37 protein-coding genes, 1 tRNA gene and 3 pseudogenes are annotated in these 50,006 nt (G+C 47.7%); 13 read left to right on the top strand and 28 right to left on the bottom strand.

Going from position 1 to position 50,006, the window contains the following annotated elements:
- Nucleotides 1-7 precede the first annotated feature (7 nt).
- The 18 genes and pseudogenes from H595_RS0111470 to nudF all read right to left on the bottom strand — a co-directional run bounded on the left by H595_RS0111470 (nucleotide 8) and on the right by nudF (nucleotide 23,779).
- The gene (locus tag H595_RS0111470) at nucleotides 8-322 is read right to left on the bottom strand and encodes a polymorphic toxin type 37 domain-containing protein (RefSeq protein ID WP_027671346.1); all 315 of its coding nucleotides are present in this window, start codon (nucleotides 320-322) and stop codon (nucleotides 8-10) included.
- 18 nt (nucleotides 323-340) lie between these two features.
- Nucleotides 341-622, bottom strand: a pseudogene (locus tag H595_RS0111475) (RHS repeat-associated core domain-containing protein); the annotation flags it as partial.
- A 62-nt stretch (nucleotides 623-684) separates the two neighbouring features.
- A complete protein-coding gene (locus H595_RS0111480; protein WP_156885971.1) occupies nucleotides 685-1,092 on the bottom strand; it encodes a DUF7684 family protein in 408 nt (135 codons plus the stop codon).
- An 80-nt stretch (nucleotides 1,093-1,172) separates the two neighbouring features.
- The gene (locus H595_RS0111485; RefSeq protein ID WP_027671349.1) at nucleotides 1,173-1,529 is read right to left on the bottom strand and encodes a DUF7674 family protein; all 357 of its coding nucleotides are present in this window, start codon (nucleotides 1,527-1,529) and stop codon (nucleotides 1,173-1,175) included.
- Entirely contained in the window at nucleotides 1,526-1,990 is a 465-nt protein-coding gene (locus tag H595_RS0111490; RefSeq protein ID WP_027671350.1) for a hypothetical protein, read from the bottom strand. The genes H595_RS0111485 and H595_RS0111490 overlap by 4 nt, the downstream gene beginning before the upstream one ends.
- Before the next feature lie 24 nt (nucleotides 1,991-2,014).
- Nucleotides 2,015-2,143: pseudogene (locus tag H595_RS24705) on the bottom strand (RHS repeat-associated core domain-containing protein); the annotation flags it as partial.
- A 58-nt stretch (nucleotides 2,144-2,201) separates the two neighbouring features.
- Nucleotides 2,202-2,732 carry a hypothetical protein gene (locus H595_RS0111495; RefSeq protein WP_027671351.1) on the bottom strand — a complete coding sequence of 177 codons (531 nt, stop codon included), beginning with the start codon at nucleotides 2,730-2,732 and terminating at the stop codon, nucleotides 2,202-2,204.
- Nucleotide 2,733: 1 nt separating this feature from the next.
- Nucleotides 2,734-7,041 (bottom strand): Lcl domain-containing protein, encoded by a 4,308-nt coding sequence (locus tag H595_RS24770; RefSeq protein ID WP_420876336.1) that lies wholly within the window; start codon nucleotides 7,039-7,041, stop codon nucleotides 2,734-2,736.
- A 3,843-nt stretch (nucleotides 7,042-10,884) separates the two neighbouring features.
- A pseudogene (locus H595_RS24775) lies at nucleotides 10,885-14,247 on the bottom strand (Lcl domain-containing protein); the annotation flags it as partial.
- Nucleotides 14,248-14,433: 186 nt separating this feature from the next.
- The gene (gene rraB, locus H595_RS0111510; RefSeq protein ID WP_027671352.1) at nucleotides 14,434-14,808 is read right to left on the bottom strand and encodes a ribonuclease E inhibitor RraB; all 375 of its coding nucleotides are present in this window, start codon (nucleotides 14,806-14,808) and stop codon (nucleotides 14,434-14,436) included.
- Nucleotides 14,809-14,812: 4 nt separating this feature from the next.
- A complete protein-coding gene (locus tag H595_RS0111515) occupies nucleotides 14,813-15,559 on the bottom strand; it encodes a 1-acylglycerol-3-phosphate O-acyltransferase (RefSeq protein ID WP_027671353.1) in 747 nt (248 codons plus the stop codon).
- Nucleotides 15,560-15,646: 87 nt separating this feature from the next.
- Nucleotides 15,647-17,950 carry a DNA topoisomerase IV subunit A gene (parC, locus tag H595_RS0111520; protein ID WP_027671354.1) on the bottom strand — a complete coding sequence of 768 codons (2,304 nt, stop codon included), beginning with the start codon at nucleotides 17,948-17,950 and terminating at the stop codon, nucleotides 15,647-15,649.
- Between the two features lie 3 nt (nucleotides 17,951-17,953).
- Nucleotides 17,954-19,375, bottom strand: a complete 1,422-nt coding sequence (locus H595_RS0111525) for a hypothetical protein (RefSeq protein ID WP_027671355.1) — start codon at nucleotides 19,373-19,375, stop codon at nucleotides 17,954-17,956.
- 48 nt (nucleotides 19,376-19,423) lie between these two features.
- The gene (gene parE / locus H595_RS0111530) at nucleotides 19,424-21,319 is read right to left on the bottom strand and encodes a DNA topoisomerase IV subunit B (RefSeq protein ID WP_027671356.1); all 1,896 of its coding nucleotides are present in this window, start codon (nucleotides 21,317-21,319) and stop codon (nucleotides 19,424-19,426) included.
- Nucleotides 21,320-21,354: 35 nt separating this feature from the next.
- Nucleotides 21,355-21,927, bottom strand: a complete 573-nt coding sequence (locus H595_RS0111535; RefSeq protein ID WP_027671357.1) for a YqiA/YcfP family alpha/beta fold hydrolase — start codon at nucleotides 21,925-21,927, stop codon at nucleotides 21,355-21,357.
- On the bottom strand, nucleotides 21,920-22,747 hold the full coding sequence (locus H595_RS0111540) for a metallophosphoesterase family protein (RefSeq protein ID WP_240474878.1): 828 nt from the start codon (nucleotides 22,745-22,747) through the stop codon (nucleotides 21,920-21,922). Before H595_RS0111540 ends, H595_RS0111535 begins: the two co-directional genes overlap by 8 nt.
- On the bottom strand, nucleotides 22,702-23,142 hold the full coding sequence (locus tag H595_RS0111545) for a DUF1249 domain-containing protein (RefSeq protein WP_027671359.1): 441 nt from the start codon (nucleotides 23,140-23,142) through the stop codon (nucleotides 22,702-22,704). Before H595_RS0111545 ends, H595_RS0111540 begins: the two co-directional genes overlap by 46 nt.
- A gap of 1 nt (nucleotide 23,143) precedes the next feature.
- Entirely contained in the window at nucleotides 23,144-23,779 is a 636-nt protein-coding gene (gene nudF / locus H595_RS0111550) for an ADP-ribose diphosphatase (protein ID WP_027671360.1), read from the bottom strand.
- A gap of 119 nt (nucleotides 23,780-23,898) precedes the next feature.
- Between nudF and tolC the strand changes: the two genes are divergently transcribed.
- From tolC to H595_RS0111565, 3 genes are all read left to right on the top strand, one after another.
- A complete protein-coding gene (gene tolC, locus H595_RS0111555; RefSeq protein WP_027671361.1) occupies nucleotides 23,899-25,194 on the top strand; it encodes an outer membrane channel protein TolC in 1,296 nt (431 codons plus the stop codon).
- Nucleotides 25,195-25,302: 108 nt separating this feature from the next.
- Nucleotides 25,303-26,235, top strand: a complete 933-nt coding sequence (gene lpxL / locus H595_RS0111560) for an LpxL/LpxP family Kdo(2)-lipid IV(A) lauroyl/palmitoleoyl acyltransferase (protein ID WP_027671362.1) — start codon at nucleotides 25,303-25,305, stop codon at nucleotides 26,233-26,235.
- Nucleotides 26,236-26,238: 3 nt separating this feature from the next.
- Entirely contained in the window at nucleotides 26,239-26,820 is a 582-nt protein-coding gene (locus tag H595_RS0111565) for a TcpQ domain-containing protein (RefSeq protein WP_027671363.1), read from the top strand.
- Between the two features lie 24 nt (nucleotides 26,821-26,844).
- On the opposite strand, the gene glnE is transcribed toward H595_RS0111565, so the two are convergent.
- Complete coding sequence (gene glnE / locus H595_RS22185; protein ID WP_037054589.1) at nucleotides 26,845-29,664, bottom strand: bifunctional [glutamate--ammonia ligase]-adenylyl-L-tyrosine phosphorylase/[glutamate--ammonia-ligase] adenylyltransferase; 2,820 nt, start codon at nucleotides 29,662-29,664, stop codon at nucleotides 26,845-26,847.
- 13 nt (nucleotides 29,665-29,677) lie between these two features.
- The gene (locus tag H595_RS0111575) at nucleotides 29,678-30,580 is read right to left on the bottom strand and encodes a CYTH domain-containing protein (protein ID WP_027671364.1); all 903 of its coding nucleotides are present in this window, start codon (nucleotides 30,578-30,580) and stop codon (nucleotides 29,678-29,680) included.
- A 133-nt stretch (nucleotides 30,581-30,713) separates the two neighbouring features.
- Here H595_RS0111575 and H595_RS0111580 point away from each other — a divergent pair, with 133 nt between their 5' ends.
- Nucleotides 30,714-31,319: a TIGR04211 family SH3 domain-containing protein gene (locus H595_RS0111580; RefSeq protein ID WP_027671365.1), complete on the top strand. Its 606-nt coding sequence runs from the start codon at nucleotides 30,714-30,716 to the stop codon at nucleotides 31,317-31,319.
- A gap of 6 nt (nucleotides 31,320-31,325) precedes the next feature.
- Here the strand turns inward: H595_RS0111580 and H595_RS0111585 are convergent, their stop codons facing one another.
- Nucleotides 31,326-31,832 carry an Lrp/AsnC ligand binding domain-containing protein gene (locus H595_RS0111585; RefSeq protein ID WP_027671366.1) on the bottom strand — a complete coding sequence of 169 codons (507 nt, stop codon included), beginning with the start codon at nucleotides 31,830-31,832 and terminating at the stop codon, nucleotides 31,326-31,328.
- 132 nt (nucleotides 31,833-31,964) lie between these two features.
- On the opposite strand from H595_RS0111585, the gene putA reads away from it, so the two are divergent.
- The 3 genes from putA (at nucleotide 31,965) to H595_RS0111600 (ending at nucleotide 38,359) form a co-directional block, all read left to right on the top strand.
- Nucleotides 31,965-35,741 (top strand): bifunctional proline dehydrogenase/L-glutamate gamma-semialdehyde dehydrogenase PutA, encoded by a 3,777-nt coding sequence (putA, locus tag H595_RS0111590; protein ID WP_027671367.1) that lies wholly within the window; start codon nucleotides 31,965-31,967, stop codon nucleotides 35,739-35,741.
- Nucleotides 35,742-35,911: 170 nt separating this feature from the next.
- Nucleotides 35,912-37,060 carry a cyclic di-GMP phosphodiesterase gene (locus tag H595_RS0111595; RefSeq protein WP_027671368.1) on the top strand — a complete coding sequence of 383 codons (1,149 nt, stop codon included), beginning with the start codon at nucleotides 35,912-35,914 and terminating at the stop codon, nucleotides 37,058-37,060.
- A gap of 87 nt (nucleotides 37,061-37,147) precedes the next feature.
- Complete coding sequence (locus H595_RS0111600) at nucleotides 37,148-38,359, top strand: cyclic di-GMP phosphodiesterase (RefSeq protein WP_027671369.1); 1,212 nt, start codon at nucleotides 37,148-37,150, stop codon at nucleotides 38,357-38,359.
- On the opposite strand, the gene H595_RS0111605 is transcribed toward H595_RS0111600, so the two are convergent.
- Together H595_RS0111605 and H595_RS0111610 are read right to left on the bottom strand one after the other, a co-directional pair.
- Nucleotides 38,356-39,141: a general secretion pathway protein GspB gene (locus H595_RS0111605; protein WP_027671370.1), complete on the bottom strand. Its 786-nt coding sequence runs from the start codon at nucleotides 39,139-39,141 to the stop codon at nucleotides 38,356-38,358. The two genes, H595_RS0111600 and H595_RS0111605, sit on opposite strands and share 4 nt — an antisense overlap.
- A 26-nt stretch (nucleotides 39,142-39,167) precedes the next feature.
- On the bottom strand, nucleotides 39,168-40,094 hold the full coding sequence (locus tag H595_RS0111610; RefSeq protein ID WP_027671371.1) for an ExeA family protein: 927 nt from the start codon (nucleotides 40,092-40,094) through the stop codon (nucleotides 39,168-39,170).
- 67 nt (nucleotides 40,095-40,161) lie between these two features.
- Here H595_RS0111610 and H595_RS0111615 point away from each other — a divergent pair, with 67 nt between their 5' ends.
- A complete protein-coding gene (locus H595_RS0111615; RefSeq protein ID WP_037054591.1) occupies nucleotides 40,162-41,418 on the top strand; it encodes a multifunctional CCA addition/repair protein in 1,257 nt (418 codons plus the stop codon).
- On the opposite strand, the gene H595_RS0111620 is transcribed toward H595_RS0111615, so the two are convergent.
- The 3 genes from H595_RS0111620 to folB are packed head-to-tail and all read right to left on the bottom strand — an operon-like array spanning nucleotide 41,415 to nucleotide 43,069.
- Nucleotides 41,415-42,227 carry an undecaprenyl-diphosphate phosphatase gene (locus tag H595_RS0111620; protein ID WP_027671373.1) on the bottom strand — a complete coding sequence of 271 codons (813 nt, stop codon included), beginning with the start codon at nucleotides 42,225-42,227 and terminating at the stop codon, nucleotides 41,415-41,417. The genes H595_RS0111615 and H595_RS0111620 overlap by 4 nt on opposite strands.
- A gap of 3 nt (nucleotides 42,228-42,230) precedes the next feature.
- A complete protein-coding gene (folK, locus tag H595_RS0111625) occupies nucleotides 42,231-42,716 on the bottom strand; it encodes a 2-amino-4-hydroxy-6-hydroxymethyldihydropteridine diphosphokinase (RefSeq protein WP_027671374.1) in 486 nt (161 codons plus the stop codon).
- Nucleotides 42,716-43,069, bottom strand: a complete 354-nt coding sequence (gene folB, locus H595_RS0111630) for a dihydroneopterin aldolase (protein ID WP_027671375.1) — start codon at nucleotides 43,067-43,069, stop codon at nucleotides 42,716-42,718. The genes folK and folB overlap by 1 nt, the downstream gene beginning before the upstream one ends.
- Before the next feature lie 138 nt (nucleotides 43,070-43,207).
- On the opposite strand from folB, the gene plsY reads away from it, so the two are divergent.
- A complete protein-coding gene (gene plsY, locus H595_RS0111635) occupies nucleotides 43,208-43,813 on the top strand; it encodes a glycerol-3-phosphate 1-O-acyltransferase PlsY (protein WP_027671376.1) in 606 nt (201 codons plus the stop codon).
- A 137-nt stretch (nucleotides 43,814-43,950) separates the two neighbouring features.
- Here plsY and tsaD read toward each other — a convergent pair whose 3' ends face one another.
- Nucleotides 43,951-44,964: a tRNA (adenosine(37)-N6)-threonylcarbamoyltransferase complex transferase subunit TsaD gene (tsaD, locus tag H595_RS0111640; protein ID WP_027671377.1), complete on the bottom strand. Its 1,014-nt coding sequence runs from the start codon at nucleotides 44,962-44,964 to the stop codon at nucleotides 43,951-43,953.
- Between the two features lie 180 nt (nucleotides 44,965-45,144).
- Here tsaD and rpsU point away from each other — a divergent pair, with 180 nt between their 5' ends.
- The 4 genes from rpsU to H595_RS0111660 all read left to right on the top strand — a co-directional run bounded on the left by rpsU (nucleotide 45,145) and on the right by H595_RS0111660 (nucleotide 49,617).
- On the top strand, nucleotides 45,145-45,360 hold the full coding sequence (rpsU, locus tag H595_RS0111645; RefSeq protein ID WP_027671378.1) for a 30S ribosomal protein S21: 216 nt from the start codon (nucleotides 45,145-45,147) through the stop codon (nucleotides 45,358-45,360).
- Between the two features lie 160 nt (nucleotides 45,361-45,520).
- Nucleotides 45,521-47,275, top strand: a complete 1,755-nt coding sequence (gene dnaG / locus H595_RS0111650) for a DNA primase (RefSeq protein WP_027671379.1) — start codon at nucleotides 45,521-45,523, stop codon at nucleotides 47,273-47,275.
- Between the two features lie 84 nt (nucleotides 47,276-47,359).
- A complete protein-coding gene (gene rpoD, locus H595_RS0111655; protein WP_027671380.1) occupies nucleotides 47,360-49,204 on the top strand; it encodes an RNA polymerase sigma factor RpoD in 1,845 nt (614 codons plus the stop codon).
- 336 nt (nucleotides 49,205-49,540) lie between these two features.
- Nucleotides 49,541-49,617 (top strand) — tRNA-Ile (locus tag H595_RS0111660).
- A gap of 111 nt (nucleotides 49,618-49,728) precedes the next feature.
- Here the strand turns inward: H595_RS0111660 and H595_RS23850 are convergent.
- Nucleotides 49,729-50,006: transposase (locus tag H595_RS23850; RefSeq protein WP_156885973.1), on the bottom strand; the 278-nt coding region annotated here is incomplete at its 5' end.

Here is a 50,006-nt window from a genome sequence, read left to right on the forward strand (position 1 = left end):
CAGTACACTACCCCTTATAAGGGAGCTTCTTTTTATCAAGCCCCCCTTTGTAATCACGAAGCCTATTAACATCAACATGGTTTGGCTCCCTATATTTTCCATTTTCTTTAGGATCAATATGATATGAACGACCAGTCTTCGGGTTTACATAACCCCCATAACCATTGAGCGGATCAGGTCCTGATTTACGGAAACCTTTGTCCATAAACATTTTGTCAATTTCCTTAGCAGTCTTATTTTTAAATGGATTTCCCAGTCCTTTCCCTGAAGCCTTCTTCAGGGTACCCAGCTTATCAAACAAGCCACCACCAACAGCGCCCATGGCGGCCGATGCTGCTACTTATCCAAAATCAACACAGCTAAAGGATTTACCCTCTACCAGCATTTGATACAGGATATCGGCACCGGCACCGGCACCAAATACCGCACCAACAATAAACTGAGCAAATTGGCCGGTTGGGTCAATAAAGTTTACCGGGTCACCCAGTACATAACCGTATAAGTTACTGTCGCCACCGCCAAAGCGGATGGGGTCTTTGCTGGTCCAGCGGCCGGTTTGGGCGTCGTAATCGCGCGCACCAAAGCGGGTTAAACCGGTGTCGGCACCATACAAGCCACCGGCCCAGCGAAGGCCTGAAAGCCTTCCCTCTAGCTAGCATGGCTAATAGTCACACTCTTACATGGTTATTGCGTACTACAATTAGAAATCATCAATTGCAGCTCATCAGCAGACTTGTCGCCAATGATAAGACAACGGAACGTATTATTCCCTGGCATAGCTCCTGTATATAAAAAGTCCAGAACATCGCACAATGGTTCACCTTCGTGAGACGTAGTAATGATATCTAACCATTCGTCGCTGCCGCTTTCGATTATTTCATCTATAACATCGTGCAGTGTGTTTGCATACAAGCCCCAAAACATAAAAAACGAACAGCCAATGGCAATTGCATCTTTAACACTTGAGGCAACCAAACTTTCATCTACCGCGCAATCAGCAATCAACAAACAGACTGACGGCGTAATTTGGCATGACTCTCTGGCAATGTGCTCTCCAAACGATAGATAAACAAAGTCGTGTCCTGATAACATTTCCATACCCTACCAAATAACATCTTCCAGCTGGATCAAACTAAACCAACTTCCCCACTCAATTTGTAGCAAATTGAAAGCTAGTCATATTTAGATAGTTCTTCGGACAATTTAGCACTCAACAGCACCCTGATACCCTCGAAACTGTCCCCATCCCGCGACAGATTTTCCAAAAACGACACTGAAATAAGTTCTTTTAATTTCTCATCGTCAGCAGCAAAAGCGCAGCCGATAAAATCAAGTAATCGTTTCAAAACTACCGAGTTTGGATCTCCGGCATAAAGTCTTTCAGAAAACCTGGTTACTTCTCCAATAAACACATGTTCAATCAGCTCATCATAGTCATCAATATGCTCCGCATAGACAATCGAAAGTTCAGAAACGGCTTCAAGAAGCAGTGTAATAAATGTATCGTAGTTGATTGTCAGTGACATCATTTCCCGCCTCCAAGAGCATTGTTTATATCATTCAAAATTGCTTGAGCGGCACTACGATCTGACGGTGAAGCATTTGGATTTTTCTTCAACCATTTGTTCAGTGCATTGGCGTATTGTTCACCTTTAGCAGTGTGAAATTTCCCGCCAACTGGATTACCAGTCAAGGCCTCGTGTCGAATAGCATCGGCAGTACTGCCAGTACCAATTGGCTTTTTTGTCTCAGCGCCTTTATACAAGTCTTTAACAAGGTTGTTCAATTTAGGATCTGTAACAGTTGGCTTTGGTACCCCTCTTGTAACTTTCCTAAGCTTACCTAACTTATCAACAACCCCACCGCCCACTGCGCCCATGGCGGCGGCAAGCGCTACTTCGCCAAAATCAACACAGCCAAAGGATTTACCTTCCACCAGCATTTGATACAGGATATCGGCACCGGCACCAAATACCGCACCAACGATCACCTGCAGAATTTCCCCGGTTGGGTCAATAAAGTTTACCGGGTCGCCCAGTACGTAACCATACAGGTTACTGTCACCACCGCCAAAGCGGATAGGGTCTTTACTGGTCCAGCGGCCGGTTTGTGCATCGTAATCGCGTGCACCAAAGCGGGTTAAACCGGTATCGTCACCAAAATAAAGCCGCTTTTAAGCGGCTTTATTTTGGCTGGAAAATTTACTCATCACTCCAAATATCATACCAATCGTAAACGTACACACCTTTCTGCGGTTTAACTATTTCGTCAATCGGCACATCATCCGGTAACGCTAGGAACCAATAAAAGCCGTCTGACATATCTGAAAAACATGCTCCTGTTTTGACATCTTTTACTCCAACCTGCACGACGTCCCGCAGACTAAGTTGATATATATATACTTTTTCAATATTACTAAGCGTATTAAACTCTTTATCAACTAAGTAAGGCAAATCGATATTTGGAAGTAAATTACTGAACGCTGCTACTTTTTCATCAGGGGAGTTGAAATCGTCATCATCGAGGAAGAACTTCAAATGATGGGTATTAAACTCTCCCTCATTAAAATACTCGAAAAAATTAGATACAACCTCCAAAAATTGCTGCTCAACAATATAATACTCTTCTGGGTAATGGCTTTGTCCAGCTTTTAAAAGCTCTGATCCAAGCATCCAGTCACTCATATAATCCGGGTTGTCATAGTCATATTTGCAAACCTTAAAATACTGCATATCAACCGCCGATTTTATTCATATTTGCGTCATAAGAACCTAGCCTAGAGTCTTTCGACTTACGTCCGGCTTCAGCCTGCTTCTGATTTGCATAGCCTTTAAACATTTCAGGACCATGACCTGTATCTGATTTACCAATCCAAGCTGGATCAGCTTTCGGTTTGTGGAAAATAGGGCCATGTGAGTTACTGCCTTTCTCTACATAGCCATTTCTGGTTGCTGCTTCTCTCGCTTGTTTATTCGTATATTGAGATTTGGCGGTACCACGAATGCCACTTCGTGCGGCATTTCCACCCACTCCCCCGGTAAACGCACCTTGAAGCGCTGCCGCACCTACCTGCCAGTAGTCGACACAGCCCAGTGAGCGGCCTTCTATGACTACCTGGTACAGGAACTCTCTGGCGGCACCAAACAGCGCCCGGCCGACGATAACCTGCAGTATCTCCCCGGTGGGGTCAATAAAGTTTACCGGGTCGCCCAGTACGTAACCGTATAAGTTACTATCGCCACCGCCAAAGCGGATGGGGTCTTTACTGGTCCAGCGGCCGGTTTGGGCATCATAATCCCGCGCACCAAAACGGGTTAAACCGGTGTCGGCATCATACAAGCCTCCGGCCCAGCCGAAGGGCTGAAAGCCCGGGTTGGTATCTTGCGTAACAATACCAAATTCATCATAGCTAAGCTGCTGGGCTATGTCGCCAGTTTGGCTGTTTACCACCAGCCGCACCGAGCCTAACTGGTCGGTAATAATACGGTAAGTAACACCGCCTTTTACCATATAGTCTGGCACGTTGCCCAGGCTGCCATAGACAAAACGTGCAACCACGTTGTTATTGGCATCTAACTGCGCTACCGGGTTTAACTGGTCGCCATACAATAAACCATATTGCACTGTGCCATTTACCGTTTTACCTACCCGGCGGTTGCTGGCGTCAATCAGGTATTCAATGCTGGTAACACCTGCACCGCTATCAGGTAGCGTAACGCTTTGCAGGTTGCCAAACACATCGTACTGGTACTGGGTAACAGCATCACCGCACTGCTTTTGCTGCAACTCGCCATTGGCGCTGTAGCTGTAACTGCAGGTGCCATGCGTTAGCAGCCGGTCTTGCGCATCATAGCTTGCGCTTACCACGCCACTGCCGCTGGTTTTGCTTAGGCGGTTGTCGTTGGCGTCGAAGCTGTATTCTACCGTGTCGCCATTTCGCACTACCTTGTACAGGCGGCCATTACTGTTGTAGTGGTAATCGCTTACCACGGTGTCTGCGCCAACAATTTCGGTTTTACGCGTTATCCGCCCCAGGTTGTCGCGCACCAGTGCCATGCTATGCAGTGGCTGGCTGTTAAACCGGCTGGTTACGCTGTTTAACTCGGCAAAGTCGTTGTGCTCAAGTACGCTAATGATATTGCCCAGTTGCGTAGCGGTTAACACGCCGCCTTGTTGCGCAGCCAGGGTAAGGTTTAGGTTACCCGCAGCGGTAATTAAGCCATCGGCGTCATAGCTATAGTTAATGCAGTCAGTGCCGTTAATGCACTGCGCCGTTACCGCAAAGTCATTATTGTAGCTGTAACTTACTTCACCGTTTATCAGCCCGCTCCAGCTTTCGGTTAGCGGTAAATTACCGTCGTAGCTATAGCTGTTGTGTATACCATACGGCGAAGTTACTGCCGTTAACTGGCCATGCGTATTGTAGCTGTACGCGTAATCGCCCTGCGGCGCCTGCAGGCTTTGCAGCTGCGAGCTGCCCGTAGCGTAGCTAAAGTTAATTTGCTGGCTGTCTGGCCGTGTTATACCGGTAAGCTTGCGGTCACGGTCGTAATGGTAATGCGTAGTGGCCACAGTGGCACCGGCTACTGCCGGCGGCGTATAAGCCGACTCGTTACCCACACCGTTATAATGGAACTGGTGCGCCGGTTGGCCTGGCGGCGTTAAACTGCTAACGTTGCCGTTGCTGTCGTAGCTTAGTACCAGTTCAGTGCCGTCCGGATACCGGGTTGAGGTAACCCGGCCCATTACATCGTAGCTGTACTCGGTAACATAACCCTCTGCATCAGTAACCGCGGTAACATTACCTTTGCCATGGGCGGCGTATTCAAACTGCGTTAGCCTGTCACCCGCATGCGTTTGCACTAAACGGCCACGGCTGTCATAGCGGTAATGCTCGGTTGCTAAACCACTTACCTGTACCGAGCTTAACAGCAGGGTTTGCGGGTCGTACTGGTACACCACTTCACGCTGTGCTGCACTCAGTTCGGTTTTAACCCCCGTAACAGCATCGTTATGAATGGTGCTGACTTTGCCATTGGTATTTATTGAAACCGTTACCCGGCTGGTGTCAGTGCCATTGCTGCCATACTGCTTTTGTAGCACCGTTTGCTGTTGCAAGCCCGATGGCATGGTATTGCTGATATTGGCCGGTATTGGCTGGCCGGTTACCGCATCGCGGGTTTTATCCACCACACTGCTTACGCCGGCACTCTGGTAGCTGTTACGCAGGCCATCTGCTGCGCGAATGCTTTGCTGCAAACTATCGTCAGTAAAGCGGATACGCTGCTGCAAATCGCCGTTGCTAAGCTTAGACAACTGCGTTTCATACAGGTTATCTTCTGCCGTGGTATAGCCGTAGCGTAAATTACCGGTGTTAGTATCTCGCTCACTAAAGAAGCGCCAAATGCCGCCTTCGCTGTCATCGCTGTAGCTAATACGGCCGTGCTGGTCGTAGCCGCGGCTAAACAGGTGGCCGTTAGGGTCGCGTTTTTCAATGATTTGGCCATTAACGTTGCTAAAACTATAAGCACTGTTGTCCGCGTACTGCACACTGCGTAAGTCGTGCTGATGGTCAACAGTTAAACGGGTGATATAGCCGTCACTGGTTTCCAGCTCTGTCGCTACGCCATTGCTGTCGCGGCGAATGGTTAAGCTGTTATCAAACCTATCGCGCACTGCCACCAACTGGCCGGCACTGTTGTAGTCAAAGTGCATTAACACCTTGCCTGTTACCTGATCCAGCGTACGAACATGTTTGCCGCTGCGGTCAAACACATAAGGGCTCTTGATACTGGTTAAGTCGTTACGTACACAGCGGGCGTAGTATTGCTCGGTGTGCTCATAGCGGTGGTGCGAGTAACCGGCGCTTTCCAGAGCCCAGGCTTGAGTCGCTGCCGCCATAACATTCGGCGTAGATGCCCAGTAAGGCCGACGGAAGTCAACCCCAGGTGACCAGGGCCTGCCCTGCTGCATTTCCGGCAAGCTGGTTTGATGCGAAAATACAGTGTTTGGCAGGGCATAGCTAAGCTCGTTTACGTTAGGTAAGCGCCAGTCTTCAAAACCGGCGTGGTCTAGGTTTTCACAGTAATCAATAGCTTGCTGCCAGCCAAACTGCAAACTGCTGTTTGCCGGGCTGTCCTGCCACATTAGACCGGTGGCACTGTCTACCACCACCTCATCTGCGGGGCTGGCTTGCAGTTCGCGGCTGTATTTTTCGTCCAGCGGCTCGCCACTGACACATAGCGCCGGGATCATCCGGTTATCCGGGTTATAGGTGTTTTGCTTCCAGTAGCTTTGCATTTCTGTGGTGTACATCGCCATAAACTGCACGTTAGCCGCTTTATCTATGGTGTATGCCACTTCTTTTGACGTCGGCAGGCGCCACGGCAGAGCTGTATCCGGGTTTTGTGGCAAGGCGGCACAATAGCTGTTTGCCTGCGCTTTGGTTGCAAAGCGCACGGCTGGGCTGGTTAGGTGCTGCCATTGCAAACCGGTAACATTGTCCTGTACCGTGCCATGGCTGGTAATGCTATAGCTGATATCGGCACCAAATTGCTGGTAACTACCATCATCACCCGGGTATTGGCTTTCGGTTATTCCGGTTTTTAGCACCTTGCCGGCGGCTTCAACGTCCATCGTACTGCCGTCACCCAAATAAATACGGTTGAACGGGCTAAGTACATGGTGCTCAGACAATGACCAACCATTGGCTATCGGGCTTTGCGGTATGTTAAACAGCGGCACTACGTTACTGCTCCAGCGCACATCGTTTTCACGGCCGGCCACATTGGTAACGGTTTGGCCCCACTGCGCCCAAGCCATAGGGAAGCTGCTTAACGGCTGGCCACTGCTGGCTGCGTTGCCCGAGCTTAAGTAAGCTGCAGGATACGCATAACCAATACGCAGTTGCGCACGAACGCCACCCTCAACCCGCTTACCTGCGGCGTTGTTGCCATCCCAGATAAACTCTACCTGCTGGTTAATCGCCGGAGCAAAGCGCTGCTCAAACAACCGCCCTGCCACTTCCAGCGTGGCAATCATCTCCACTACACCCGCAGGCAGCTCATCATCACTTACCGTGGCAGTAATTTTGTGCTGGTAGCCTGCAGTGCGTTGGCTGGAATAATGCAGTGCTATGCCCGTACCGGTAATGCCAATATCATCATGCAGTACCAGTGGTTTAGGAGTAACATAAGAGCCAACTGCGGTACATTCTTCAATATCCAGCTCGGTTTCACCATTGGCGTCGGCATCCGGATTATTTGGGTCACGCCCGTCTGAGCCGGCCGACCAATTCAAATCATAGGGCGTCATATGGTCAAACGCGGCGCGCCATAGCGTATCGCCAGCAGCGTAACCGGTTAAGCCAATAGCTTCATCAGCTGTACTGCCGTCGCTATTAATATCATCGGCGATGCCATCGTCGTTGTAATCAACACCGTCTACTGTGCCGTCGCCGTTAGTATCCAGCAGCCGCACTACCACACCATTGGGCGAGGCTATCCATTTCGAGATAGTGCGGTCGAAGTAACCTACCGGCACAATTTCACCCACAGGGAAACCGAGGAAGTTATCTAAGTACAGTACCACGTCAGCGTTGTAATGCACTGAGTCGGTGTAGTGAGTGCCATCAACATGTAAGTCTGACGCCCAGGTAAAGGCGGTTTCCGCAGGGAGTTCACCTGGCATTGAGGCCGGGGTTTCAAACTCGGTGGCGCTGAACATAAACTGCGATATCGGCCGACGCGCGCCGTTTTGGCTGCGGATCTCGGCTGAGGTAATGCCATTAAACACTACCGTAGCGCGGCGTTCGCCAAATTCATCGCTTATAACCGATGACTGGTGCACCTGCGCTGTACCGGCGGTTAAATCGATCAGGCTTTGTTTGCTGTCGCGTTCAAGCAAAGTGACATTTGGCAATGCCGCCCAGCTGCTACTGGCACCAATAGTGCTGCGCTGCAATACCACATAGCCCGGTTTTTCATACACGACGGTTTGCTCACCGGCCGGGCCAGCTAGCATAAAGCGGCCATCCGCATTGGTTTTAACCGAGCCGTATTCCGGCGCCTTTAACAGGCTTAGCTGCACGTCGGCCATTGGGTAGCCATAGCGGTCTTGCACCACACCGCTATATACCGCCACTGCCAACGGGTTAATACTGTGCACCGTCGCATTTTCAGCTATGTAAGCTTTTAATGGCTCAGCTTCAGTGCCATTTAACACTGTGGTATCGGCAGGTTCGCCAATGCTGATAACCACCCGGTTAGATTCAATACCGGCCAGACTAACCGATACCGTGGTATCGCCTGTTTGCTCGGCGTACAGCACACCATTTTGTACTGACACTACCGAGTACGCATCGGCTTTAAACTGCGCCAAGGCGGTTAAATCACGCTGGCTGCCGTCGCTGTAAATACCGGTTAGGCTTAACTGGGTGCTTTGGCCTACAGCCAAATGTACGCTGGCTGGGGTAATGGTTAATTGCCGCAAACCGCTAAGTTCAGCTTCATTTACATCCACCTCCAGCTGATGCACCGGGCAGCCTCGTGCCTGGCTAACATCCACCGTTTGAATGCGGCTGTTATCCCAGCTTGGCCCCTGGTCGATGGTTTTAAATACCGTTACTGCGCCATGCTTAATAACTGGATTAACGCCCGGCTGATATAAGCCTTTGGCCAGGCCAAAACCGACTACTCCTTCGGTGGTATTATCAGCATGGTTATCGTCTAAGCCGGTTTGTAGCAAGTGATTGCGGTGGCCCCACGGCGTGCCGTCGATACCAAAGGCGACAAACCAGTCTTTGTCGTAGTAAAGCCAGAAATAAATGGCTTTTGCCAATGCAATATTGTCGCTAATAGGGTTTGGATCTGTAGCACCAGCTACCGATTCTGGCTTGCTTATAAAGCTATCGGCATTGGCACCAATATAGCTATGCGCCTGCATACGCTGCATTGGTGAGCGGCCATCGTTGTAATGGCCTATTACTTGATTGCGGCTTTGTATGTACGTGGCATACGTTTGCGCCACTTCTACCATGGCTGCATCAAAACCGGCATAAGGTTTAATACCCCGGGCTACCCGCTCGGCATTAACCAGATACAGGCCTTTTTGCTGCACACTCATTGCATCCCACTGGGCTTGCTCAGGCATTAAAAGATACTGATGTACCGAAGGGTCCAAACTTCGGGCATAGTTAAAAGCGCGGGCGATATCGTCTACCGTTTCGGCATTGCCACCGGTCCAGGCGATATTGTCATCAGGATACAAACCGTTATATCCGCGATCATCAGTAACAGGTTGCACAGGGCAAACTGTTAACTCACGCGAAGGTAAAATAGTTAGTGCCACCGAGCTACTATCAGAGAAACCCAGCTCGGAAGTAACTTGCAACGTTAGCTGATAAGTACCAGCCTGAGATAAGTTCAAGGTAACAACAGCCTGATCAGAAACGTATTCCTGGTCTAGCTGCCAGTTGTAACTTAGTTGCCCACTGATGATAGTGCTATTAAGTGCATTCAGCGTTAACTCAGTATCCAGATACGCCGATGTTGTACCGTCGATAACCGCAACAGGCACATAACCCGCTTCGAAGCTCACTTGAACATCACCGGTTAAGCCAATGTTATCTTCAACCTCCAAACGATATTGATGTAGTCCTGCTGCTATTGTATTCAGCACTAAAGTACTTTGTTCGCCAACCATCATCTGTTCTGGCAATCGGTACCAACGGTAGGCCACAATTTCACCATCAGCATCGCTACTGGCGCTTGCATCCAATGTCAAATTTGAACCAACCGGTAACACTGCAGGCACAGCAGCAATATGGGCTAGTGGAGGTTCTGCAGTGAAGGTAAACGCAACAATAACATCGCTGGTTAAGCCAGAGTTATCTTCAACTTCTAAACGATACTGATGTAAGCCTGCTGTCAGAGCATTCAGGACTAAGGTATTTTGTTCACCAACCAGTGTCTGCTCTGGCAAACGATACCAACGGTAGGCAACAATTTCGCCATCGGCATCGCTGCTAGCGCTACCATCTAATGTTAATGCTGACCCCACCGGCAATGCTGTTGGCACAGCAGCAATATGAGCAACAGGTGGTTCTGCTGTAACAGTGAACTCAACAATGTGGCTTAGTACCCGGCCATCATCGTAGATAATTTCTAAGCGGTATTGCATCAGACCAGGCTGTGATGCTGTGACATTGATATTGTTACCTTCACCCAGTAATTGGTTGTCAGGCAATGAATACCAGCGAAACGCTTTAATTTCACCGTCAGTAAAATAACTGCCCGACGCATCAAGCACTATGTTTTGCCCAACAGTTAAGCCTTCAGTAGGGATAGTAACAACAGGTACTGGTAGCGATTTAACATTTACGGTGACAATGTCAGGTGCAATTTCGCTAAGGCCAATCTGGTCCCAAACTGTAAGTTCAATTTGATATTGTCCGGCCATATCAAAGCTGACATCTATAGCTTCACCTTCGCCTAAGATCTGCTGATTTGTCAGGCTCTTCCATTGGTAGCGAACTATTCTGCTTTCAGTTGCATAAGTACCTCCGGCATCTAACCGAATAGTGTCATTGGCATAAACCCCGTATTGCAAAGTAGTTACTTTAGCTACAGCCGGGCTGTATGTCCTTACGCAACGGGAATATCCGGTTAGAGGTACGCCATTACTGGGGTCTCGGTCAACTTGTGCCGTCATATCGAACACATAGTGCTCGTTTCCTCGCCGATACTTAAAATAAGTACCTTTGTTTGCTGACAACCAGCTACCGAAACTGTCGCCTGACATCAACGGTAAGTACTTGAAAGAAAATGGCATTCTTGCACTACCATTGAAAAGACCACCGCCATTTTCGTCGAATAAAGACGCCAAAGTCTGCGACTCATAGTTATTCGGTAAACGCCAATCATCAAAACCTGCTAGATCAAGGTTTGCGCAGTACTGGGCCTGCTCTTCCCAAGCCAGACTCTCCTGCCCCAAAATCCTTGCTTGATCTTCCCAAAGTAGTAGGTGTGTAGAGTCAGCGACAACATCAAATAGAGTGGCGCGTACATATTTAGGCTGGTAAGGCTTTGCACCACTTACACAACGAACATAAGCATGATCAGTTATGTTCAGTGATCTTGGGATGCGATCAACAATGGTTTCCCAACTACGGGTATCCGCGTAGTGTGTACCAAAGACTTTCTCAGCATGAAAACTTTTTTCATACCGCGATGACACCCAGCCAAATTTGAAAGCATCTTCATACTTACGAGTGTCCATGTTCGGAAGGTAGGCCAACTCTAGTCTTGTAGGAAGACGCCAATCCGTTATCCCTCCATGCTCCAGGTTCTGGCAGTATTGTTTCGCCCCGCCGTAAGATGTCTGAAGGTCCAACACTTCGGCATTATCTTGCCACACTAAGTCCGATACTCTATCGCGTACCACTTCTCTGGCGTGATCCCGCTCAAATACCCGCTCGGTACCCAGGCGGGTTGATCCATCTTCCCGTGCACTATCAAATGTAATGGCCCCAGTCTTTGGAACTTTGGAGTAACCCGGAGGCACATTAGCCAGAGTGTGAAAGGTCTTCACTTCGATACTGTACGATAGCTCAGAATACTTACCGTATTTGTCTTGTGCTCGAATAACAACGTCATGCGTACCCACTTGCTCAGCGTTAGGTTGCCACAGGATATCAGCCTGAGTATTGTTTATTGGGGTAAGGGTTAATCCTGCCGGCGCTGTGACAAGGCTAAACTCGATTGCGTCATTATAATTGTCATTATCTCCCGCGCTTATTCTGTCTTCGAATGACACCGTTGCAAAAGCAACATTTTTAGGATTATTGGTAAATACAGGTGGTTGGTTAAGATCAGGCACAAGCAACGTAAACTGTGCCTGATTATATGTTTGACCATCCGTAACGACAGTAATAGTAATATCTTTAGTACCTATATCCCCCCGCTCTGGTGCCCAACTTAGTAAGCCGCTGTCTGGATGCATAGTCATTTGTGCCGGAGCAGATTCGAGCATAAAACACGTCAGTACATCGTTGGCGTTGGCAACAGTAAACGGAATGAACGTTTTGCGGTGTATACTGGCCACCAGATTTGATGGCGGCTGTATGTTCAAGTCAACATCATGCTGAAAATCAGAAAGTGCTGCACTGTCATGGCGCGCAAATAAATCCTCACAGCTCAACAACGTATTGCCAGATAAACCCACTACTAACTGCAGCGGCTGCTCAGGTTGCTCACTATTAAAACCTTCGTATATATCAGTGTCATAGATACTCACGCCATCATCATCGGCAAATTTCATCTCTGCTAAATGATTGTAATGGCTAAAAAAGTTAACAAAGCGCAGTTCATCTGCTGCAGAATAGGTTTTAATAATTAAATCATTAGCCATGCGTCGCATATTTTGAAACACAGTTTGGCGGGAAACTCCCTCAGCAAAGTTTAAATGTACTTTAAGTGCAGTATCGCCTAGCGTATAGACAACGTCTTTGCCATGTCCGGCTTCGAACTGCAACGTCAATCGTTGTTCATCCCAACTATAAACGGTGCCTTCTGCATCAGTTTCGTATGATGGGGCGGTATATTGCGCAATGATAATGTCATCACCAGCCTTGGCATCAATACTGGTGACTGCCATCCGGTTTAGTAAAATATCGCCGCCCTCTGTGCCTTGCAACAGAGTTTCGCCTGAACGGCCTAAAATGAGTTGGCGCGCTGGTAAGGATTGCGATGGTGCTGTGGCGCTAAAAATGGGAAACAACTGCTGGCGGGTAAGTGTTTGGCCTGAGTCTAATTTAAACAGCTCTATGGTGTTAGCCAGAGTAAAAAAGCTTTGTATCGTTAATGTTTGGCCGCTTTGGCCAATGCGCAACATTAAATCGTTGCCCGAGCGCACTAAGCCGCTGCTAATATCGCTCCAGGCAATATCGGCGGCAAAATGCACTTCGTTACTGCCTTCGGTATCGATAATGACATCTGCACCATCACCTTTAGCAATAACATAGCGATTATTGCCGGCGCCGCCGAGCATAATGTCGTTGCCGGTACCGGCACGGAACAGTGAAGCACGCTCATCAGAAATTAATAAGTCATCTTGTGCAGTGCCGTCGATAATAACAAAATTGGTTTCATCGCCAGTGTCACAGCTATCACCCTGACAGGGATCAGGATCTTCACCGCCACCAGAACCATCACCGTCATCACCGCCACCAGAACCACCGCCATCATCTCCACCGTCACCATTGCCTTCACCTGGTGCGTTATTATCAAAGCTAACGCCCGGTGCTACCATATAGTAATGATGCGCTTGCTCTGGGGGAGCGACGCCAAACAGGCCAAACAGCTGAGCAGCGTCTATGTCGCCGCCGCTGGTAAAGCGAATTTGCGAGATGGTATTAGCACGGGTAAAAAACTGATACACCGTTACTTCGCTACCATCCTGGCTGTTAATAAGCTGCAAATCATCACCACTGCGGCGAAGGTTCATAGCAATATCGTTAAAAGCTACGTCAGCACCAAACAAAATGGTATTGTTACCCTCGTAAGCAACAATCAGGTTTTTGCCGCTGTTTAAACCAAACTCCATGGTTACCGCAGGGCCGCGAGGAACCAGAATATCGTTACCCGCTAAACTTTGCATAAGCAAGGTGCCATGACGAGCAATCAGCACTTCTGCATTAGCGCTGCCGGTTAGTTCTGAGTCTGGTGCCTGAGCGGTGACAAGCTCGGGTAAAGCCGCGGTTGCCGTTGGTGCGGCCATGCCAAAAGCACCAAACAGCTGGGCATTGCTAATTGTCTGGCCATTGCTTAAACGAAATTGGTTGATGGTATTGCTATGTGAAAAGAAAAATTTCACAGTGAGTGTTTGACCGCCTTGGCCAATGCGCAGCACCAAATCGTCACCCGACTTCATTAAGCCACTGGCAATATCCGAAAAGCTAATTCCTGCGTCAAATTCAACAGTGTTATTTCCTGACAGCTCGTAAATAGTGTCTGCACCGTCATCTTTACTGATGACATAAGTATTGTCGCCAACACCACCGATAATAAAATCATCGCCACGGCCCGCCTCAACTCGAGTTGTTACAGAATCTGCAACAATCATATCTCGACCATCGGTACCTATAACACTACTAGCCTCAGTAGCTTTAATACTGCAACAGAACAAAATAACACTGGCAAAAAATAGCGTAAAAAATTTATTAATCATCAACTTAAATGGCACTAGCATGGCTATGTTGCTTCCAATTTTCACAGGCACCTGTAAGCATTTGCTTAGACAAAGCTGCCCCAATAAAAAAATTGCTGCGATACTAGTTACAAAATTTCACATTGTAAATAAAATTGTTAAAGATTATTAAATATTTAACAAAACAAAAAAGCCGCTTTGCAGCGGCTTTTTATTGGTTAAAGACGATTATTCTTCGTCGTCTTCGTCATAATCTACATCGTCTTCGTCACCTTCAAAGTAGGTGCCCCAGCCGTCGTATTCTACATGATGTTTTTTCGCCAGTGCTTCCAGCTTTATCGCATCGGAAACAATGGTTTCAGTTACCAACGATTGCTCGCGTATAGCGTCGAATACCCAGGCATTACTGCCGTCTTCAAACTCAACTTCTTCGGCGTCGGTTACTTCGTAACCTAACTTAAATAGCTCTACCGCCAATTTTTCTAATTTGGCGAAGTCTTTGTCGTAAAAATGATGCTCAATAGTGTACTGCGCGTCTGGATCGCTGCCATCTTCTAATAATGCGGCGATGGTGTCTTCAGTAAATTCCTGCCAGTTTTCCATAAAATTACTCTTTAGCTTTAATATTGTTGGCAGTGTAGTCGTTGCCAAGTTCGCTATCAAGTAGCGCTATCTGTTGCTGCATTTGCTGATGAATATTTTGTGCAAATTCACGAATATTTACCTGATCACGTTGCAGTGTTTGTGGCGCCATTATTTGCACAATCACCTTGCCATTGTTCCAGCGGTTTAATTTAAATTGGCCATGGGTACTACTCATACACACTGGCACCACCGGCACGTTGGCTTCAAGTGCAATATGAAATGCGCCCATTTTAAATGGCAATAATCCCCGGCCATAACTGCGTGTACCCTCAGGAAACATCCATACTGAAATCTTGTCACGGCCAATACGTTCTGCAGCACCTAACATTGCACCTAATGCCCGACTTTTGTTTTGCCTGTCGATGAGAATATTGCCGCTTAACCAATATAGCTGACCAAAGAAAGGAATAAATTTCAGGCTTTTTTTACCAATCGTAACAGTACGCAACTCAACCGCGTTACTGATGGTAAATAAGTCGAGATTATTTTGATGATTCGCGATGTAAACACAAGGTTGGCCAATGTCGGCGCCGTTATGCTGACGGATCTCTACTTTCAGGCCAAAAATCCATGCTGCCCAACCGTACCAATGTGAAAAAATATACACGTTGTTGGGATGAAATGGCCTAACCAAGCAAATCAGTAAACCTGCGACGGTACTAAGTAAAAAAAACAAGATTAATAAAACTATCCGAACTACCGCTATCACCAGGTTCTCCAAATTGCTGCCGCGTATTGTTGACGTTTATTGCAGCATAAAAAAAGCGCCATAAAACAGGCGCCCAGTATAACGGGTTTAATCGGTACTGCTGGTTTGATCACTGCCACTTGGTTCAGTACCCGTGTCATCAACCTGATTTACCAACACCGCATAAATACGCTGCAAACCACGAGGTAATTTGTTTCCGCGCCGGCCGCGCTCGCCATGGTAATGCGCCAGATCGTCTGCTTTTAACCCTAATTTACGTTTTCCGGCAACCAAGGTAACACTGCCTGTAGCAGGCACTATGGCTAACTGACTAACATACTCTTCACGGCTAGAGGCCCTGGCAGACGGTATCGACATTAATTTGTTGCCCTTGCCTTTACTTAGCTTCGGTAAATCTGCCACCGGGAATACCAGCATCCGCCCTTCATTAGAAATACACAGCACCAGATCCGTATCAGGGTGTTTCACCACCATTGGCGCCATGACTTTGGCGCCCAATGGCAAGCTTAGTACTGCTTTACCGGCTTTATTACGGCTAAGTAAGTCGCTGTACTCCGCAACAAAACCGTAACCGGCATCACTGGCTAGAAGCAGTGCTTGTTTCTCGTCACCTAATAACACATGGTCAAAACTTTCCCCCGCTACCACAGCAAAACGGCCGCTTAACGGCTCGCCTTGCCCACGGGCTGATGGCAGTTCATGCGCTTCGGTGGCAAAACTGCGGCCCGAGGAGTCTATAAACACCGCCAGCTGATTAGAACGGCCACTGGCTAGGGCTTTAAAGGCATCGCCCGCTTTGTAGCTAAGCGCATTGCCGTCGATATCATGGCCTTTGGCACAGCGTACCCAGCCTTTTTCAGATAACACCACACTAACCGGCTCACTGGGCAATAGCTCTTTTTCGCTCAGTGCTTTCGCTTCGCCCCGTTGTACTATCGGGCTTCTGCGATCATCGCCATATTTTTCTGCGTCAGCTAACAACTCATCACGAATAAGCTTAGTTAGCTTTTTCTCTGAGCCTAAAATCGCCTGTAACTTGTCACGCTCTTTGGCGAGTTCATCTAACTCGCCACGAATTTTCATTTCTTCCAGCTTGGCTAAATGCCGTAGCTTTAACTCAAGAATGGCTTCCGCCTGGCGCTCGGTAATACCGAAGTGAGCGATTAACTCTGGTTTTGGTTCATCGTACGTGCGAATAATGCGGATCACTTCGTCGATGTTTAAAAAGGCGGTTAATAAACCTTCTAAAACATGAATCCGGTCCAGCACCTTATTTAAGCGGTATTGCAATCTGCGCCGTACGGTATCGCGGCGGAACTGCAGCCACTCGCTGAGAATTTCCAGCAGGTTTTTCACGCGCGGACGATTGTCCAGACCCAGAATATTAATATTAACGCGATAGCTGCGTTCCAGATCGGTGGTGGCAAACAGATGCTGCATGAGCTGCTCAACATCAATGCGATTCGAGCGTGGTACAATAACGATACGGGTGGGGTTTTCATGATCGGACTCATCACGTAAATCACTCACCATGGGCAGTTTTTTGGCTTGCATCTGCGCAGCAATTTGCTCCAGTATTTTGCCACCTGAGGTTTGATGCGGTAATGCCGTTATGACAATATCGCCGTCTTCCTGCAGGTATACAGCACGCATCTTTATGCTGCCGCGACCGGTCTGGTAAATAGTCGCTAAATCAACTGCCGGGCTGATAATTTCTGCGTCGGTTGGGTAATCCGGGCCTTTTACGTACTGCATTAAATCCAGTACAGTACTTTGTGGGTTGTCCAGTAGTGCTGCACAGGCATGTGCCACTTCACGCGCATTATGCGGTGGTATATCGGTTGCCATACCCACTGCAATACCGGTAATACCATTTAGCAAAATATGTGGCAGCCTGGCAGGCAGCACTTTGGGCTCTTCTAAAGTACCGTCAAAGTTGGGCAACCAATCGGTAGTACCCGCGCCAAGCTCTGACAATAACACTTCAGAGAATCGAGACAATTTAGCTTCGGTATAGCGCATTGCCGCAAATGATTTTGGATCGTCCGGTGCACCCCAGTTTCCCTGTCCATCTACCAGCGGATAACGATAAGAGAACGGCTGCGCCATTAGTACCATGGCTTCATAGCAGGCAGAATCACCGTGCGGATGAAACTTACCCAGTACGTCACCCACAGTACGGGCTGACTTTTTGTATTTTGCCAGATGTGACAAACCCAGCTCAGACATGGCATATACAATTCGCCGCTGCACCGGTTTTAACCCATCGCCTATATGGGGCAATGCTCTATCCATAATGACGTACATGGAATAGTTTAAGTAGGCTTCCTCAGTAAAACGACGCAGCGGTAACTGTTCAACGCCATCATAGGAAATTACAGTCTCTGTCATAACTTATCCTGTTTGCCCGGGAGTGTCTGAGGTGGTTACCCGGAGTTTATGTTTTTGCCGGGTGAGTTGCCACAGTAATAAAACAAGGAGCACCAGCGTACTGCAACTGAGGATTGCCAGCCAAAGTAACTGCACCTGACGTTGCCGCTCAGCTTGTTGCAAGCGTAGTGTTTTTAATTCGTTGTCTTGTTCTAACAGCCTGTTCTGTTGGACCTGACGCTCATGTTCAAAGCCAATACGCAGATGTTCTACTGCCAGCTCGTTTTCTTTGTTGCGGACACCCTCAAACACATAAACAAAATCATCCAGTTGTCGATATGCCCGTTCATATTCGCCCAATTCAGCCAGCAATTGCGCCTTTAGATACCATACATTTAGCCGGGTTGGGCTATCCGCTTCGACCCCTTCATCTGTTAAACCGCGCTCAGCTAATATCACTTGCTGCATCGCCATCGATGCCTGCTTTAAGTTTAGATAAATCTTTGCTTTTTCATAATGATGGGTAGAAATGTGTAATGTAGATTGCAACAAAGGTAAGTAATGCTCGGCCTTGGCAATATAGGATAACGCGGCATCACCACTGCCACTTTCACTACTGGTTATGGCAAGCCCTAAATACGCATGGTACAAATTAACATTGTCCTGCACCTGCAGACTCTTTTGCAACATCATGTTGTACGTCTCAAGTGATAAAGAATATTGCTCCAAATAACTGTAGGTGCGGGCCAGATTAAACAGCACCGCAATTTGTTCTTTTTGCCAGCCGAGTTGCTCATATAACTGTAAAGCGGTGCTAAGCAAATCAATAGCCTCTTGCTCATACGCCATAGACGCATATAGCAGCCCCAATTCAGCATTCACTTCGGCTAGTAATTCAGTGTCGTTTACTGCCGGAGCACGTTGATAAGTATCTTTTAACAATGCCAGTGCTTGTTGTTGCTGGTTTTGGGCACTTAACACAGCGGCATGATTAATTTGCCCCATGAGTGTTTGCTTATCGTTTTCCAGCAATGTCGCCAGCGCAATACCCTGCTGATAATATTGTAACGCCAACGGATAATTGGCTTGCATTTCCAACGCGAAACCCAGCGTATAGAGCAGTTTTACTTTAAGTACGGATTGCTCGTCGCCCAAAATACTAAGGCCTTGCTGAGCGGCTTGCTGTTGTTCCTGATGTCGCCCCAAACCGTCTAGTAAAGAGGCTTGTTGAAAATACCAGTTCGCTTGCTGATACACTGATAAACTGCCCACATCGTCCTTGTGCTGTAGCAACAGCTTTAGCATTGCCTCAGGTTCCTGACGTTGTAACGCAGCAACCTGTGCAAGCCACTCGGGTGGTTCATCAGCCGTTTCTGCTGTTTGCGCAACAGCAAGTTGCAGCCATAACACACTGCAAAGCAGTGTAGAGGTAATATACTTCGTCACACTATTGATGCCTTATACATATAATTGCTTTAACACTGTGTGCAGCACCTAAACCGTAATCGCGGCTTTATCGCCTTTCTGCTCCAGCCATTCCCGTCGATCCGTCGCGCGTTTTTTTGCCAACAGCATATCCATGACTTCCAGCGTTTGCTCAACATCGTCAATGGTTAACTGTACCAAGCGGCGGGTATTTGGGTCCATTGTGGTTTCACGTAGTTGTAGCGGGTTCATTTCACCCAGGCCTTTAAAGCGTTGAACGTTAACTTTACCGCGCTTTTTCTCTGCCTCTATCCGATCTAAAATACCGTTTTTCTCGTCTTCATCCAGCGCGTAATACACCTCTTTGCCAATATCAATACGATAAAGGGGTGGCATAGCCACGTACACGTGTCCGGTTTCAACCAAACAGCGAAAATGCCGCATAAATAGCGCACACAGCAAAGTAGCAATGTGCAAACCATCTGAGTCGGCATCCGCCAAAATACATATTTTGCCGTAACGTAATGCGGATAAGTCGTCGCTGTCGGGGTCCATACCAATGGCAACTGAAATATCATGCACCTCTTGTGAGGCCAGAATTTGCCCAGAGTCTACTTCCCAGGTATTTAAAATTTTGCCCCGCAAGGGCATAACAGCCTGAAACTCACGATCGCGCGCTTGTTTAGCACTGCCACCGGCTGAGTCACCTTCGACCAAAAACAATTCGGTGCGGTTTAAATCCTGTGCAGAACAATCGGTTAGCTTGCCAGGCAAGGCCGGACCCGACGTCACTTTTTTGCGGATAACTTTCTTGGCGGCTTTTAAGCGTTTCTGCGCATTGTTAATACAAAAATCTGCCAGGTTTTCGGCAATATCGGTGTGTTCATTCAACCACAGGCTAAAAGCATCTTTGACAATACCTGATACAAATGCCGCTGATTGGCGTGACGATAATCGCTCCTTGGTTTGACCGGCAAATTGTGGGTCCTGCATTTTTAGTGACAATATGTACGCACAGCGATCCCAGACATCTTCCGGTGACAACTTGATGCCGCGCGGTAACAAATTGCGGAATTCACAAAATTCGCGCAGGGCTTCCAATAACCCCTGGCGTAAACCATTAACGTGGGTACCGCCCTGTGCGGTCGGGATAAGGTTCACGTAGCTTTCTGTAACCAGTTCCCCGCCCTCCGGCAGCCACAGCAACGCCCATTCCACAGCTTCGTTGCTGGCACTGAAACTGCCAACAAAAGGCTGTTCCGGCAAACACACCATGTCTTTTACCGATTCGGCCAGATAATCTTTAATACCCGCCTGATAACACCACTGGTATTGCTGCTGATTTACGCGGTCATCAAAACTAACCGTTAATCCGGGGCACAATACCGCTTTGGCTTTTAACACGTGCAGCATTCGGCTTACCGAAAACTTTGGCGAATCGAAGTAAGACGGCGTAGGCCAAAACCTTACACGGCTTCCGGTGTTTCGCTTACCCACACTGCCGGTTATTACTAGCTCTGATACCTTATTACCATGCTCAAATGCCATTTCGTAAACATTGCCATCGCGACGCACGGTGACATCGACCCGACTGGACAACGCATTTACGACCGAAATACCCACACCATGCAAACCACCAGAAAACTGGTAGTTTTTATTCGAAAACTTTCCGCCGGCATGCAAACGACAAAAAATCAATTCTACCCCGGTAACCCCTTCTTCAGGGTGAAGATCCACCGGCATCCCTCGGCCGTTATCAATCACTTCTAATGATTGATCATCATGTAATATTACCTGCACAGCATCTGCATGCCCTGCAAGGGCCTCATCGACGCTGTTATCAATGACTTCCTGGCCCAAATGGTTGGGACGGGTGGTATCGGTATACATTCCGGGGCGACGCTGCACGGGTTCAAGCCCGGTTAGCACTTCAATCGAATCGGCATTGTACTGTTGTGATGTCATAGTCTCGGTCACTGGCTGATAGGATTAAACGCGTTTTACGCGAGTTGGCAAAAGTTGGCAATAGCATCTAACTCGTTGGTATAACCCACGTAGCTATGATCACCCCCTTCACTCAGTTTTATTTTAGCGCCTCTATAGTAGCTAAGCGCCTGTCGGTAATCTAACACTTCATCGCCGCTTTGCAACATAAGCAGGTAATTCTCTGGCTGAAGCAATTGCGGCGGCATTAACTGCGCCAATACGGTCATCTGTTCAGGCGTCACATCATAATGCTGTTGCAGTACGGGGTGAAAATAACGCCCAAGATGTTTATCCAGCACTTTATGGGGCGCAACGGCAGGGTTAATAAGGCAGGCACGGCATTGTATTTGCTCCGCAATACAGGTGGCTAAAAAGCCCCCCAGCGAACTGCCTATCAGCGCCACATCTCGCCTGGTGCCAATATGGTGTTTAATTAATGCTAACGCCGATGTGGGTTCATAAGGTAAATCTAACGCCGTAAAATCAATGTGTGAGTAATGTCGGGCAAAAAACGCGGTTGTTAGCTGTGCTTTTTCAGATTGAGAGGAACTGGCAAAGCCATGTAAATAAACTACTTTTTTATTCATTGTTATGTTTAACCATTATTTCAAGATGGCGAAACTGCCAACTAACCCCCTGGTCAGCACTAAACACCCAGTCGCACCACTGTGGACCCAGATCTACCGTTTGCCAATCTGCTGTCGGTAAGAACTGCACAGAGCTAGCGGGGCAACCCACAATATCGACCCTTTGGTGAACCTGATGATAAGCATAGTGCGCATGCCCATGTGCAATACCAAGAACACGAGGTTCAGCAGCAATAGCTTGCCACAACGCCTGTGCTTGCAACTGGCCATGCTTGTCAATAAAACAGTTCAACGCTTTGGGGTGATGGTGACAAAACAACCACAGCGCTGATGCAGTACTTTGTTCGCACTGGGTTTGCAGCCATCGCTGTTCAGCTTCTGAAAACGCGCCGGCAGGCGTGTCACCTTTGGTATTAAGTAGCAAGAGTTGCCAATCACCCAACTGCAAACTGCGTTCAGCGCGAAAGGGGGGGTGCTGACATAAACGTGCAAGTTCAGCCGTGTCATCATGGTTTCCGGGTAAGCAAAAAATCGGACAACTCAGCGGCGCTAACAACCGCGCCAGCAATTGATAAGATGCAACACTGTGATCTTGCGTCACGTCGCCAGTTAACAGCACAGCATCAGGCTGTTCTAAAATTAATTGCTCGACGATGGCCGCCAGGTGCATCGCAGGCTGCACCTGCTGATAATAGCCGTTAACATTTGCCAGTAAATGACAATCTGTAATTTGAGCCAGGCGATACCGCGCTTTGTTAGAAAACTGATATACCATTAACCGAATACCAACTCCTGATTCGTATAACCCTGGACGGCGCATAATTTTAACCAGTCCCGCAGCAGCAAGTTAATTTGCCGCTTCTCATCAGGTTGCAACATATCGGTATTGGGGTAATCATAACGTGCTTTAAAGCGGCTGATTTGTTGACAGGCCAGCACTTCTGCGACCCGGGCATCATGATATAACCGCACGACAAAATTCGGCCGGAAATAATGCTCGTGCTGATCAACAAGTTCTATTTGTAGCGTGGTGGTAAAGCGTGCCACGTCAATTACCGTAAGTCGATAACTGTGTTGTTCCGACACCTGAATAACGGTCGACTGACCATCACCAGCTTCGTGAGATACATAGCGATTTAACTGTGCATAATTTCGCTCACACAGTGCCAAAAAGTCAGGCAATTTTGGTTTGTATTTACTGCGGTTAAACCACACGTCAGTCTCCCCAGCGTTGTTTTACCTGGTTTAGATTAAGCGCCAGCCATTGCAGGGCAATGACACTGGCTGCATTATCAATTTTTTGCTCGGCCAGCAACTGCATGGCGTCAGTACGCGATAAAACGTGCACTTTTATGTCTTCATGTTCTTCGGCCAAACCAAACACGCCAGGTTGTACCGGCTGTGTTAGCCTGCCTAGGAACAGTTGAATACGTTCTGTCGTGCCACCCGGACTAGATAAGTAGCTAAGCATAGGCCAAAGCTCGTTGATTGTTAACCCAGCCTCTTCTTCCGCTTCTCGTATTGCCACTTGTTCAGCGCTTTCGCCCGGCTCAATCATGCCCGCGATAACTTCTAATAACCAAGGGCTGGCACTGCTACTGGCGGCACCAACGCGAAACTGTTCAATCAATACCAGCTCATCCGTTTGCGCGTTATACGGCAGCACCACAACCGCATGACCTCGCTCAAATACTTCACGCTTCATCGGTTCGCTCCAACCGCCAGCAAACAGCTTATGCCTTAAGGTGTAACGCTCCAAACGAAAAAAACCCTGAAAAACCGTAGTTTTGTCGATAACATCAAGATCTTGCAAACCAAATGAGGGATACTGGTCAAAGTTGAATTTAGACATTGCTATACTCACATTCTGTTACACTCTTGCGGGTAACTTTACGGTTTAATGATTACCTAGTTTACCTTAACAGAGTATCATTTATGCAGTTTCCTTTTATCTGGCCAGGATTGGTAGACATGAAAAAAACTTTACTCAATACTTTGTTAGCATCTTCTTTTGGATTGTTCAGCCTGCAGATTTCCGCTGCAGACCTGCAAGAAATATATCAGTTAGCGACGCAAAAAGACCCAACGGTGTTACGTGCTGCTGCATCGCGTGATCGCGCGGCCCGTGGTATAGACGTGTCTCGTGCAAGTTTACTACCTAGTATCACAGCTTCTGCCAGTTTTGGTCGCAATGATAGCAGTAGTTACGGATTAGATGCCCCCAACGCCAACTCCGCCAGTATTTCATTAGCACAAAGCTTATTCGATTGGGGCCGCTGGGAGCGCTTAAACCGCGCAGAGCAAGTGGCATTGCAAGTACAAACAGCATACGACAGCGAAGTGCAAAACTTAATTGTCCGGGTAACTAACACCTATTTTGACGTGCTAAGCGCCGTAGATGATTTAGGTTTTGCACAGGCAGAGAAACGCGCTATTGAGCGTCAACTAGAGCAAACCAAGCAACGCTTTGCCGTTGGTCTTACCGCGATTACCGACGTACATGAAGCGCAAGCGCAGTACGACAGTGCCGTAGCCCGCGAAATAGCTGCCGAAAACGAGCTGGAAAATGCCCGTGAGTTTTTACGTGAAATTACCGGTCAGTATCATGAGAGCTTAGCCTCACTTAACACCGATAAATTTTCGCCGGGCACGCCAAGCCCGTCCCAAGTGCAAGATTGGGTTAAGCTGGCACAAGACAACAACCTGACATTAAAAAGCCAACGTGTGTTATTAGACATTGCGGACAAAGACATCACTCTGGCAGAAACCGGCCACTACCCTACGCTGTCTCTGAGTGCTGAACTTGGTACAGGTAAAGTATCGGGTATGGACCGCAGCGAAAGTAGCTCTGCTGGTATCTCGTTAGCCGTACCGATATACAGTGGTGGCGGAGTTAACGCAGAAGTTGAAGTAGCAAAAGCGAACTATGTTGAAGTTAGCCAGACGGTAGAGCTTAATCATCGTGCAGTTATTCGTCAGGTACGTAGCTCTTTTAACGGCGTTAATGCTCAGATTTCATCTATCAAAGCATTAGAGCAAGCGGTAGTGTCGGCAGAAAGTGCATTAAACGCTACCGAAACCGGTTTTGAAGTAGGTACCCGTACTATTGTTGACGTACTGCAAAGTACCCGCAACCTGTTCGAAGCACGCCGTAACTTATCTGGTGCACGTTACAACTACATTGTCACCATGCTGCAACTTAAACAAGCGGCAGGCAACTTGTCTGAACAAGACTTGATGGCCGTTAACCAAGCGCTTACTAACTAGCCTTTGTTCAGGTTCACCGCGCCTGCGGTGAACCTCTTACCAGTTTTTCCTATCGCTACCGCCGTTTTTCGCTACAATAGCGCAGGTTTTTTTTGCTGAGGGTATCGCGTGGTTCAGGCTCCGCAGTTTAGCTGGCGCTTTTTGCTGCCAAAATATTGGTTATTGTGGCTCGGTGCAGGCTTACTTTGGCTTATCAGTTGGTTGCCTTATTCAGTGTTAATGTTACTCGGTAAGGGCTTAGGGCGTCTGTTGCATCGCACACTTGCATCACGACGCAAAGTGGCTAAGCGTAATATCGCGCTATGTTTCCCACAAATGCCTGAAACAGAACAAAATGCCCTAGTGAAACGCAATTTCGAAGAAACCGGTAAAGCCTTGTTTGACACCGTTATTGGCTGGTGGTGGCCAACTTGCCGCGTTAAAAAGTTAGCCCATTTTAAAGGGCATGAACATATACAAGCCGCCATTGCCGAAGGAAAAGGGGTACTGTTGCTGGCTGCGCATTTTTTACATTTAGAAGGTGCAGGCAGGGTATTTGGCCTTACGCATCCCAGTGTGGGGTTTTACCGCCCACACAATAACCCATTGATGGATTATCTGCAGTATCATGGTCGAATTAAAGCCAATAAATTTATGGTGGGTAAACGCGACGTAAAAGGGTTAATTCGTGCATTAAACCAGCAAGAAGTCTGCTTTTATTTGCCAGACCAGGACTACGGCAGAAACCGGTCGTTATTTGTGCCTTTTTTCGCGGTAGCAGATACCGCAACTACTACAGGGACGCTGCTGTTTGCCAACGCTGCAAATTGCGTCGTCATACCAGTGATAACCAGTCGTTTATCTGGCAACAAGGGCTATCAAGTAGAGGCTTTGCCTGCGCTAACGCCATTTCCTACCGGAGATGACACAGCCGACGTTATTAAGGTTAACCAATGGGTGGAGCAAGCTATACTACGCCAGCCTGAACAATATATGTGGCTGCACCGACGCTTTAAAACCCGACCAGATGCCGGGATGCCATCATTGTACAAAGGAGATTAAGTTATGGGGTTTTGGATCCGCAATATTATATTTTTACTGATACTTGGTGGGTTAGCCTATGCCATTTTAACCAAACCCGATTTTTTGTTTCGTAAAGACACCGTCAATGCCGCAGCCGAGGGTTTTAGTGAGTTTTACAGCAAAATTCGGGGCTCTATTGAAGATGGCGCTAAAGAACTGGGTAAGTTTAAAATTACCTTACCTGACACCAGCGACAAGCTAACGCTGCAATTAGAGCGCCGTCGCACTGTAGTGCCACCTGGGGAAAGTAACTGGCGAGGTATGGTTAAGGACAGACGCTTCCGTGAAGGTGACACCATAAAAACCAAACTTACCGAATATGCACAAGCTGAGGGCATAGAGCTTTACTGGACTCTGCCGCGAGATTATGTGGTTAAACAGTATTTTCAAACCAACACAAGCTTGATAGAAACTATCGATGAGATTGCCGTTGCCATCGCGCCGGATTTCTCAACCCCGGTGCTGGCCTATTACTGCCCACGAGAGCGCGCCGCTATTATTACCGACAAAGCCAACGAGCATTTGCAATTAAATTGTATGAAAGCCAATACACCATTGAAATAGTGCCATTGAAGTGCTGCTGCTTATTTACGCCGGTGCGATAGGCGTAAATAACTGCTGCCAGACCTTTTCAACTTGCTGCTTGGCGCTTTGCAGGCTATCAAGTGACGGTAAGGTTGCCGGTGCCAATGTTTGTCGATGTCCAGCCCCGCGCAATAGTTGATACGCCTGCTGCAATTGTTGCATTTGGTCTTCTGCTAACAGACCATGTTTAGCCGCAGCTGCCAAAATACGAATATTGTCACTGTATTGGTAAAGAGCAGCATCTTCTGCTGCGTAAGCCAACACCAGATACTGACTAATAAACTCTAAATCAACAATTCCGCCAACACTGTGTTTCGGATCATTAGCGTCAAGCCCGTGGTGTTGCCGCAATTTATCGCGCATTTCTACCACATCTTGGCGCAACTTAGCTAATGGCCTTGGCAAACTTAATACCTGTTGGCGGATCTGCGTAAAACGCTGTTGCAATGCCTGACTGCCATAAATTGCTCTGGCGCGAACTAACGCTTGATGCTCCCACGTCCAGGCTTCTTGCTGCAAATACTGGCTATAGGTTTCAATATTAATCGCCAGCAAACCAGAATTGCCCGATGGCCGCAATCGGGTGTCAATGTCATAGAGCACGCCACTGTTGGTACGGGTGGTACAAAGATGCAGTACACGTTGTACCAGCTTTAAATAAAACTGTTTAGAATCAATAGGCCGTTCACCACCGGTTGACGCTTGGCTGTCGCAATTATGCACAAACACCAAATCCAAATCAGAGCCATAGCCCAGCTCTAAACCACCGAGCTTGCCATAGGCCAGCACAGCTAATCCTTTGTCGTCGGCAGAAGCATTCGCAGGTTCACCGTAACGTGCACTCATTTGCTGCCAGGCCAGCTCGACAACCTGCGCCATTATAACCTCTGCCAGCCAGGTAAGATGATCACTCACTTTCATTAGCGGTAACACGCCACTAATATCGGCGGCGGCGATACGTAACTGCTGCGCTTGTTTATACTGCCGCAACGTTTCCATCAATAATTCTAAGTCGTCAGCACTAACCCGCAGCAGAAGCTGCCGAAGCCGGTCATGATAGTCAGCTTTGGTGGCTACCTGATAAAGTTGCGCCGGGTCAATAAGTTCATCCAACAACATAGGGTAGCGTGCTAGCTGCTCTGCCAACCAACCACTTTGGTTGCACAGTAACACCAGCTGTTGCAGCGCATCGCTATTCTCAAACAGCAATTCCAAATACGCTGTACGGGTAACAATTTGCTTAAATACTCCCAACACCCGGGCTAAAACGGTAGGTTGCGCTTGTTGCTGTTGCAACATATGCAGCAGCAGCGGGATTAGCTTAGCCAGAAAGTCACGGCCACGTGGGCCAACGCTGCGCTTTTGGCAGTCTTGTTTAAACTGCTGCAGTTGCTCTATAAGGATTTTGCCCTGCTCAAGCGTCAACCAATCTAGCTGGCTGGCTAATTCATCTGCGCTTTGCTCACTGTCCCAAATCAATTTACCCAGAGTAATTTCCTGCTGGTCGGGGTCCTCACCGTTGTCGATAACAAGTTTAAATTGCTGATGTACTCTTGCCATAGCGGTATCAACCTGCTGCTGTAACGTCGCCCAGCTAACAAGGTTTAGTGCAGACAGCAGTTGTGCCTGTAACAACGGCTCTTGCGGCAGGGTTTGAGTTTGTTGATCGTCTATCCCCTGCAGTGCTTGTTCTACAGTGCGCAGCCACAAATAATCGTCGCGTAACTCATCCGCCTGCTGTGTAGTCAGAATGTGTTCTGCCGACAATACGGTTAGTGCTTTGAGTAGCGACGGTTGTTGCATTGCCGGAATACGGCCACCACGGATCAACTGCAAGGTTTGCACGATAAATTCAACTTCGCGAATGCCCCCGATACCCAGCTTAATATTGTCACGCCGGTTTAAACGCCGGTTTTCCTGTTCTATTTGCTGCTTCATTCGTCGCAACGATTCAATTGCTGAGAAATCGATATAACGACGATAAATGAAGGGTTTAAGCAGTTTTTTTAATTCGTCACTGTGTTCGCCATCCGGGTTTAATACCCGGGCTTTTAACATGGCGTAGCGTTCCCACTCCCGCCCTTGCTCCTGATAGTAATCTTCCATCGCAGCAAAACTCAGCACCAAAGGGCCGCTGTCGCCAAAAGGCCTTAAACGCATATCTACCCGGTAGACAAAACCGTCAGCGGTGACCTGGTGCAACGCGGCAATCAGCTTTTGCCCTAGCTTAGTAAAAAACTGCTGGTGCTCGGTACTACGCCGTCCACCTTGCGTTTCTCCATTAGCCGGGTAGGTAAATATCAGATCGATATCAGAGGAAAAATTAAGCTCGCCGCCGCCCAGCTTACCCATGCCTAAAATTAATAGCGGCATTGGCTTACCCTGCTCGTCCAGCGGAGTGCCCCACTGTTGCGACAATTGCTGGTACGCCCATTGATAAGCGGCATTAATCAAGCGGTCAGCTAATTGCGAAACATAATGCAAACTGGCACTAATGTCGTGTAAGTGCAAAATATCCGCCGCCAAAATACGGCATAACTGCGCACTGCGAAAACGTCGCAGCACCGCAAAAACTTCTGTTTCAGGGAGTAAATTTAAGTCAATTTCCAGCGCGGCATTGCTTTGTAACGCAGACGCGAGTGAAGACGGGGCGCAAAACTCAACAAGTAATTCTGGTTGCTGCTGCAAGGTGCGGCCAATAAAACTACTGGCACTGAGCAACCGGGTTAGCTGCTGTTGCTGCGCATCCGACAGTAAGGTGAGATCAAAACGACTGCTAATCTGTAACAGGTACGCCGACATAACAACATTGTATGAACTCATTCCTCACTCCGGTTCAGGCATTGCGATAAAGGTATTCAGATAATGCCAGTAACCACAAATTATAGTCTTTGCGGTCAAACACTCTTGTTCCGGTAGCAAGTTCATTGGCAAACTTTACTGCCTGGATGTGCAATGGACGCAGTGCCACAACAGGTTGCAGCAATGCAGCCAGCACCGTTAGTGCCAATATAGCTGCATCCAGTGCTTTTTGCTCAGCATGCTGTTCATAGCATGCCTCGGCTTGCTGCAAAGTCTGAATTTGCGCTAATAAAGTATCCTCGGCTACCACAGGCAAAGGGATAGCTTGCTTAGCCGCCAGTCGATAACCCCGCGCGGCTTTACTCTGCCACCCGGTGCGTAAAGGCAGTTGTTGCAACAGGATACGCGCCATCGTAAACACATTTAGGGCGTTTCCGCTAACAAGCTCAATTTCTAATTCAGCAATAATCTGCTGCTGTGTACCGGCAATAACCTTACCTTGGTCGTAAACCAGCTCAACAATGCTGCCATCACTGCACAACAAGCGCCAACTTTGTCGGCTAAAGTCGGTGCGAAAAAGCTCGGTTAGTTGTTGCTGTAGCGCCATAACGTCGGTGCCACTTGGCCAGATTTCGTCAGGGAAATGGCCAAGTACCGGCTCCACGCTGGCACAAGGCACATTGTATTCCGGCCGCATTTGCATAGCGCCATGCTGCGTACCTGCCAGCTTTATGGTTTGTTCGTACTGGCCGCGCTTTAAACGGCTGCGCAGCCCCATATCATGCTGACGAAACCATTTTTCGGCCGTATCAAAATACGCATTAAGTAAAGTAGCCGTATCGCTGCTTTGCACTAACCCTAGTTGAGGTAGTGCGGTAATAAATTGTGTTAAATGCGCTGGGTCCATTAAAAACTTCAGCTCAAGTTCAGTACTCATCTGCTACTCTGTTTGCTATGGCGGGCGCCGCACGGCGCGTGACCGTATTAAACCTTGTCAATTGCCGCGCAACTCCCTATCATCCAAGGTGTTGGCTGCAAAGCTGTTTTATAAAAATAAGCTCAGGATACCTATGTTCAGATTAATTAAAAGCACCTTACTGGTATTATTTTCTACATGCTGGTTAAGCCTTTCCACTTCGGCTGTCGCACAGGCAGAAACCAAACCCGCTTTTATCAGTGATGCTTTATTTGTTTATCTTCATTCTGGCCCAAGTAACCAGTACCGTATTGTTGGTACCTTAAACGCAGGTCAAAGTGTTACCTATTTAGGTGAAGATGCTGATACTGGCTATGCTCAGATACAGTTTGAAGACAATAAAACCGGCTGGTTGCCAAAAGAATATGTTACCTATACACCAGGTTTAGTGTATCAGCTGGAGCAGCTTAAAACGGAATATGCTAACCACAATGAAACCGTGCAAGCCCTGCAGCAACAGCGCGACCAGTTAAATAGCGAACTTAATCAGGCTGTTGCAGAACGTAAGAACGCACAAGACCAACTTGAGCAAGCCAACCGTGCTTATGAGCAACTAAAAGTTCAGGTTGAAGCAACCCAAACGTCCGTTTGGCAAAAACCCATGGTACTGGGTTCTTTGATACTACTTGCCGGCCTCATTTTTGGGTTAGTGTTACCTTTAATCATGCCCAAACGTCGCAATAGCGAGCGTTGGATGTAATCTGCTTTAGCCCGCTGCTGGCGGGCTATCTGCTGCTTTAAGCGGTAATCCGCGGTCATTTTTTACTTGCTCTATCACCACGTAAGTATGTGTTTGTGCAACACCGGGTAAGTCGACAATCAACGCCAGAATATTCCGATAGGCATCCATATTGGGTAGCCGCAGTTTCAATAAATAATCAAAGCCACCTGCCACCATATGGCATTCTGCAACCTGCGGGATTTGCACCACCGCATCGCGAAACTGATCAAATACTTCACTGGTGGTTCTGTCCAGCGTAACCTGTATAAAAGCGGCAGTGCCAAAACCTAACTTGGCGGCATTAAGCCTGGCACCAAAGCCATCAATGTAACCTTCTTTTTCCAGCCGTTTAACCCGGTCGATACATGGACTGGCACTTAAATTTACCTTTTTTGCCAGGTCGACATTGGCAATTCGGCCATCACGCTGCAAGGTATCAAGAATACTGATATCGATCCGGTCCAGCGCTTTACTTTTCAGAGGTATATTCATTGCAGCTACTTTTCTGGTTTAGTGTGATTTTGTCAGAATTATATAGGGTTATATGACAAAAATAACCACCCTATACTGCAGACATTTGAATAAAATGCCGCTCTCTTAATTGTTGTCAGGAAGCTTACTGCCATGTTGTATAACGGTTCCCTGGTTGCTACTCAACCGCTGCGTCAAACCATTCGTAACTACTATCGTGCTGATGAAGATAAAGTACTGGAATTTCTTTTACCCCAAGCCGATATCGGTGTTAACGCGCGCAGCCGCGCCTGGGAGAGAGCTCGCCAGTTAGTGCTAACTATCCGTCAAGCCCAAGTAGGTAAAGGCGGTGTAGACGCACTACTTAATGAATTCTCACTGTCTACTGAAGAAGGTTTGGTACTGATGTGCCTGGCCGAAGCGCTGTTGCGGGTACCGGATAAAACCACCGCTGACAGGTTGATCCGCGACAAACTATCGCAAGGTGACTGGAGTTCGCACCTGGGTAACAGTAGCTCTGTTTTTGTTAATGCTTCCGCTTGGGGCTTGCTGCTTACCGGTAAACTGGTGAACTACTCCGATGAGCAAAAAAGACAGCAATTTGGTTTATTAAAACGCACCTGTGGCCGTTTAGGTGAACCCGTTATACGCCAAGCGGTGCGTTACGCCATGCAAATTATGGGCGCGCAGTTTGTTATGGGCACGACTATCAGCGCAGCGCTGGAACGCGCCACTGACATGGAAAGTAAAGGCTTCCGCTATTCTTACGATATGCTGGGCGAAGGCGCCCGCACGATGGCGGATGCAGACCGTTATTTTGATAGTTATATGCGTGCCATCGATACCATTGGTAAAGCGGCAAAAGGCCGAGGCCCGTTTAATAGTCCGGGTATTTCGGTAAAATTATCGGCTATCCATCCACGATATGAATTTAGCCACCGTGATCGCGTAATGGAAGAATTGATACCGCGTGTAAAACAACTGGCACTGGCTGCCAAAGCCTATGATATTGGCTTTACTATTGATGCCGAAGAGGCTGACCGACTGGATATTTCGCTGGACATTATTGAAGCCGTTTTTAGCGATCCAGCACTTGATGGCTGGGAAGGCTTTGGTCTGGCGGTACAAGCTTACCAAAAACGGGGTATCCATGTTATTGAATGGCTGCGCGAACTCACGGTAAAAGTAGGCCGTAAAATGATGGTGCGGTTGGTCAAAGGCGCCTACTGGGATACCGAAATTAAAGTAAGCCAGCTTGAGGGCTTTAACGATTTTCCGGTGTTTAGCCGCAAACCTGCTACTGATGTGTCGTATCAAGCCTGCGCCAAAAAAATGCTTAACTACCGTGACAGCATCTACCCGCAGTTTGCCACCCATAACGCTTACACTGTTGCGACCATTATGGAAATGACTAAAGACTATAGCGGTTTTGAGTTCCAGCGTTTACACGGCATGGGGGATGCACTGTACGACGAAATTGTTATCAACGATAAAATCCCTTGCCGCATTTATGCTCCGGTTGGCGAGCACTCCGACTTACTGGCTTATTTGGTACGCCGTTTATTAGAAAACGGTGCCAATAGCTCTTTCGTCAACAACATCGTGGATGAGAGCATTCCGGTAGAGTCTTTACTAAGCGATCCGGTTGAAGTTGTGCGCGGCTGGTCGAAAAAACGTAACCAACAAATCCCATTACCTGCAAAGCTTTATGGCGCGGAACGGTTAAACTCCAACGGCCTGGATTTAACTGAAATTGATCAGCTGGAACCGGTAAAAGCGGCCATGACGCAATGGTTTGACGGCATAATACAAAATAACGTACAGCCCAATGCGGTGCCAGTAACCAACCCGGCCAAATTGGATGAAGTAATAGGTTACCTGCAATATGCCGATGCTGAGCATATGCAACATATTTTAGCCAATGCCGATTCTGCTTTTTTATCATGGGCTGCCACCGATATTGCTGAACGGGCGGCATTGCTGCGCCGTATTGGCGATGCGTTAGAAACCCATCGCAATGAACTACTGGCACTTTGCATAAAAGAAGCCGGCAAAACGCTGGGCGATAGCGTTGCCGAAGTCCGTGAGGCTATTGATTTTTGTCGCTATTATGCTGCACGCGCCGAAGAACTGTTCAGCCAACCACAGCAAGCACGTGGCGTATTTTTATGTATCAGCCCGTGGAATTTCCCGCTAGCCATATTCTTAGGTCAGGTAGCGGCGGCTATTGTTGTGGGTAATACCGTCGTGGCAAAACCCGCAGAACAAACCAGCCTGATAGCGCTACGCACCTTAGAGATTATGCGTGAATGCGGCATGCCTGAGCATGTGGTTCAACTGGTTATTGCCCCAGGCCGTCAAGTTGGCGAGCATATTGTCCCAGATAGTCGCATTCAGGGGGTAATGTTCACTGGTTCAACAGAAACAGGTTGCTGGATTGCCCGTAAGCTGGCGGAACGCGGCGGCGAACCGGTACCACTTATTGCTGAAACCGGCGGTCAAAACTGCATGATTGTCGACTCTACGGCTCTGCCTGAGCAAGTGGTGGATGATGTAATTTCTTCCGGTTTTCAAAGTGCCGGCCAGCGCTGTTCAGCGTTGCGAGTGCTGTTTTTGCAAGAAGACGTAGCCGACAAAATTATTACCATGCTAAAAGGCGCAATGGCCGAGCTGCATGTTGGCGACCCAATGTGGCTTAGCACTGACTTAGGCCCGGTAATCGACGCTAAGGCGCACGAGCGTCTGACCAGTCATGTGCAGTACCTGGCCGATAAAGCCACCTTACATTACGAATGCAAAATTCCATCAGGCGATCGCCATTATTTTTTCGCACCACGCCTGTATGAAATTGCAGATTTAACCGTACTGGAACGCGAAGTATTTGGCCCTGTGGTGCACATTATCCGTTTTAAAGCGGACGAGCTGGACAACATTATCAGCCAGATTAATGCCACCGGCTATGGCCTTACCATGGGTGTTCACAGCCGCATTGAACAGTTTACCCAGCGTGTGGCCCGCGATATTAAAGCAGGCAATATCTATGTAAACCGTAACATGATTGGCGCAGTCGTCGGAGTACAACCTTTTGGCGGCCGCGGTTTATCCGGTACCGGCCCCAAAGCAGGTGGCCCGCTGTATTTAACCCGGTTAGTTAAAGATAATGTAGATGTCTGCTGCGCTGAGCTCAGTGAGCAAAAGCGCCACCGTTTGCTAAGTGAAACCACCAGCAATGCCGTGGCCTATGCCATGCCAACCGCTGCCGTAGCGCAGCAGCAATGGGCAAGAACTAACATTAACCAGCGTACCTCAGTGTTACGCCAGTTTCTGGCATCGTTGGCGTCAAATGCAGTGGTTACTAAACAAGAGCCTGACTTAGAGCAAGTGTTAACCCTGGCTCAGCAAAAACTGCAACGGGTAGAACGTGATTTGCAAAAGCCCATAACCTTGCCAGGCCCCACCGGTGAAACCAACGTATTGGTGCTAGACCCACGTGGCATATTAGCGCTGGTGCGTGATGATAGCAGTGCTTTTAGTCACTGGCTGTTAGCTATTATTACCGCGCTGGCAGCAGGTAATGCCGTTATTACCGCCGTGGAAGACACTGATTTAGCAGAAGCTGAAGCGTGCATTAAGGCTTTGCTGTTGGCGGGTATGCCGCAACATTTAGTCGCCGTGGTACGAATAGATTGCTTAACAACACTGTTAGCGCATCAGGACTTAGCGGGTGCCATGGTCGATGTTAGCAGTGCAGTTAAACCCTTATGTGCAGAGTTACTCGCCGCACGTGAAGGTGCAATATTGCCGCTAATTACTGCCCCGGCCGGGCCACGTTTATTACAGCGTTTGGTAACCGAAAAAACCATTACCATCAACACCACTGCTGCAGGGGGGAATGCCTCCCTGATGACAATGGCCGACAACGCGGGCTAGTACCCTACCCTGCCCAATAAACGATAAAGCCCGCGGCCGCGGGCTTTATGCTATGGTATACCTCATGCTATCGCAAGATTATGACAAACCACCTCTTTGTTAATTTATGGTTAAGTAGGATGCGTTATAATTTTCACCTTAGTTTAAAGCGGGAGTAAGGTTAACAGACAATGGCCTATCAGGAAGTCAACATCGTCGATTTGCAACCAGGCAGCTATGTCGTGCAAGTATTGCAGCAAACAGGCGAAGTCGTGGTTAAACATGCTGGCTGGGTAAGAACGGCTCAGGCAGTCGCTTTGCTAAAGCAAAAAGGGGTAAAAGTCCTTTTAATTGACCCTGCCAGACAACTACCTGAGACTCCATCAGCTGAAACCATAACGACGAAAGCGCCTTTACCAGCCGCAAGCATCAGTGAAGAAACGCCTCCGCCTAAAATTGCCTTCAGCGACGAATGGCCCAAAGCAGAACGTGCGCTAGTGCAAAGCCATAAAGTTCAACGGCAAGTACTGGATGCAGTGCGTTTCGGCGGGAGTATTGATTTAACACTGGTAGATGAAGTGAGCGCAGGCCTTGCGGACTCTATTAGCCGTAATCAGGATGTTTTGCTTTGCTTAAATCGTATTGCTGAACAAAGCGATAATCTGCTGCAACATAGCATTAGTTGCGCCGTATATATGGCGGCATTTGCCCGTTATATTGGTTTACCATCGCATAAAGTGCAGGCATTAATTACTGCGGCATTACTGCACGATATTGGCAAAGCAATAAGCCCAAATTACCTCAATGCTGAAGATTATGTCGCCATTCCAACCAGTTTAAATGCGCTACAAAAAACTGAAAACTTATCCGGCAAAATTTCACTTTGGATCAGCCAACACTGTGCCCACTTAGATGGCAGCGGCTCACCGAAAATTACCGCAAGTCAGATAGACAAAGGCAGCCGCCTGTTGGCTATCGTCAACAGCTATGAAAAGCTCACTTCACCGCAAACCAGCAAGCTCGGCACGTTAGCGGCAACACGAATGTTACTTGAACGTGCTCCACATAAGTTAGATGCAGAGTTACTACAATTATTTATCAAATGTATTGGTATTTACCCACCTGGCTCGGTGGTAAAACTTAGCAGCGGCAAACTGGCGCTTGTGCTGGAAAATAATGCTAAAAAACCATTATTGCCTAAAGTTAAAGTGTTTTATCACAGTGCGCATCAACACCATATCCCGGCCAAGGTAGTAGACTTATCCCGCCAACAGGAAGAACAAATCGACGGTTGCATTGATTTGAAAAAATTTGGTTTAGATGTACGTAATTACATCTAACATTAATGTTCTCTAAACTAAGCCCTTGAATAAGCCATTTTGCTCAACTACTCTTGTTTACAGATGCCAGAGTGATATGAGCAGTACTTGAAAACCATTACCATAGACCAGTTAATATGCGGCATGTACGTTGTCGATGCGCAAGGTGCTAAAAACTTACACGTAAATGGCCTCATTACGTCTGCAACACAAATTGAGCAACTTCGACGTAAAGGTGTGCGGCTGCTTAATATTGATTCATCCAAACAACAGGCCTTAGAACTCGACAGTTCTGAGGAAAGCCAGTTCACGCAAGCCATATCAGTAGCCGACACACCATCACTCTCCGTGCGGCAGAGCATGAAAAAACTCAGCATGGCGCAAGAACTTAAAAATGCACAGTTACTCTACTCAGAAGCCAAATCTCTGCAAGCACGCGCATTTGCTGATATCACTAACGGCAAGGCGGTCAGCGTAGCCGACTTTCGTCGTTGCGCTGAAGGTTTTATTGATTCTGTATTTCGCAATCAAGACGCCTTGCTGTGTATCAGCAGAATACGCGACAAAGATGCGTACTTATTGGAACACTCGGTCAATGTGTCCATTTTAATGAGTATTTTTGCCAAATACCTGAAACTAGATGAAGACATTATTGTTGAATTGGCAACCGGTGCCTTACTGCATGATATTGGCAAAATTAAAGTGCCCAACACTATTTTAAATAAACCCGGACGGCTGACAGAAGCAGAATTTGTCATTATGCGAAAGCATGTTGAGTTTAGTCGTGACATTTTGCAGCAAACCGAAGGCATTTCACCGATAAGTATAGATGTAGCGGCAAACCATCATGAACGCCTGGATGGCAATGGGTACCCGGCAGGGTTAGCACAAGAGCAAATTTCTTTTTACGCCCGCATGATTGCCATTGTTGATACTTACGACGCCATTACCGCACAACGCGTGTATAAAAGCGGACAAAGCTGCGTCAAAGCACTAAAGATTCTTCGCACTGACAGCCCGTCACACTTTGATTTAGCCTTAGTGAAGCAATTTATCGCCGCCGTTGGTATGTATCCACCGGGCACTCTGGTACTCATGGACAGTGAAAAACTGGCGTTAGTATTAGAAAATAATCCCAACAGCCTAACCTGCCCAAAAGTAAAAGTGTTTTACAACGTCAAACAACGCCGCTACTTAACACCAGTTACGGTAGACCTTGCCAATGCTAAGTGTAACGATGCCATTAAATCTGCGGTGAATGCTGATGAATATGGCATTGATATAAATAAGTTTTTTAATCAGTTTATTTTACAAAGTTAACCGGCCCAGGAAGATAACGCTGCCATACTAAATAACAGCTCACCTCGCTCCATCAACACATACTGCGGCATAATTTCTTTAATTCGGATCTCGGCAGTAATCCATTGCCCTTCCTGCAGGTTTTTGCCGTTAACCTTAACCCAACGCTGATTTGCACGCGTGGCATAAACATGCGCGTCAAAGCGCAATGCCGGGATCTGCTGCTGTAGAGTCTGGCTTAGGCTATTAATATCCGTAGCCGGGCTAGCATTGCGTGGCGGCGCGGCGGGTTGTCTCAGGTTTTGTTCTGAGGCTTGTAGCGCAGAGGCAAACATATCTCGCAGTTCTGCAGACACCTCAACCACTGGCTCTTGCTCTGCGGCTATTGCTGACGTTACTGCCGTCTGTGGTACTGGTTCGGCCGCTGCGGTACCCACTGTCACGGTTTTGATTGCCGGAGCTGCGCTTAAGGTTTCAACAACAGGGGCTGGTGCTGGAGATATCACCTGTGCTAACTCAGCTTCAAGTTGAACCTTTGTTCTATTGCTATGGGACGGGTTAGCATCAACATTTAACGTTGCGAATATTTTTTCTGGGGCAGCAACCTGAACCGGTTCCGGTTCCGCTGCGGGTAGTAGCGCAGGTTGCAATACTGGTGTTAACAGGTATGCGACTACGGCCCCCGTCATCAATGCCAGTAACAGCGCCAGCACCAAGGCCAATTTTCGCCAAAACGAATGATTATCGCCTGCCGTGGGGTTGGCTTGAGTTTGCTGTTTAAGTGCAGCCATTAAAATTGACATTGTTGTTCTCGATAAACACGTTTACGTTATCCACTGCGCAACAAGGGCATCAGCACCAACGCCATACTAAAGCCCAGCACTATAGCGCAAACCCCCATTACTGGCCAGAACCAGCGCGGCAAAGGCGCTTTTTGTGTTTGTTCAGACAACGGCAATATTTCGCCAGCCGCCAGGTTAACCAGCTTGTCATTTACCATCGCCTGCTGTTGACTGTAAGCACCAAGCAATGCCCTGTCAGCCATAAGATTAACTAAGCGCGGTATACCTCCACTTAGCTGATATAACCTTTTAATTGCACTGTCGGTGAACACGGGCCTGCTGCAACCTGCTACTTGCAACCGATACTTCAAATAGTGTTTTACTTCATCCAGATCCAGTGGCAACAAGTGATATCGCGCGGTAATACGCTGTGCCAGCTGGCGTAAATCATTGCGCTTAAGTAATTGCTGTAACTCAGGCTGGCCAATCAGAATGACTTGCAGCAACTTGCGGGTATTGGTTTCAAGGTTGGTTAATAAACGCAGTTGCTCCAGCACTGCTGGCTGTAAATGCTGCGCTTCGTCAATAATCAGTAAGGTATGCTTGCCAGCAGCATGGTTTTTCAATAAGCGCGCTTTAATTTTATCGCCGAGCATTTTTAAGCTGGCATCACTTTTTTTGTAGCGAATTTTAAGCTCATCACAAATAGCGGCCAACAGCTCCAGCTCAGACAAGGTAGGGTTTAGAATAAATGCTACTTCAGCCCGTTCATCCAATTCTTGCAACAAACAACGCGACACGGTGGTTTTGCCGGTTCCTACTTCTCCGGTTAATAAGACAAAGCCCCCCGCCTCGCCCAAACCAAAGCGCAAGTGTGCCAGCGCTTCGGCATGACGTGGACTCAGGTACATAAAATCCGGGTTAGGTGCTATGGAAAATGGGGCACTGGTTAAGCCGAAAAATCCGGTATACATTCTGCTTCCTGCTGGTTAGGGCGCTGCCATTTGTTGCGACCGTGCATTTTGAAAGGCGACGGGTATAATGGCAAAAAAAATGGCAACAGGAAAGCCGGTGCAACGATATCTGGTAGGTGGTGCAGTTAGAGATAGTCTTTTAGGCTACCCGTTTCACGAGCGTGACTGGGTGGTAGTAGGTGCTACGCCGCAGCAAATGCTGGATTTGGGTTACCAGCAAGTTGGTAAAGACTTTCCGGTGTTTTTACATCCAGAAACCAAAGAAGAACACGCACTGGCACGAACCGAGCGTAAAAGTGGTAAAGGCTATACCGGTTTTACGGTTTATGCCGCACCCGATGTCACCTTAGAGCAAGATTTATTGCGCCGCGATTTAACTATTAACGCTATTGCTCAAGCCGATGATGATAGTGTGATTGACCCTTTTGGTGGTGTGGCAGATATTGAGCAAAAAATACTGCGTCATGTCTCTGAAGCCTTTGCTGAAGATCCCTTAAGAGTGCTGCGCGTGGCACGTTTTTATGCCCGCTACGCGCATTTAGGCTTTAGTGTTGCAACAGAAACCCAAGTACTGATGCAGCAGCTGAGCACTGAACTTAGTACACTTACCCCTGAACGGGTTTGGCAAGAAACGGCTAAGGCGCTTAGCGAGCAAACACCCCAAGCGTATTTTCAATTACTCTATGACACCGGCGCGTTATCGGTATTAATGCCGGAGCTGTCGGCGTTATGGGGCGTGCCGCAACCACCACAGTGGCACCCGGAAATTGATACCGGCATACATACGTTAATGGTGCTGCAGCAAGCGGCGCTGTTATCCTCTCGTATTGATATCCGCTTTGCAGCTTTAGTGCATGATTTAGGTAAAGGTGTTACCAAACCTGAGCTTTGGCCGTCACATCATGGCCATGAGCATAGCGGCTTGCCACTTATCAACCAGTTGTGTAACCGCTTACGGGTACCAAACGACTGTCGCGATCTTGCACTTTTAGTTTGCGAATATCACCAGATTATTCACCGCGCTAATCAGCTAAAAAGCAGCACGGTGCTAAAACTATTTGATGCGGTAGATTTATGGCGCAAGCCACAGCGGCTGGACGATATCTTACTTTGTTGTATGGCCGACTTACGCGGCCGCACAGGCTTTGAACTTGCTGAATATGCACAGGCTGAATACCTGAAAATACTGGCGCAAGCGGCACGCAAGGTTAGCGCAAAAGAGCTTGTTGCTCAGGGCCTGACAGGTGAAGCGATAAAGCAAGGCTTGCAGCGCTCGCGCTTAGCGGCAATAAAAGCCGCTAAACAGCAATGCCTAAATACTTAGCCGGCAAACCAGCCGAGGAAAATAATCAAGCCGACACCTAATAACAAACGGTAAACAACAAACGGAAACATGCCCATACGGCTGATAATTTTCAGGAAAAAGTGAATGCAAACCAACGCGCAAATAAATGACAATCCCATACCTAATGCAATACCCGTCACATCAAATCGTTCAGGTTCTGACAACAGTTTGCTGGCTTGATAACCGCCACTTAACACAATAATAGGTATGGATAACAAAAACGAAAAACGGGCTGCACTTACCTTATCTAACCCGATAAGCATTGCAGCGGTCATCGTAATGCCTGAGCGTGATGTACCCGGCACAATGGATAGCGCCTGAGCAACACCAATAAACAACGCCTGTTTCCAGCTTAATGTGTCCATGCTCTGTTGCTGCTTTGCTGTTGCATCAGCCCACCACAACGCAAAACCAAACACGATAGTCGTAAAGGCAATAATCCAGGGAGAGCGCAATAAGGTATCCACTACGTCTGCTTTTGCCGCCAGCAAGCCGGCAAGTCCTGCCGGTATTGTTGCCAATATTACCCACCAGGCCAGCTTACTTTCCATACTGTGCTTCCCACTAAGGCTATGCACCCAGCCTAGTGTTAACTGGCCTATATCATGACGAAAATACAACATCACCGCTAGCAACGTGCCAACATGTACAGCAACATCAAAAACAATACCTTGATCCTGCCAGCCAAACACTGCTGACGGTAAAATAAGGTGCGCCGACGACGAAATAGGTAAAAACTCAGTAAGCCCCTGAATAATAGCTAAAATAATAACTTCCACTGTACTCACTGCTTACTCCCAGTTAAATGGCACCGGCCATAGTTTTTGTTGCTTGTTATATTGCTGCCATAAACTGCTGTAGGTCTGGCCGGTAAGCGGATGTACCACCTCTGGTGCTATTTCAGCCAAAGGCCACAGTACAAACGCATTCTCAGTGATTTCAGCACGCGGTAATTCAACAGGCTGCTGACAAATGACGTCATCATAGGTTAATAAATCTAAATCTAAGGTGCGGCCACTAAACTTAGCGGCTGTGCGATCACGGCCGTAACTGTCTTCAATTTGTTTAAATAAGGTCACACAGTCTGCTATGGCTAAATCCGTATTTGCCGCTGCAACCATGTTGTAAAACGGATCACCGGCAAAACCTACCGCTTCGCTTTCGTATACCGACGACAACGTTAATGGGCCAAAGTATTGGCTAAGGGCACTGACTGCCGCCTGAATATGAAAATGCCGGTTTTTGTTACTACCAAGGCTGATATAAATCTGCGCCATTAGCTGCGGCTCCGCACAATACGCACGCCCACTGTTTGCGCTTGAGGCACCGCACCAGGTTTACTTACCGTGATATCCACCGAGCTGGTTGCAAAGTCGTCCAGTAACATCTGCGCCACACGCTCGGCGACTGTCTCTATCAGCTCTATCGGTTGTGCTGTAATAAGTTTGATAACTTTTTCTGCAATGACCGCGTAATCCAGCGTCAGCTTTATATCATCGTTAGCCGCGGCATCACGTTGGTCACTTGTTAATGCCAGATCAAGGAATAAACGTTGCTGAATAACTTTTTCCCAGTCGTAAACACCGATAACGGTATCAACTTGTAGCTGTTTTATAAAAACTATGTCCATTCAGTTACATCCGCATTGCGTTATTTCTCGTTTCAGGTAGGCTGGTCGGATAGGTAAAACCGCGAAAACCCTATACTCTGCTGGCCTTGAATCAGGCTGCAATCTTAACGTAAAAACTGGTGCTGAGGAACCGCCTTAATGACCCCGCTGATTGGAATTATGATGCTGACAGCCTACCTATGTGGCTCCGTTTCGTCGGCAGTGCTGGTCAGCAAGCTATTTCGCTTACGCGATCCTCGTAATCATGGCTCTGGCAACCCCGGTGCAACCAATGTGTTACGTCTTGGTGGCAAGTTGCCGGCCATCATGGTGCTAGTTTTTGATATTTTAAAAGGCACAATCCCCGTTTGGGGCTCTTACTTTTTAAAAATCGATCCGTTATTTCTTGGCTTAATTGCAATCTGCGCCTGCGTTGGCCACATTTTCCCAATATTTTTTGGTTTTAAAGGCGGTAAGGCCGTTGCAACAGCATTTGGCACTATGATGCCAATAGGCTTAGATTTAGCCGGTTTGCTAATTGCCAGTTGGTTAATTATTGTCGCATTGAGCGGTTACTCGTCGCTGGCGGCTATTTTAACGGTGATGTTAGCGCCGGTTTTTACCTGGTTTATTAAACCGCTGTATACCGTACCGGTGCTCATGCTAAGCATTTTAATTATTTTGCGCCACCGCGAAAACGTTGTCCGTTTATGGCGAGGCAAAGAAAGCAAAGTATGGGATAAAACCAAGCGTATTCGCGAGTAAGATTAGGCAATAGTTGGGAAAACGAGAAAGTGAGGTTGTAATCTCGAGCTGAGCGCCACAGAGTGTCTGAACAAAAGCACAAGCATGAGGGCAGGAGTTGCAACCAACGCATTACTCCTACCTACCCATTCTAGCCATTAAATTGATGGCAAATCCTGCATTGGCCAGCGGGGTGTCACCCCAATAGTTAAATCCTGCTGCTGGCCAGCCGCTAAACGATAATAGCCCGCCAGTGCAATCATGGCACCGTTGTCAGTACAAAACTCTTTCCGCGGGTAATATACCTCACCACCATAACGCTTTAATAAGGTGGCCAGTTGCTCGCGTAACGACGTATTAGCACTAACACCGCCGGCAATGACCAAGCGGGTATACCCGGTTTGCTGCAATGCCCTATCGCATTTAATTACCAACGTATCAACCACGGCTTGTTGGAAAGACGCGGCAATATCTGCCTGCACTTGCTCAGTGTTACCGGCCTTGGCAATAACATTTGCGGCAGAGGTTTTTAACCCACTAAAGCTAAAATCCAGCCCTGGCCTGTCGGTCATTGGTCGTGGAAACTTATATTTTTTACTATTACCCTGTATGGCCAACTTTGCCAGTAAAGGGCCACCTGGGTAATCTAGCCCCATTAGCTTCGCCGTTTTATCAAAGGCTTCACCGGCAGCATCGTCTATCGACTCACCTAGCAATTGATAACGGCCAATGCCTTCTACAGCCACCAACTGGGTATGGCCGCCCGACACTAACAGTGCTAAAAACGGAAATTGTGGCGGATTGGCCTCCAGCATCGGTGCCAATAAATGGCCTTCCATATGATGTACAGCCAATGCCGGTTTATTCCAGGCCAGCGCCAGTGAACGCCCAATAGCGGCGCCCACCAACAGTGCACCGGCTAACCCCGGCCCTGCCGTGTACGCCACACCATCAATGCTGGCAGCATCACAACCAGCCTCGGCCAATGCTTGTTTAATTAACGGAATGGTTTTACGAATATGATCACGCGAGGCCAATTCCGGCACCACACCGCCGTAATCAGCATGCAATGGGATCTGGCTATACAATACATGGCTTAATAACCCCTGCTCGCCGTCATACACCGCAATACCGGTTTCATCGCAGGATGTTTCTATACCTAAAACTCGCATCTGTGTCTCAAATCCGCTAAAATGGCGGTCATTGTAACGGCTCAACGCGTGCAGAGCCAGAGGATCGGATTTAGATCGCAGAACTGCTTTACATCGCCCTGTCTTTTTGCGTAAAATGCCGCACCATTTTTAATCGTATTGGTTCAGAGATAACCAATTTGGCCCTGAGGTGAGAATTTAATGCCTGTTGTTAAAGTAAAAGAAAACGAACCGTTTGACGTAGCATTACGTCGTTTCAAGCGCTCATGCGAAAAAGCTGGTGTTTTAGCTGATGTTCGCGCAAAAGAATTCTACGAGAAGCCAACCTGGATCCGTAAGCGTAAAAAAGCAGCAGCAGTTAAGCGTCATGCTAAGAAGCTGTCTCGCGAAAACGCACGTCGCATCAAGCTGTACTAAGCGCTAGTCGCTTAACGTACCTGCTTAGCGACATTGGTGCTATCTGCTGGTGATAAAACACTAGCATTGAAAAGCCCAAGATTATATCGCAAGTCGACATCTGCATACCGTGCCCGCAAGGCACGGTTTGTCTTTTTCTGAATAACGCCGAAGGAAAAAGGTGGCAGGACAAATACCCAGACAGTTTATCGATGAGTTGTTGGCTCGTACTGACATCGTCGAACTGATTGACCAGCGCGTACCGCTAAAAAAAGCCGGTAGAAATTACGCCGCCTGTTGCCCGTTCCACAGCGAAAAATCACCGTCTTTTACCGTTAGTCCGGATAAACAGTTTTATCACTGCTTTGGTTGTGGTGCGCATGGTAACGCCATCAGTTTTATGATGGAGTTTGAACAGTTAGAATTCGTTGAAGCGATAGAAGAACTGGCTCAACAGCATCATCTTGAAGTACCACGAGAACAAGGCGTAGGCAACGCTCGCCCTGCAGCACAAGCTGATGATTACAACCTAATGCAGCAAGCAGCAGAGTTTTATCAACAACAGCTACAAACCCATAGCAATGCCGCAGCAGTGCAACAATATGTCGCGAAACGTGGCCTTAGCGCAAAAACCCTCAGTGATTTTGCCATTGGCTATGCGCCTGATGGCTGGGATAATTTACTGAAACGCTTAAGCCCTGCGAATAACAAACCATTGCGCGAGCAACTGGTTGAGCTTCGGTTGATAAACCGCAACGACAATGGCCGCGAGTACGACTTTTTTCGCGACCGTTTAATGTTTCCTATCCGAGATAAACGCGGCCGGGTTATTGCCTTTGGTGGCAGAGTTTTAGGTGACGGTACGCCTAAGTACCTCAATTCACCGGAAAGCCGGCTGTTTCATAAAGGCCGCGAACTTTATGGCCTGTACGAAGCTCGCCAGCAACCCGGGCATTTGGAACAGGTATTAGTGGTTGAAGGCTATATGGATGTCGTCGCATTGGCCGAACAGGACATTCGCTTTGCCGTGGCTTGTCTTGGTACCGCAACAACCTCTGATCATATGCATACGTTGTTTCGGTTTACACCCAAAGTGGTGTGTTGTTACGACGGTGACCGCGCAGGTCGTGACGCTGCATGGCGCGCACTGCAAAGTGCTTTGCCGCAGTTAAAAGATGGCGTAGAGCTAAATTTTGTCTTTTTACCCGACGGCGAAGACCCGGACTCACTGGTTCAAAAAGAAGGTAAAGACACTTTTTTACAACGCATTGCAGCAGCAGTGCCATTAAATCAATATTTTTTTGAACATTTAGTTCAAGAATACAATCCTAATACCGATGCAGGAAAATCGGCATTATCGGTAAAAGCCGCGGAATTGATCAAACAAATCCCAAGCGAATTTTATCGGGAGAGTTTAACAGACAAGCTGGCTAATTTGTTGGGTAAACCGCGGGAACGCACCAAAAATGCAGTAAACCGGGCAAGTAATCGGGTGAAACCGGCAACGATGAAAATAACACCTATGCGCCGTGCTATTGGTTTATTGTTGCAGTACCCCAATTTAGCTAATGTGATGCCTGACGCGCCAGAGCTCGCTGATGCAGATATTCCGGGCATTGGTTTGTTACTTAGTTTGCAGCAACGCTTACTTAAGCAACCGGGCTTAACCACAGCACAATTGCTCGAACAATGGCGAGATTTACCCGAACACAGCATTTTAATGACACTGGCAGCATGGGATCATCAAATTGAGCCAGAACAGCTATCGCAAGAATTTGTGGATACGTTTCACTCAATAGAAGACCAATATTTACAACAACGACTAGAAGCGTTGGAACGAAAAGATAAGCTACAACAGTTAACAAAAGCCGAATGGCATGAGTATAAATTGCTATTACAGGCATTAAAAAGCAAAAAACCAAAGCTTGCGACCTAATGCGACTGGCTAGAAAAGCCGCGCTTTGTTATAATCACTAGTTCGCAATTTTACATTAATCAAATTGGTGGAAGATAAGTCTCTATGGAGCAAAATCCTCAGTCGCAGTTAAAACTCCTGATCATCAAAGGTAAAGAGCAAGGTTATTTAACCTTTGCTGAGGTGAATGATCACCTACCGCAAGACATTATCGATTCTGATCAGATAGAAGACATTATCCGCATGATCAACGACATGGGGATCCAGGTATTTGAAAGTGCCCCGGATGCCGATGATCTGATTATGGCTGATGCCACCACAGACGAAGATGCTGTTGAAGAAGCAGCACAGGCTCTGGTTAGTGTAGACAAAGAGCTGGGGCGAACTACCGACCCGGTTCGAATGTATATGCGGGAAATGGGCACAGTCGAACTACTAACCCGTGAGGGCGAAATTGATATCGCCAAACGGATAGAAGAAGGTATTAATACCGTACAAAGTTCTGTGGCCGAATACCCGGAAGCCATTACTTACTTACTGGAGCAGTGGGATAAGTATGAAGCTGAAGAAATTCGCTTAAGCGACATTGTCACTGCGTTTATTGACCCTAACGAAATCGACGAAGCTCCTGTAGCCGGCAGCCACATTGGTTCTGATGTACCAGAAGACCAAATGGATGACGACGACGATTCAGACGACGACGAAGATGGTGACGGTGATTCAGACGAAGCTGACACCGGTCCGGATCCAGAAATGGCGCGGGAAAAATTCGGTGAATTACGTTCTCAGTACGAGGTTACTCGTAACTCTATCGTTAAAAATGGTCGTGAGCACGCCACCACCAAAGAAGAAATTGAAAAACTGAGCGAAGTATTCCGCTGCTTCCGCCTGGTACCAAAACAATTCGATCGCTTAGTTAAAAACATGCGCGAAATGATGGACCGGGTTCGAGTGCAAGAACGCATAGTGATGAAACACTGCGTTGAATACGCCAAGATGCCGAAGAAAAACTTCGTTAAAGCTTTTACCGGTTTTGAAACTTCTACCGCCTGGTTATCAGCCGAAATTGCTGCCAATAAGCCTTATTCTTCGAAACTGCAAGAAATGCAGGAAGACTTGGTTCGCAGCATCGAAAAACTGAAAAAAGTTGAAGAAGAAACCGGCTTAAGCATCTTTAAAATTAAAGATATCAACCGTCGTATGTCGATTGGTGAAGCGAAAGCACGCCGGGCGAAAAAAGAGATGGTTGAGGCAAACTTACGTTTGGTTATCTCTATTGCGAAAAAGTACACCAACCGTGGCTTACAATTCCTTGATTTAATTCAGGAAGGTAATATCGGTTTGATGAAAGCAGTAGATAAGTTTGAATACCGTCGTGGTTATAAGTTTTCAACCTACGCTACCTGGTGGATCCGTCAGGCAATCACGCGTTCAATCGCAGATCAGGCCCGTACAATCCGTATCCCGGTACACATGATTGAAACCATCAACAAGCTAAACCGTATTTCACGGCAAATGCTGCAGGAAATGGGTCGCGAGCCATCACCAGAAGAATTATCAGAACGCATGCAAATGCCAGAAGATAAAATCCGTAAGGTGCTGAAAATTGCTAAAGAGCCTATTTCGATGGAAACCCCTATTGGTGATGATGAAGATTCGCACTTAGGTGATTTTATCGAAGATGCCACCGGTGAGTCACCGCTGGACTCTGCAACGATGGAAAGCTTGAAAAATGCCACTAACGAAGTACTGGCGGGTTTAACAGCTCGTGAAGCTAAAGTACTGCGTATGCGCTTCGGTATCGACATGAATACCGACCATACGTTAGAAGAAGTGGGCAAACAGTTTGACGTAACACGTGAGCGTATTCGTCAAATCGAAGCCAAAGCGCTACGTAAACTGCGCCACCCTTCACGTTCAGAAGTATTAAAAAGCTTCTTAGACGAGTAAGTTTTTGTCGTTTAGTTGCTGAAAAACAAAGGCGCCTTTCGGCGCTTTTGTTATTTATGCAGTATAAAGCTCAAAAAATCAGCAATTACCACACTTAGCGTAACAAGCCGGATGACAAAGCCGGCAAAAGTTTTTATACTGCCTGCCGCTTAGTATTGCGTCTGCAATCAATTAAGCAACGTGGCCCCATAGCTCAGTTGGCTGAGGGGCGGTCGCCGCAAGGCGATGAGGGGTGACTTAACGTCACGCCAAAAAGCACGAAGGCGAGACCGTGGATGGTTGAGCCGGAATGAAGCTACAGGATGTACACTGGCAGATGTAAAAAAAGTTTCACATGGCCCCATAGCTCAGTTGGTTAGAGCGCTCGACTCATAATCGATCGGTCGCTGGTTCGAGTCCAGCTGGGGCCACCATTCTTAAAGGCTTATTGTTTTACCCTACTGCCTGAAAATAGCTCGGTGCTACCTCTGTGCTACCAATTACCCTAACATAACTAGGGCCTGTTGATCTTTGCTGTTTATAATTCAGCCAACCCACATTGGCAGCCATAATAGACAGCAAGCCAAGGCAAGTGTACTTGCATAATTCCGGGCCAATTTATCATACCGGGTTGCTACTGAACGGTAATGTTTTAGCCTGGCAAACACGTTCTCTACTAAATGGCGATATTTGTACAGACACCAATCAATATCGCCATTTCCAATTTTTGAATTACGTTTACGCGGTATCGTTGGGACGCCATTTTTCGCTCGGATCTGCTCCCGTACTTTCTCACTGTCATAGCCCCGGTCTGCGATAACAT

The organism is Rheinheimera baltica DSM 14885 (assembly GCF_000425345.1).
Lineage (GTDB): Bacteria > Pseudomonadota > Gammaproteobacteria > Enterobacterales > Alteromonadaceae > Alishewanella > Alishewanella baltica.

Coding starts and splice junctions, on each gene's coding strand:
- tolC (WP_027671361.1), top strand. CDS start 23,899: ATGAAAAAAACTTTACTCAATACTTTGTTAGCATCTTCTTTTGGATTG.
- plsY (WP_027671376.1), top strand. CDS start 43,208: ATGACCCCGCTGATTGGAATTATGATGCTGACAGCCTACCTATGTGGC.
- H595_RS0111575 (WP_027671364.1), bottom strand. CDS start 30,580: ATGAGTACTGAACTTGAGCTGAAGTTTTTAATGGACCCAGCGCATTTA.
- folK (WP_027671374.1), bottom strand. CDS start 42,716: ATGGCGCAGATTTATATCAGCCTTGGTAGTAACAAAAACCGGCATTTT.
- H595_RS0111595 (WP_027671368.1), top strand. CDS start 35,912: ATGGCCTATCAGGAAGTCAACATCGTCGATTTGCAACCAGGCAGCTAT.
- H595_RS0111535 (WP_027671357.1), bottom strand. CDS start 21,927: ATGAATAAAAAAGTAGTTTATTTACATGGCTTTGCCAGTTCCTCTCAA.
- H595_RS0111615 (WP_037054591.1), top strand. CDS start 40,162: ATGGCAAAAAAAATGGCAACAGGAAAGCCGGTGCAACGATATCTGGTA.
- glnE (WP_037054589.1), bottom strand. CDS start 29,664: ATGAGTTCATACAATGTTGTTATGTCGGCGTACCTGTTACAGATTAGC.
- nudF (WP_027671360.1), bottom strand. CDS start 23,779: ATGTCTAAATTCAACTTTGACCAGTATCCCTCATTTGGTTTGCAAGAT.
- folB (WP_027671375.1), bottom strand. CDS start 43,069: ATGGACATAGTTTTTATAAAACAGCTACAAGTTGATACCGTTATCGGT.
- H595_RS24770 (WP_420876336.1), bottom strand. CDS start 7,041: ATGATTGCCACGCTGGAAGTGGCAGGGCGGTTGTTTGAGCAGCGCTTT.
- H595_RS0111480 (WP_156885971.1), bottom strand. CDS start 1,092: ATGTTATCAGGACACGACTTTGTTTATCTATCGTTTGGAGAGCACATT.
- H595_RS0111495 (WP_027671351.1), bottom strand. CDS start 2,732: ATGCAGTATTTTAAGGTTTGCAAATATGACTATGACAACCCGGATTAT.
- H595_RS0111610 (WP_027671371.1), bottom strand. CDS start 40,094: ATGTATACCGGATTTTTCGGCTTAACCAGTGCCCCATTTTCCATAGCA.
- parE (WP_027671356.1), bottom strand. CDS start 21,319: ATGACATCACAACAGTACAATGCCGATTCGATTGAAGTGCTAACCGGG.
- parC (WP_027671354.1), bottom strand. CDS start 17,950: ATGACAGAGACTGTAATTTCCTATGATGGCGTTGAACAGTTACCGCTG.
- H595_RS0111585 (WP_027671366.1), bottom strand. CDS start 31,832: ATGAATATACCTCTGAAAAGTAAAGCGCTGGACCGGATCGATATCAGT.
- H595_RS0111540 (WP_240474878.1), bottom strand. CDS start 22,747: ATGCGCCGTCCAGGGTTATACGAATCAGGAGTTGGTATTCGGTTAATG.
- putA (WP_027671367.1), top strand. CDS start 31,965: ATGTTGTATAACGGTTCCCTGGTTGCTACTCAACCGCTGCGTCAAACC.
- H595_RS0111565 (WP_027671363.1), top strand. CDS start 26,239: ATGGGGTTTTGGATCCGCAATATTATATTTTTACTGATACTTGGTGGG.
- rpsU (WP_027671378.1), top strand. CDS start 45,145: ATGCCTGTTGTTAAAGTAAAAGAAAACGAACCGTTTGACGTAGCATTA.
- H595_RS0111470 (WP_027671346.1), bottom strand. CDS start 322: ATGGGCGCTGTTGGTGGTGGCTTGTTTGATAAGCTGGGTACCCTGAAG.
- tsaD (WP_027671377.1), bottom strand. CDS start 44,964: ATGCGAGTTTTAGGTATAGAAACATCCTGCGATGAAACCGGTATTGCG.
- rpoD (WP_027671380.1), top strand. CDS start 47,360: ATGGAGCAAAATCCTCAGTCGCAGTTAAAACTCCTGATCATCAAAGGT.
- H595_RS0111485 (WP_027671349.1), bottom strand. CDS start 1,529: ATGATGTCACTGACAATCAACTACGATACATTTATTACACTGCTTCTT.
- H595_RS0111580 (WP_027671365.1), top strand. CDS start 30,714: ATGTTCAGATTAATTAAAAGCACCTTACTGGTATTATTTTCTACATGC.
- H595_RS0111605 (WP_027671370.1), bottom strand. CDS start 39,141: ATGTCAATTTTAATGGCTGCACTTAAACAGCAAACTCAAGCCAACCCC.
- rraB (WP_027671352.1), bottom strand. CDS start 14,808: ATGGAAAACTGGCAGGAATTTACTGAAGACACCATCGCCGCATTATTA.